This window comes from Streptomyces sp. CA-142005 (assembly GCF_050942335.1).
In the GTDB taxonomy this organism is placed as follows: Bacteria; Actinomycetota; Actinomycetes; order Streptomycetales; family Streptomycetaceae; genus Streptomyces.
Window position 1 is genome coordinate 8,497,488 of the sequence record NZ_CP192078.1, and the last position, 55,271, is coordinate 8,552,758.

At 72.3% G+C, this 55,271-nt stretch carries 53 protein-coding genes, 2 tRNA genes and 1 pseudogene (2 of these 56 cut by a window edge); 28 read left to right on the forward strand and 28 right to left on the reverse strand.

Annotated features, from left to right (window positions below):
- Both ACQPXS_RS39185 and ACQPXS_RS39190 read left to right on the forward strand, forming a co-directional pair.
- On the forward strand, positions 1 to 470 hold the 3' portion of the coding sequence (locus ACQPXS_RS39185; RefSeq protein WP_433454224.1) for a M23 family metallopeptidase. 373 nt of this gene lie to the left of the window's left edge; the window shows 470 of its 843 coding nt (coding positions 374–843); its start codon lies beyond the left edge, outside the window; the stop codon is at positions 468 to 470.
- Between the two features lie 226 nt (positions 471 to 696).
- Positions 697 to 1,482 carry an SGNH/GDSL hydrolase family protein gene (locus ACQPXS_RS39190; RefSeq protein WP_390684157.1) on the forward strand — a complete coding sequence of 262 codons (786 nt, stop codon included), beginning with the start codon at positions 697 to 699 and terminating at the stop codon, positions 1,480 to 1,482.
- A gap of 450 nt (positions 1,483 to 1,932) precedes the next feature.
- On the opposite strand, the gene ACQPXS_RS39195 is transcribed toward ACQPXS_RS39190, so the two are convergent.
- Positions 1,933 to 2,547 carry a TetR/AcrR family transcriptional regulator gene (locus tag ACQPXS_RS39195; protein ID WP_366488831.1) on the reverse strand — a complete coding sequence of 205 codons (615 nt, stop codon included), beginning with the start codon at positions 2,545 to 2,547 and terminating at the stop codon, positions 1,933 to 1,935.
- Between the two features lie 188 nt (positions 2,548 to 2,735).
- On the opposite strand from ACQPXS_RS39195, the gene ACQPXS_RS39200 reads away from it, so the two are divergent.
- Both ACQPXS_RS39200 and ACQPXS_RS39205 read left to right on the forward strand, forming a co-directional pair.
- Entirely contained in the window at positions 2,736 to 4,289 is a 1,554-nt protein-coding gene (locus ACQPXS_RS39200; protein ID WP_433454226.1) for an APC family permease, read from the forward strand.
- Positions 4,290 to 4,463: 174 nt separating this feature from the next.
- Complete coding sequence (locus tag ACQPXS_RS39205; RefSeq protein ID WP_433454228.1) at positions 4,464 to 5,228, forward strand: SDR family NAD(P)-dependent oxidoreductase; 765 nt, start codon at positions 4,464 to 4,466, stop codon at positions 5,226 to 5,228.
- Between the two features lie 21 nt (positions 5,229 to 5,249).
- Here ACQPXS_RS39205 and ACQPXS_RS39210 read toward each other — a convergent pair whose 3' ends face one another.
- The 5 genes from ACQPXS_RS39210 to ACQPXS_RS39230 are packed head-to-tail and all read right to left on the reverse strand — an operon-like array spanning position 5,250 to position 12,225.
- Positions 5,250 to 5,858, reverse strand: coding sequence for a TetR/AcrR family transcriptional regulator (locus ACQPXS_RS39210; RefSeq protein WP_433454230.1), 609 nt, complete (start codon positions 5,856 to 5,858; stop codon positions 5,250 to 5,252).
- A gap of 49 nt (positions 5,859 to 5,907) precedes the next feature.
- Positions 5,908 to 8,235 (reverse strand): acetate--CoA ligase family protein, encoded by a 2,328-nt coding sequence (locus ACQPXS_RS39215; protein ID WP_433454232.1) that lies wholly within the window; start codon positions 8,233 to 8,235, stop codon positions 5,908 to 5,910.
- Positions 8,232 to 9,416 (reverse strand): Glu/Leu/Phe/Val dehydrogenase dimerization domain-containing protein, encoded by a 1,185-nt coding sequence (locus ACQPXS_RS39220; protein ID WP_433454234.1) that lies wholly within the window; start codon positions 9,414 to 9,416, stop codon positions 8,232 to 8,234. Before ACQPXS_RS39220 ends, ACQPXS_RS39215 begins: the two co-directional genes overlap by 4 nt.
- Entirely contained in the window at positions 9,413 to 11,068 is a 1,656-nt protein-coding gene (locus ACQPXS_RS39225; RefSeq protein ID WP_433454235.1) for a 5-guanidino-2-oxopentanoate decarboxylase, read from the reverse strand. The genes ACQPXS_RS39220 and ACQPXS_RS39225 overlap by 4 nt, the downstream gene beginning before the upstream one ends.
- Positions 11,068 to 12,225 (reverse strand): acyl-CoA dehydrogenase family protein, encoded by a 1,158-nt coding sequence (locus ACQPXS_RS39230; protein ID WP_433454237.1) that lies wholly within the window; start codon positions 12,223 to 12,225, stop codon positions 11,068 to 11,070. The genes ACQPXS_RS39225 and ACQPXS_RS39230 overlap by 1 nt, the downstream gene beginning before the upstream one ends.
- A 220-nt stretch (positions 12,226 to 12,445) precedes the next feature.
- On the opposite strand from ACQPXS_RS39230, the gene ACQPXS_RS39235 reads away from it, so the two are divergent.
- The 14 genes from ACQPXS_RS39235 to ACQPXS_RS39300 all read left to right on the forward strand — a co-directional run bounded on the left by ACQPXS_RS39235 (position 12,446) and on the right by ACQPXS_RS39300 (position 26,063).
- A complete protein-coding gene (locus ACQPXS_RS39235) occupies positions 12,446 to 13,612 on the forward strand; it encodes an MBL fold metallo-hydrolase (protein ID WP_433454239.1) in 1,167 nt (388 codons plus the stop codon).
- A 348-nt stretch (positions 13,613 to 13,960) separates the two neighbouring features.
- A complete protein-coding gene (locus ACQPXS_RS39240; RefSeq protein WP_433454240.1) occupies positions 13,961 to 16,213 on the forward strand; it encodes a sensor histidine kinase in 2,253 nt (750 codons plus the stop codon).
- A gap of 94 nt (positions 16,214 to 16,307) precedes the next feature.
- Positions 16,308 to 16,742 (forward strand): roadblock/LC7 domain-containing protein, encoded by a 435-nt coding sequence (locus ACQPXS_RS39245; protein ID WP_433454242.1) that lies wholly within the window; start codon positions 16,308 to 16,310, stop codon positions 16,740 to 16,742.
- Complete coding sequence (locus ACQPXS_RS39250; protein ID WP_433454243.1) at positions 16,739 to 17,116, forward strand: DUF742 domain-containing protein; 378 nt, start codon at positions 16,739 to 16,741, stop codon at positions 17,114 to 17,116. The genes ACQPXS_RS39245 and ACQPXS_RS39250 overlap by 4 nt, the downstream gene beginning before the upstream one ends.
- Positions 17,094 to 17,693, forward strand: a complete 600-nt coding sequence (locus ACQPXS_RS39255) for a GTP-binding protein (RefSeq protein ID WP_433454245.1) — start codon at positions 17,094 to 17,096, stop codon at positions 17,691 to 17,693. The genes ACQPXS_RS39250 and ACQPXS_RS39255 overlap by 23 nt, the downstream gene beginning before the upstream one ends.
- Positions 17,694 to 17,753: 60 nt before the next feature.
- Positions 17,754 to 18,329, forward strand: a complete 576-nt coding sequence (locus tag ACQPXS_RS39260; protein WP_433454246.1) for a GAF domain-containing protein — start codon at positions 17,754 to 17,756, stop codon at positions 18,327 to 18,329.
- A 189-nt stretch (positions 18,330 to 18,518) separates the two neighbouring features.
- Positions 18,519 to 19,547, forward strand: coding sequence for an L-threonine 3-dehydrogenase (tdh, locus tag ACQPXS_RS39265; protein WP_351808033.1), 1,029 nt, complete (start codon positions 18,519 to 18,521; stop codon positions 19,545 to 19,547).
- 45 nt (positions 19,548 to 19,592) lie between these two features.
- Entirely contained in the window at positions 19,593 to 20,786 is a 1,194-nt protein-coding gene (locus ACQPXS_RS39270; RefSeq protein WP_365322775.1) for a glycine C-acetyltransferase, read from the forward strand.
- A 31-nt stretch (positions 20,787 to 20,817) separates the two neighbouring features.
- Positions 20,818 to 21,720, forward strand: a complete 903-nt coding sequence (locus tag ACQPXS_RS39275; RefSeq protein WP_433454248.1) for a LysR family transcriptional regulator — start codon at positions 20,818 to 20,820, stop codon at positions 21,718 to 21,720.
- A gap of 48 nt (positions 21,721 to 21,768) precedes the next feature.
- Entirely contained in the window at positions 21,769 to 23,130 is a 1,362-nt protein-coding gene (locus tag ACQPXS_RS39280; protein WP_433456164.1) for a B12-binding domain-containing radical SAM protein, read from the forward strand.
- A gap of 53 nt (positions 23,131 to 23,183) precedes the next feature.
- Positions 23,184 to 23,768, forward strand: coding sequence for a helix-turn-helix domain-containing protein (locus tag ACQPXS_RS39285; protein ID WP_390684645.1), 585 nt, complete (start codon positions 23,184 to 23,186; stop codon positions 23,766 to 23,768).
- Positions 23,765 to 24,295: an N-acetyltransferase family protein gene (locus ACQPXS_RS39290; protein WP_433454251.1), complete on the forward strand. Its 531-nt coding sequence runs from the start codon at positions 23,765 to 23,767 to the stop codon at positions 24,293 to 24,295. Before ACQPXS_RS39285 ends, ACQPXS_RS39290 begins: the two co-directional genes overlap by 4 nt.
- A 30-nt stretch (positions 24,296 to 24,325) precedes the next feature.
- Positions 24,326 to 24,685, forward strand: a complete 360-nt coding sequence (locus ACQPXS_RS39295) for an MmcQ/YjbR family DNA-binding protein (RefSeq protein ID WP_365322769.1) — start codon at positions 24,326 to 24,328, stop codon at positions 24,683 to 24,685.
- Between the two features lie 94 nt (positions 24,686 to 24,779).
- A complete protein-coding gene (locus ACQPXS_RS39300; protein WP_433454252.1) occupies positions 24,780 to 26,063 on the forward strand; it encodes an MFS transporter in 1,284 nt (427 codons plus the stop codon).
- Positions 26,064 to 26,133: 70 nt separating this feature from the next.
- On the opposite strand, the gene ACQPXS_RS39305 is transcribed toward ACQPXS_RS39300, so the two are convergent.
- Positions 26,134 to 27,036, reverse strand: a complete 903-nt coding sequence (locus ACQPXS_RS39305) for a transketolase family protein (RefSeq protein WP_433454253.1) — start codon at positions 27,034 to 27,036, stop codon at positions 26,134 to 26,136.
- A 28-nt stretch (positions 27,037 to 27,064) separates the two neighbouring features.
- Positions 27,065 to 27,772, reverse strand: a complete 708-nt coding sequence (locus ACQPXS_RS39310; protein ID WP_356311194.1) for a transketolase — start codon at positions 27,770 to 27,772, stop codon at positions 27,065 to 27,067.
- Between the two features lie 125 nt (positions 27,773 to 27,897).
- On the opposite strand from ACQPXS_RS39310, the gene ACQPXS_RS39315 reads away from it, so the two are divergent.
- Positions 27,898 to 27,974 (forward strand) — tRNA-Pro (locus ACQPXS_RS39315).
- A 28-nt stretch (positions 27,975 to 28,002) separates the two neighbouring features.
- Here ACQPXS_RS39315 and ACQPXS_RS39320 read toward each other — a convergent pair.
- The 6 genes from ACQPXS_RS39320 to ACQPXS_RS39345 all read right to left on the reverse strand — a co-directional run bounded on the left by ACQPXS_RS39320 (position 28,003) and on the right by ACQPXS_RS39345 (position 33,907).
- Positions 28,003 to 28,632 carry a hypothetical protein gene (locus tag ACQPXS_RS39320; protein WP_433454254.1) on the reverse strand — a complete coding sequence of 210 codons (630 nt, stop codon included), beginning with the start codon at positions 28,630 to 28,632 and terminating at the stop codon, positions 28,003 to 28,005.
- 265 nt (positions 28,633 to 28,897) lie between these two features.
- Positions 28,898 to 29,692 (reverse strand): COG4705 family protein, encoded by a 795-nt coding sequence (locus ACQPXS_RS39325; protein WP_433454256.1) that lies wholly within the window; start codon positions 29,690 to 29,692, stop codon positions 28,898 to 28,900.
- A gap of 183 nt (positions 29,693 to 29,875) precedes the next feature.
- Positions 29,876 to 30,403: an NUDIX hydrolase family protein gene (locus ACQPXS_RS39330; RefSeq protein WP_351808182.1), complete on the reverse strand. Its 528-nt coding sequence runs from the start codon at positions 30,401 to 30,403 to the stop codon at positions 29,876 to 29,878.
- 16 nt (positions 30,404 to 30,419) lie between these two features.
- On the reverse strand, positions 30,420 to 31,595 hold the full coding sequence (locus ACQPXS_RS39335) for an amidohydrolase family protein (protein ID WP_433454257.1): 1,176 nt from the start codon (positions 31,593 to 31,595) through the stop codon (positions 30,420 to 30,422).
- Between the two features lie 2 nt (positions 31,596 to 31,597).
- On the reverse strand, positions 31,598 to 33,001 hold the full coding sequence (locus ACQPXS_RS39340; protein WP_433454259.1) for a glutamine synthetase family protein: 1,404 nt from the start codon (positions 32,999 to 33,001) through the stop codon (positions 31,598 to 31,600).
- 93 nt (positions 33,002 to 33,094) lie between these two features.
- Positions 33,095 to 33,907, reverse strand: a complete 813-nt coding sequence (locus tag ACQPXS_RS39345) for an SAM-dependent methyltransferase (RefSeq protein WP_433454261.1) — start codon at positions 33,905 to 33,907, stop codon at positions 33,095 to 33,097.
- A 205-nt stretch (positions 33,908 to 34,112) separates the two neighbouring features.
- Between ACQPXS_RS39345 and ACQPXS_RS39350 the strand changes: the two genes are divergently transcribed.
- A complete protein-coding gene (locus tag ACQPXS_RS39350) occupies positions 34,113 to 34,967 on the forward strand; it encodes a Cof-type HAD-IIB family hydrolase (RefSeq protein WP_433454263.1) in 855 nt (284 codons plus the stop codon).
- 37 nt (positions 34,968 to 35,004) lie between these two features.
- Here ACQPXS_RS39350 and ACQPXS_RS39355 read toward each other — a convergent pair.
- The 5 genes and pseudogenes from ACQPXS_RS39355 to ACQPXS_RS39375 form a co-directional block, all read right to left on the reverse strand.
- Positions 35,005 to 35,805 (reverse strand): annotated as a pseudogene (locus tag ACQPXS_RS39355) (SAM-dependent methyltransferase).
- A 48-nt stretch (positions 35,806 to 35,853) separates the two neighbouring features.
- Complete coding sequence (locus ACQPXS_RS39360; RefSeq protein WP_433454264.1) at positions 35,854 to 36,501, reverse strand: endonuclease; 648 nt, start codon at positions 36,499 to 36,501, stop codon at positions 35,854 to 35,856.
- A 2-nt stretch (positions 36,502 to 36,503) separates the two neighbouring features.
- The gene (locus tag ACQPXS_RS39365; RefSeq protein WP_433454266.1) at positions 36,504 to 36,848 is read right to left on the reverse strand and encodes a DUF3140 domain-containing protein; all 345 of its coding nucleotides are present in this window, start codon (positions 36,846 to 36,848) and stop codon (positions 36,504 to 36,506) included.
- Positions 36,849 to 36,879: 31 nt separating this feature from the next.
- Positions 36,880 to 37,371, reverse strand: a complete 492-nt coding sequence (locus ACQPXS_RS39370) for a Dps family protein (protein WP_351808051.1) — start codon at positions 37,369 to 37,371, stop codon at positions 36,880 to 36,882.
- Positions 37,372 to 37,457: 86 nt separating this feature from the next.
- The gene (locus ACQPXS_RS39375) at positions 37,458 to 38,267 is read right to left on the reverse strand and encodes an alpha/beta hydrolase (protein WP_433454268.1); all 810 of its coding nucleotides are present in this window, start codon (positions 38,265 to 38,267) and stop codon (positions 37,458 to 37,460) included.
- A 155-nt stretch (positions 38,268 to 38,422) separates the two neighbouring features.
- On the opposite strand from ACQPXS_RS39375, the gene ACQPXS_RS39380 reads away from it, so the two are divergent.
- The 3 genes from ACQPXS_RS39380 to ACQPXS_RS39390 all read left to right on the forward strand — a co-directional run bounded on the left by ACQPXS_RS39380 (position 38,423) and on the right by ACQPXS_RS39390 (position 42,044).
- Positions 38,423 to 39,610, forward strand: a complete 1,188-nt coding sequence (locus tag ACQPXS_RS39380) for a thiolase family protein (protein ID WP_433454269.1) — start codon at positions 38,423 to 38,425, stop codon at positions 39,608 to 39,610.
- Between the two features lie 61 nt (positions 39,611 to 39,671).
- On the forward strand, positions 39,672 to 41,186 hold the full coding sequence (locus ACQPXS_RS39385; RefSeq protein WP_433454270.1) for a long-chain-fatty-acid--CoA ligase: 1,515 nt from the start codon (positions 39,672 to 39,674) through the stop codon (positions 41,184 to 41,186).
- Between the two features lie 84 nt (positions 41,187 to 41,270).
- Positions 41,271 to 42,044 carry a sulfite exporter TauE/SafE family protein gene (locus tag ACQPXS_RS39390; protein ID WP_433454272.1) on the forward strand — a complete coding sequence of 258 codons (774 nt, stop codon included), beginning with the start codon at positions 41,271 to 41,273 and terminating at the stop codon, positions 42,042 to 42,044.
- On the opposite strand, the gene ACQPXS_RS39395 is transcribed toward ACQPXS_RS39390, so the two are convergent.
- On the reverse strand, positions 42,041 to 42,832 hold the full coding sequence (locus ACQPXS_RS39395) for an HAD-IIA family hydrolase (protein WP_433456165.1): 792 nt from the start codon (positions 42,830 to 42,832) through the stop codon (positions 42,041 to 42,043). The two genes, ACQPXS_RS39390 and ACQPXS_RS39395, sit on opposite strands and share 4 nt — an antisense overlap.
- 69 nt (positions 42,833 to 42,901) lie before the next feature.
- Here ACQPXS_RS39395 and ACQPXS_RS39400 point away from each other — a divergent pair, with 69 nt between their 5' ends.
- Positions 42,902 to 43,648 (forward strand): cobalt-precorrin-6A reductase, encoded by a 747-nt coding sequence (locus ACQPXS_RS39400; RefSeq protein ID WP_433454274.1) that lies wholly within the window; start codon positions 42,902 to 42,904, stop codon positions 43,646 to 43,648.
- Here ACQPXS_RS39400 and ACQPXS_RS39405 read toward each other — a convergent pair.
- From ACQPXS_RS39405 to ACQPXS_RS39415, 3 genes are all read right to left on the reverse strand, one after another.
- The gene (locus ACQPXS_RS39405) at positions 43,635 to 44,129 is read right to left on the reverse strand and encodes a hypothetical protein (RefSeq protein ID WP_433454275.1); all 495 of its coding nucleotides are present in this window, start codon (positions 44,127 to 44,129) and stop codon (positions 43,635 to 43,637) included. The genes ACQPXS_RS39400 and ACQPXS_RS39405 overlap by 14 nt on opposite strands.
- Before the next feature lie 86 nt (positions 44,130 to 44,215).
- Positions 44,216 to 44,989: a precorrin-6A synthase (deacetylating) gene (gene cobF / locus ACQPXS_RS39410; RefSeq protein WP_433454276.1), complete on the reverse strand. Its 774-nt coding sequence runs from the start codon at positions 44,987 to 44,989 to the stop codon at positions 44,216 to 44,218.
- A 42-nt stretch (positions 44,990 to 45,031) separates the two neighbouring features.
- Positions 45,032 to 45,544, reverse strand: coding sequence for a DUF309 domain-containing protein (locus ACQPXS_RS39415; RefSeq protein WP_433454278.1), 513 nt, complete (start codon positions 45,542 to 45,544; stop codon positions 45,032 to 45,034).
- Between the two features lie 105 nt (positions 45,545 to 45,649).
- On the opposite strand from ACQPXS_RS39415, the gene ACQPXS_RS39420 reads away from it, so the two are divergent.
- Positions 45,650 to 45,723: transfer RNA gene (locus ACQPXS_RS39420), tRNA-Pro, on the forward strand.
- Positions 45,724 to 45,913: 190 nt separating this feature from the next.
- On the opposite strand, the gene ACQPXS_RS39425 is transcribed toward ACQPXS_RS39420, so the two are convergent.
- The 5 genes from ACQPXS_RS39425 to ACQPXS_RS39445 all read right to left on the reverse strand — a co-directional run bounded on the left by ACQPXS_RS39425 (position 45,914) and on the right by ACQPXS_RS39445 (position 52,217).
- A complete protein-coding gene (locus ACQPXS_RS39425) occupies positions 45,914 to 47,926 on the reverse strand; it encodes a beta-galactosidase (protein WP_433454280.1) in 2,013 nt (670 codons plus the stop codon).
- A 26-nt stretch (positions 47,927 to 47,952) separates the two neighbouring features.
- The gene (locus ACQPXS_RS39430) at positions 47,953 to 48,840 is read right to left on the reverse strand and encodes a carbohydrate ABC transporter permease (protein WP_351808060.1); all 888 of its coding nucleotides are present in this window, start codon (positions 48,838 to 48,840) and stop codon (positions 47,953 to 47,955) included.
- Positions 48,837 to 49,817: a carbohydrate ABC transporter permease gene (locus ACQPXS_RS39435; RefSeq protein ID WP_399180684.1), complete on the reverse strand. Its 981-nt coding sequence runs from the start codon at positions 49,815 to 49,817 to the stop codon at positions 48,837 to 48,839. The genes ACQPXS_RS39430 and ACQPXS_RS39435 overlap by 4 nt, the downstream gene beginning before the upstream one ends.
- Before the next feature lie 8 nt (positions 49,818 to 49,825).
- Positions 49,826 to 51,136 (reverse strand): ABC transporter substrate-binding protein, encoded by a 1,311-nt coding sequence (locus tag ACQPXS_RS39440; protein ID WP_390684630.1) that lies wholly within the window; start codon positions 51,134 to 51,136, stop codon positions 49,826 to 49,828.
- Positions 51,137 to 51,425: 289 nt separating this feature from the next.
- The gene (locus ACQPXS_RS39445) at positions 51,426 to 52,217 is read right to left on the reverse strand and encodes a GntR family transcriptional regulator (protein WP_433454282.1); all 792 of its coding nucleotides are present in this window, start codon (positions 52,215 to 52,217) and stop codon (positions 51,426 to 51,428) included.
- Between the two features lie 178 nt (positions 52,218 to 52,395).
- Between ACQPXS_RS39445 and ACQPXS_RS39450 the strand changes: the two genes are divergently transcribed.
- The 3 genes in view from ACQPXS_RS39450 to ACQPXS_RS39460 are tightly spaced (at most 5 nt apart) and all read left to right on the forward strand, a layout consistent with a single transcriptional unit that may run on beyond the window.
- Positions 52,396 to 53,415, forward strand: coding sequence for a sugar ABC transporter substrate-binding protein (locus tag ACQPXS_RS39450; RefSeq protein WP_356311236.1), 1,020 nt, complete (start codon positions 52,396 to 52,398; stop codon positions 53,413 to 53,415).
- A complete protein-coding gene (locus ACQPXS_RS39455) occupies positions 53,415 to 54,491 on the forward strand; it encodes an ABC transporter permease (protein WP_365322720.1) in 1,077 nt (358 codons plus the stop codon). Before ACQPXS_RS39450 ends, ACQPXS_RS39455 begins: the two co-directional genes overlap by 1 nt.
- Positions 54,492 to 54,496: 5 nt before the next feature.
- Positions 54,497 to 55,271 carry the 5' portion of an ATP-binding cassette domain-containing protein gene (locus tag ACQPXS_RS39460; protein WP_433454284.1) on the forward strand. Its footprint extends 131 nt past the window's final position, so only the first 775 of its 906 coding nucleotides appear in the window; it begins with the start codon at positions 54,497 to 54,499; the stop codon falls past the right edge of the window.

The window sequence follows — 55,271 nt, forward strand, 5'->3', positions numbered from 1 at the left end:
CTGCCCCCCAGGCGGCCCCGGCGCCCGAGTCCACCGGAGCCGCCGCCCCGACCACGGCCGCCGGCTTCACCCTCCCGGTGACCGGCGCGACCGCCGGCACCGGCCACCACGTGGCCGGCGGCATGTGGTCCAGCGGCCACCACACCGGAGTCGACTTCGTCGTACCGACCGGCACCCCGGTCAAGTCCGTCGGCGCGGGCACGGTCGTCTCCGCCGGCTGGGGCGGCGCCTACGGCAACCAGGTCGTCATCAGGCTGAACGACGGCCACTACGCGCAGTACGGCCATCTCTCGCAGCTCTCCGTCACGGCCGGGCAGACCGTGACCGCGGGCCGGCAGATCGGCCTGTCCGGCGCCACCGGCAACGTCACCGGCCCGCACCTGCACTTCGAGATCCGCACCACGCCGGACTACGGCTCGGACATCGACCCGGTCGCCTACCTCCGCGCGCACGGCGTCCCGGTCGTCTGACGCCCGAGCACCCGGACCACCTTCCTGACACGCCGCCGAAGGCCGGACCCCCACCCCCCGGGTCCGGCCTTCGGCGTACCGTCCGGCGCCTATTCCTGGATTGGCAAACTATTTAAGGGTGTCACATCTCACCGTTCGTCAACCCCTCCTTACGGTCGCGTAAGTCACATACGAAGGGGAATCATGGTCCGACGTGGCAGACGATTCGAAGAATGACAACAGATCAGTGATCGGGTCGTACGTGGCGGTGGGGGACAGCTTCACCGAGGGCGTCGGCGACCCGGGGCCCGACGGGGCGTTCGTGGGCTGGGCCGACCGGTTCGCGGTACTGCTCGCCGACCGGCAGCCCGAGGGCGACTTCCAGTACACCAATCTCGCGGTCCGCGGGAAACTGCTCGACCAGATCGTGCAGGACCAGCTCCCGAAGGCCGTCGAACTGGCCCCGGACCTGGTCTCCTTCTGCGCGGGCGGCAACGACATCATCCGGCCCGGCACCGACCCGGACGAGGTGGCCGAGCGCTTCGAACGGGCCGTGGCCCGGCTGGCCGAGGTGGCCGGCACGGTCTTGGTGACGACCGGCTTCGACACCCGTGGCGTCCCCGTGCTCAAGCATCTGCGCGGCAAGATCGCCACGTACAACGGGCACGTCCGCGCCATCGCGGACCGGTACGGCTGCCCGGTGCTCGACCTGTGGTCCCTGAAGTCCGTGCAGGACCGCAGGGCGTGGGACAACGACCGGCTGCACCTCTCACCCGAGGGGCACACACGCGTGGCACTGCGCGCGGGTCAGGCCCTCGGCCTTGAGGTACCGGCAGACCCGGAGCAGCCGTGGCCGCCGCAACCGCCGCGGGGCACCCTGGAGATCCGCCGCGACGACGTCCACTGGGCCCGCGAGTACCTCGTCCCGTGGATCGGCCGCCGACTGCGCGGCGAGTCCTCGGGCGACCATGTGACGGCGAAGGGCACCCTGTCGCCCGACGACATCAAGATGCGCATCGCCTCGGTGGCCTGACCGGCGCCCACGTGCCCCGTGCCGCGGAATGCGGTGCGGGGCACGGGCACGGCTGCCGGGGGGGCGGGGTGTGGGGTGCCTGGTGTTCCGCGGTGCGACGGGGCGGGGCACCGCGCCGCCCGACCCGGGATCGATCGCACGGTGTCGGGCGGGACCGAGGCCGATCGGGACGTGTGTCGTGTCGGGGCGGCCCGTCGCCGTGACCGCGGGCACCGCGCGGCCCGCCTCGCGGGGCGAGGGGGGCGAGCCCGGGCAGGCACGCGCATATCCGGCGTCGTCGCGCGCCGGCCCTCGCACGCTCGCCGCCGATGTGCAGGCCCTGTCACGCCGGCTCCCTCGATCCAGCTTGGTGCTGTGCGCCGGACCCGAACGCGCTCGTGCGGGCGCGCACCCCGTGGCCTCCCGCTCGCGTCGGCCGGAAGGCACCGCCGCCCGCGCCGGCCCAGGGCACTAGCGCTCCGTCAACTCCACCCGGTCCAGTCCGAGTTCCCGTGCGAGCGCCTCGTCGACCCATTCCTGCGCGCGTGTTCGCGGCACCGCTCCCGGGTACGACGTCAGCTGGACGGCGAGCCCGTCCAGCAGCGCGGTCAGCCGGAGCGCGGTGCCCATCGGATCGGCGCAGGCGAACTCGCCCGCCGCCACGCCCTCGGCGATGACCTCGGCGATCGCCGCCTTCCACTGCTTGTCGAGGTCCCGGGTGACCTCCCGCAGGGCCGGCTCGCGCAGGGCCACCGCCCAGCCCTCGATCCACAGGCGCCAGCCCTTGGCCTGCCCGGTCGGCGCGTACCAGCGCACCGCGGCCCGCAGCCGGCGCAGCGCGGACGTCCGCCGGCCCAGCAGCTTGCGCAAGTGCGCGAGATCGTCCTCCGCCGCGTACGTGAACGCGGCCGCGACCAGCTTCTCCTTCGTCGAGAAGTGGTACAGCACCAGCGCGTTGCTCACCCCGAGCGCCGCGGCCACGTCGGCGATCCTGACCGCCGCCACGCCCCGCGCCTCGATCTGCCCGATGGCGGCCCGCAGCAGCTCCTCCCGCCGCTCGGCCACGCTCAACCGCACTCTCGCCACGCGGTCACCCTACACAGCCGCCCGGACAGGCGCCGACGACCTCTTGACACCCCTGTGCGGGCGGGGCCACAGTACCGCACTACTGACTGCTCGTTCAGTCAGTAAGCGGTCCGCCGTCACAGCCGGCCCCGTGCCACCGCCACCCCCCGCCGTCGTAGGAGTCAGCCCGCGCCCGTAGGAGTCCGCCCGTGACCCACGCCCCGACCACCTCCGCGCATCCGCAAGGCCCCGACACACCCGATCTCTCGGCCGGCTGGGGCGAGCAGCGCACCCGGCTCCGCAAGGACCTGCGCCGGCTCGACGTGCTGTTCTTCCTCATCTGCACGCTCGTCGGCCTGGACACCATCGGCTCGGTGGCCGCCCAGGGGCCGCAGGGCCTGACCTGGATGGCGATCCTCGCGCTCGCGTTCTTCCTGCCGTACGGCCTGCTCGTCGCCGAACTCGGCGCCGCCTTCCCGGTCCAGGGCGGCCCGTACGTGTGGACCCGGCTGGCCTTCGGGCGCCTGACCGCCGGCGTCAACCAGCTCCTGTACTGGATATCCAACCCGGTCTGGGTGGGCGGCAGCCTGTGCATCATCGCCCTGACGACCTGGGAGGAGTTCTTCACCCCGCTGCCCGGCGTCTGGAAGTACGTCGCCGGGTTCGTGTTCATCTGGGGCGGCGCGCTGGCCGTCGTACAGTCGGTGCGGATCGGGAAGTGGGTGCCGATCGCGGGTGCCGTCGCCCGGGTCGTGCTGCTGGGGTTCTTCCTCGTCTCGGTCGTCGTCTACGCGGTCCGCAACGGCGTCCACGCCCTGCCCGCCGGCGGCTTCACCCCGACGTACGCCGGCTTCGTCGCCCTCGTACCCGTGCTGATCTTCAACTACGTCGGCTTCGAACTCCCCAGCTCCGCCGCCGAGGAGATGCGCAACCCGCGCCGGGACATCCCGCTGTCCATCCTCCGCTCGGGCCTCGCCGCGCTCGTGCTCTACGGCGGCCCGATCCTCGGCATCCTGTTCGTCCTGCCCGGTGAACGCATCGGCAGCCTCGGCGGGTTCATCGACGCCTGCAAGGCCGTCTTCACGGTCTACGGCGGCTCGATCGCCGCGGACGGCACGGTCACCCTCACCGGCTTCGGCTCGGTGTGCGGTGGCATCGCGGCCGCCGGACTCATCGTCGGGCTGCTCACCTCGGGCGTCACCTGGGCCATGGGCGCCCACCGCGCCCAGGCCGTGGCCTGCGCGGACGGCGCCGGTCCCGCCTGGCTCGGCCGCATCTCCGCCAAGCACGGCACCCCGGTGCGGGTGAACCTGCTCTCCGCCGTCCTCGCCTCCGTGCTGTTCGTGACCGCCCTCAACCTCACCGGCGGCGACGGCGAGAAGTACTTCGCGGCGGGCCTCGGTCTGACCATCTGCACCACGTTCATCTCGTATGTCATCACCTTCCCGAGCCTCGCCGTCCTGCGCCGCAAGCACCCGGACGCGCCCCGCCCCTACGCCGTCCCCGGCGGGCTGCTCGGCGCCCGTCTCGTCAGCGGCCTCGCCACCGCCTTCGTGGCCTTCACGGTCGTCGTGCTGATCTGGCCGGGCTTCGGCGTCGGCTGGTTCGGCACCGGCGGCAACCCCGCGGACTCGCTGCCGCAGTCCTTCGCCGGGCAACGCGCGGCCTACACCCTCAGCCAGGTCGTACCGCTGGTGCTGTTCGTGGTCATCGGGCTGGGGTTCTACGCGGCGGGGGCGCGAACGCGCAGGGAGAAGGGGTAGCGGCCCGCACCACGCCTTGCGGACTGGCCTCCCCTCGCCATTTCTGGACTTGCAAGTCCAATTTCGCCGCCGCACAGTGGCACCTACCCCGGCAGCCCGGGGTCCCGTCCGCCGGCGGCCGCATGCCGTCCGGTCGTTCGGGTTCAACAGGATCGACTGGCGACGGAGTGGACCATGCCGAAGCGGCTCACGGACAGGACAGCACTGGTGACCGGAGCGACCAGCAACATCGGACGGGCGATCGCGGAGGCCTTCGCGGCCGAGGGGGCGCATGTCGTCGTCTCCGGCCGCAGCGCCGGGCGCGGCAAGGAGGTGGTCGACGGAATCCGCGCCCGGGGTGGCCGCGCCGACTTCGTCCGGGCCGACCTGGACGGAAGCGCCGCCGCCTCGCAGGCGCTGGCCGAGGAGGCGACACGGGTCCTTGGCGGCCGTATCGACGTCCTGGTCAACAACGCCGGCATCTATCCCGGCGACACCACGGCGGAGACCGACGAGAAGACCTTCGACCAGGTCTACGCGGTCAATGTGAAGGCCCCGTTCTTCCTGACCGCTGCCGTCGCACCGGCCATGGCGGAGGCCGGCGGCGGAGCGATCGTCAACCTGGGGTCCTGGATCGCGCGCCTGGGCGTGCCGGTCGGCGCCCTCTACAGCTCCACCAAGGGGGCCATGGAGACGCTGACGCGGGCGTGGGCGGCGGAGTTCGGGCCGCGGGGCGTGCGGGTGAACGCGATCTCCCCGGGGGTGGTGCTGACACCCGAACCGGGAACGACGCACCCCGCCGAGGTCATGATGAAGGGCACTCCGGCGGGGCGCATGGGCACCCCCGACGCCATCGCCGACGCGGCCGTGTACCTGGCCGGCGACGAGTCCTCCTTCGTGCACGGCATCGTCCTGGACGTCGACGGCGGGCGCACCACGACCGCCGTCATCGCCGGCTGACATCCGGGACCGGTACGCCTTTCACCCCGCGGTGCGGCCCGCGCTGCGCAGGTCCGCGATCCCCTGGTCGAGAGCGGCGCGCAAATGGGCCGACCCGCCCGTGGACAGCAGGATCGACACACCCCCCTGGATCGCGGCCAGCAGCGCCGCGGCCCTGACGTCGACATCGAGATCGGCGGGGAGCCTGCCCGTGGACTGCAGCGCCCGGATGCCCGCCGCCAGGCTCTCCTGCCAGCGCCGCATGAGTTCGATCACGATCGCCCGCGCTCCGGGGGTGGAGCGCCCGATCTGAAGGAACAGCGACCCGAGCGGGCACTGGTCCCCCTGCGCCTCGTACCGCTCGACGACCACGTCCCGCCACCGCTCCCAGGCCTCCCACGAGTCGAGGCAGCCGAGGTAGGGCTGCTGGTCCTCGATGACCTGGTCGGCCTCGAACCGGGCCACCGCGAGGAGCAGTTCGTCCTTGCCGGCCGGGAAGTAGTGGAACAGCTGGCTCTTGCTGGTGCTCGTCCGCGCCATGACGTCGTCCAGCGTCACCGAGGCGACCCCCCGCTCCCGGAGCACCGCGGCGGCACCCTCGACGATCCGGCTCCGCGTCGCCCTCCCCTTCGCGGTCAGCTTCCCGCCCATGCCGGCCTCCATAAAGTGGACTGGTCAGTCCATCATAGGTCGTGGGTTCTCATGTGCCCCGGACGACCGCGTGCGCGTCCAGGGCGAGCACCCCGCCCGGGTGCACCAGCAGCGGGTTGACCTCCAGCTCGGTGAACTCCGGGTGGGCGGCGGCGACCTGGGCGATGGCGCACAGGGCGGCCGCGGCGGCCTCCAGGTCGACGGGCGGGGCACCCCGCCAGCCGGTCAGCAGGGGCGCGTGGCGCAGCCCGAGCAGCAGCGCACGCGCGCGTGCCGGGGTGAGCGGGGCCAGGGCGAGTGCGGTGTCGGCGTGCAGCTCCGCGGTGACGCCGCCGATGCCGGCCAGGGCGACCGGGCCGAACGCCGGGTCGTGCCGGACACCGGCGATCAGTTCGCGGGCGTGCGCCGGGGCCGCCATGGCCTCGACGGCGTAACGCGTGGCGCCGGTGGACGCGCGCATCCGGGCCAGGGCCGCGCGTACGGCGTCCGCGTCGGCGAGGGCCAGCGCGACCCCGCCGGACTCCGTCTTGTGCGCGAGGCCCATCGCCTTGAGCACGACCGGGAAGCCCACGCGCCGCGCCGCCGCGACCGCCTCCTCCTCGGAATCCGTCACGAACTCCGCCTCGGGGAAGGGGAGTCCATGGGCGGCGAGCAGGGCGCGGACGGTCTCGTAACCGCCGTCGTGGGCGGGTGGCGCGGGGCGGGGGAGAGGGGGCGGGTCGGTCGGCGCCGCGGCGGCGAGCCGTACGGCACCCGTCAAGGCCACGGCCGCCTGCTCGATGCGCTCGTACACCGGTGTCCCGCGCTCCCGCAGGACGGCGAGGGCGGGGGTGTCGCGGGCCATGGTGTGCACCAGCAGCGGGCGTCCGGTACGGGCGGCGGCGTCGGCGAGCGCGCCGGCCACCTCGCACTCGTGGGCCGTGCGCTGGGGGTCGGCGCTCGCGTAGTCGCCGAAGTAGCCGGTCAGGACGACCGCGTCGGTCTCCCCGCTGTGGAGCAGTGTCCCGGCGACGCGCGCGTAGCTGCCGAGATCGGCCTCGCCCGCGCCGGCCAGGTCGACGGGGTTGCGGCAGCCGGCACCGGGCGGGAGCACCTCGGCGAGGCGGCGTACGGTGGCTGCCGACAACTCCGGCACCCGGGCGCCGCGCACGGTGAACGCATCGGCGGCGAGCGCTCCTTGACCACCGCTGTCGCCTACTACGGCGACGCGGGCCGATGCTTGCCAACGGGTGTTTGCCAACGGGTGTTGGTCATCGGGGGTTTGCCGACGGTTGTTGACTCCTGGCGGGCGCTTCTGGTCCGCGCCGCCTCGCCAACGGGCGTTGGTCAACAAGTGTTTGCCTTCGCCCGTCGGCCCACCAGCGTGGGCCCCGGTCTGCTGCTCCTCCTGTCCACAACTGTTGGCCAACAAGCGTTCGCCACCGGCTGTCTGCCCACCCGCATGGCCCCGTCCCCGCTCGCCCCGGCCGGTCAACCACCCGGGCGCGGCCAGCAAACACACTGCCGTGTCCACCAGTTCGCCCGCCGAGTCCAGCAGCAGCGCGCCGCTGTCCCGGCAGACGGCCGCCACCGTGTCGTACGAACTGACCAGCGCGCCCGTGTGGGAGGCGGCGGCGCCCGCGGCGGCGGGGCTGCGGCCGACCGTGAGCAGCAGCACCGGTTTGCCCGCCGCGTGCGCGGCCCTCAGCACCCGCGCGAGACGGCGGCCGTCGCGGAAGTCCTCCACATAGGCGGCGAGAACCCGGGTGGGCCCGTGCCCGACGAGCGTCTCCAGGGCCTCCGCCGCGTCCAGGTCCCGCTGGTTGCCGAGCGAGACGAACCGGGAGAAGCCCTGTCCCGCGCGGGCGAGCAGCCGCCCGATCTCCAGGGCGAGGTTCCCGCTCTGCGACACCAGTCCCACCGCGCCCACCGGGAACTCACCCCAGCTGAGCCGCAGTTCGCTGCCCGTGTCGACCAGGCCCATGCAGTTGGGTCCGAGCAGCCGGGCGCCCCGGTCGGTTATCTCGCGGGCCAGCGCGCGCTCCTCGGCCGGGTCCCCGCCGGAGGTGATGACGGTGAAGTGGCGGGCACCGGCCGCCAGGCCCTCGGTCACCACGGTCCGGACCTGAGCGGGCGGCACGGCCACCACGACGTGCTCGCAGGCGAGCCCGGTGAGCCCGGCGCGGAACGGTACGCCGTCCAGGCTCCCGCCCCGCCGGTTCACCAGGTGCACCTCACGCCGCCCCCGCCCCGCCAGCGCCCCCTTGGCCAGCCAGTAGCCCCACTTCCCGGGCTGCGCGGAGGCGCCGACGACGGCGACCGAGGCGGGGTCGAAGAGCGCGTCCGAGCGCGGCCCGCCGGCGCCCGCGGCCGGGGAAGGCTCGCCGGGTCCCGTCACCGGTACCACTCGAAGCGGTCCGCGATCACCGGCAGCCGGTCGGTCACCAGCGCGTGGGCGGCCGCACGCGGAGTCGTGCCGTCGGCCTCCGCGCGGGCGAGCATCAGCTCGATCAGGGCGCGCATCGAGCGCCGGATGTGTGCGAAGGCCTCCTCGGCGTCCGCGCCGATGTCGCCGAACAGCGTCCACCACCACCAGGCGTTGGTCCCAGAGTTGACCACCACGTCCGGCAGCACGGTGACCCCGCGCGCGGCCAGCAGTTCCTCCGCCTGCGGCAGCACGGGCATGTTGGCGGCCTCCACGATCCAGCGGGCGCGGATCCGGTCCTGGTTGGCGGTGTCGATCGCGTACGACACCGCTGCCGGCACGAGCACCTCCGCGTCGGCGGACAGCCAGGCGTCGCCGGGCAGTTCGCGGTCGCCGGGGCGCAGCACACGCCGGTCGACGGTGCCGTAGCCGTCCCGCGCGGCCAGCAGTGCCTCGACGTCCAGCCCCGCGGGATTGGCGATGGTGCCCTTGATGTCGGCGACCGCGACCACCGTCAGCCCCGCGCGGGCGAGGAACCGCGCGGTGGCCCCGCCCATCGTGCCGAGACCCTGCACCGCCACCCGGGCGCCCGCGTACGGCACGTCCGCCCGGTCCAGCGCCGCGAGCACCGACTCGGCGACCCCGCAGCCACCCGCCAGCTCGTCCAGGCCGATGCCGTCCACCTCGACCGCGAAGGCGTCCGCGAGCCGTTCGCGGGCCGCCGCCTCGTCGTCCAGCAGCGGGTACACGGCCTGGATGGAGGAGACCAGACCCGCCTCGGCCGCCGCGCGGTCGACCAGGTCCTGGGTGAGGCCGAGGTCCTCGCCGGTGGTCCAGAAACTCTCGATGTACGGCCGCATGGCGCGCAGATAGCGCACCAGCAGCCCGTACGCCTGCGGATCCTGGGGATCGCAGTCGATGCCGCCCTTGGCCCCGCCGAGGGGGACGTAGCGCGCCTCGGGGTCGTAGTGCAGGGCCTCCTTCATCGTCATGCCGCGGGCGAGCCCCGCCACCTCCTCGAGCGTGCAGCCGGGGCGCATCCGCAGCCCGCCGCTGGCCACGCCGCGCACCAGCCGGTCCACCACCAGGAAACCCTGGCGGCCGGTGACGTGGTCGGTCCAGACGAGCGACATCAGGGGAGCGGGAGCGGTCATGGGGTCTCCTCGGGGACGGTGATCAGTGTGGGGCCGGGCCGGTCGAGGGCCTCGGTGAGGGCGCGCGCCAGTGCGGCCGGGTCGCAGGCGCGCGTGCCGTGTCCTCCGTAGGCGCGGGCCAGGGCGGGCAGGTCGACCGGTGCCAGGTCCACGGCGGCCGGTACGTCGCCGCGCGCCCGCATCTCGTCACGGATCTCGCCGTAGCCGCCGTTGTCGAACACCACTATGGGCAACGGCAGTCGGAGCTGCGCGGCGGTCGCCAGTTCCTGCACCGTGAACTGCAGCCCGCCGTCCCCGCTCAGCGCGAGCACCTGCCGGTGCGGCTCGGCGACCTTGGCGCCCAGCGCGGCGGGCAGCGCGTAGCCGAGGGTGCCGAAGCCGGTGGGGTGCAGATACCGGCCCTCGGGGCCGACGGGGAGGTGGGGGAGGGCGCCGTAGTAGCAGCACTGGGCGCTGTCGGAGGTGATGACGGCGTCGGCCGCCAGCACCTCGCGCACCGCCCGCAGATACGGGATCCAGCGGGCGTCCCGCGCGTCGGTCTCGGCGTCCCGCGCGGCGCGCAGCGCGGCCACCTCGTCGGCCACGCGCGTGTGCGGGGTGTTCGCGGGTACGCGTGCGTGACGGTCGTCCGGCAGTTGTGCCAGCAGCGCTTCCAGGGCGAGCCGTGCGTCCGCCACGAGGGGTACGTCCACCGCCGCGCCCGCGTACATCTGGTCCGGATCGAGATCGACGCGTACGAGCGTGCCGTCCAGCGGTGGTGGGACGGTCCAGAAGTCGGACTCGGACAGCTCCGTGCCGACGGCGAGGACGACGTCCCGTGCGGCGAGCCACTTCTGCACGGCGGGGCTGTGCAGCGACACGCCGAGGGACAGCGGATGGGTCTCCGCGACGGTGCCCTTGCCGGCCGCCGTGGTCACGACGGGCGCGGCAAGGCGCTCGGCGAGGGCGCGGCACTGCGCCCGTGCGCCGACGGCTCCGCCGCCGAGCACCAGCGCGGGGCGGCGGGCACCGCTCAGGGCCGTGACGGCCTGCCGTACGGCCTCCGGGTCCGGCGCGGGCGGTGGGGTGCGCGGGGCGCGCCGGACGGGCCCCAGCACCTGAGCGGCCGTCAGCAGGTCCAGCGGCACCTCGATGTGCGCGGGGCGCGGGCGCCGGGTGCGGAACAGGGTGAACGCCCGGGCCACGGCCGCGTCGATCTCCGCGACCGACGAGACCCGGTGACTGAACGCGGCGACGCCGCGCAGGGCCTCGGTCTGACTGCGCATCTCGTGCAGCGCGCCCGTGGCCAGCCGGGGATGGCCGAGCGGCATGCCCGGCGAGACGACCAGCAGCGGCACGCTGTCCGCATAGGCCTCGCCGACGGCGGCCGCCGCGTTCAGCAGGGCGGGCCCGGTCGTCGTGAGCACGACACCCGGACGGCCCGTCACGCGCGCGTACCCGTCGGCCGCGTACCCGGCACCCTGCTCATGGCGGGGCGTCGCATGCTCGACGCCGTAGGCCGGGAGGTGCCGGTACACCTCCAGGTTGTGTGTGCCCGGGATGCCGAAGACCCGGGTCACGCCGTTCGCCCGCAGGGCCCGTACGAGGGCCTGTCCCCCGGTCAGGAGGCCGCCGGAGGCGTCCTGGGGGCCCGGCCGGGCGGCAGCGCCCATCACAGGCTCCGCGCGATGATGAGCCGCATGATGTCGGAGGTGCCCTCCTCGATCTCCTCCAGCTTGGCGTCCCGCATCCACTGCTCCACCGGGAACTCCCGCGAGTAGCCCCAGCCGCCGAGCGTCTGCACGGCCGCCCAGGTGCAGTACGCGGCCGTCTCCGACGCCGTCAGCTTGGCCATCGCGGCCTCGGCGGTCGCCTCCAGACCCGCGTCCAGCCGGCGGGCCGCCCGCCAGGTCATCAGCCGCGCCTGCTCCACGCGCGTGCGCATGTCGGCGAGGCGGAAGGCGACCGCCTGGTGCTCGATGATCGGCTTGCCGAACTGCCGCCGCTCACGAGCGTAGTCGCGCGCGTACTCGTACGCCGCCCGGGCCACTCCCGTCGCCGCCGCGCCCAGCACCGTACGGGAGATGTCGAAGGTCCGCATCAGCCCGACGAAGCCCTCGCCCTCGGCGCCGAGCCGGTGCTCCTCGGGCACGAACGCGTCCTCGAAGAAGATCTCCCGGCAGACGATCGCCCGCTGCCCCATCTTGCGCATCGGCTCACCGAAGGTCATGCCCTCGGTGCCCTTGCGCAGCAGGAACGCGCTGACTCCGCGCGAGCGGCGGGTGGGGTCGGTCTTGGCGAAGACCACATAGCTGTCGGCCTCGCCCGCGTTCGAGATCCACGCCTTCTGGCCGCGCAGCCGGTAGCCGCCCGCGGTGCGGTGCGCGGTGGTGATGATCGACGCGGCGTCGGATCCGGCGCCGGGCTCGGTCGTCGCCAGGGCCGTCATCGGGGTGTCCGGGCCGGTGAGGGGCGTCAGCCACTCCTGCTTCTGCTCCTTGGCGCCGAGTTCGAGGACCGGGTCGGCGAAGAAGCCGTTGGAGCACAGCAGGTTGCCGATGCCGAGGTCGCCCACGCACAGCTCCTCCTGGACCAGGCACTGGGTGAAGACGTCCGTGAAGCCGCCGCCGCCGTACTCCTCCGGCAGCATGAAGCCGGTGATGCCGACCCCGGCGGCCTTGCGCCACAGATCCCAGGGCGTCTCCACGTCCGCCTCGTCCACGGCACGCGCGCGTGGCCGTATCTCCTCGCGGGCGAAGGCCCGGGCGAGATCGACGACGTCTCGCTGTTCGGGGCGGAGCGGGACCAGCTCGGTGGGGAGGTCGGACATGGTGCCTCCAAGGCGGCCGCGGACGGTGGTGGGCGAAGGGCGCCGGACAGGGCTCTACTGAATCGTGAGTCAGTATCCGGAGCCGGTCCGCACCGTGTCAACGTGCTGAACGGAGGTTCAGTAGCGTGCTCCCGGACCCGCGTGGGGCACCCCGGCCGGACCGGGCTGTCGGAGGCGCCGACCATAATGGGGACCTCACCCACTTCACCGGGAGGTACCCGTGACCGGACTGCGTTCCTCGAGCTCCGGGCTCCGCGCCCTGCGGCCCGCGGCCTTCGGCGCGGAACCGGGCGGTGAGCGCCTGGCACGCATCCGCCGCTCCCCCCACTTCAAGGACGGCGTCTTCCAGAATCCGGGCGGCACCGCGCGCACCCGGCCCTCCGGCTCCACGCTGGACCTCGCGAAGGTGTTCCTCGACAAGGACACCCGGCCCCTGCGCGCCCCGAAGGGCACCATCCCGGTGCATCCCACCACCTTCGCCGACCTGGCCAAGCCGCCCGCCACCGGACTGCGGCTGACCTGGATGGGCCACTCCAGCGTCCTCGCGGAGATCGACGGCCACCGGGTCCTGTTCGACCCCGTCTGGGGCGAGCGATGCTCCCCGTTCCCCTTCGCCGGACCCAAGCGGCTGCACCCCGTGCCACTGCCGCTGGCCGCGCTCGGCGAGGTCGACGTGGTCGTCATCTCGCACGACCACTACGACCACCTGGACCTGCCCACCATCAAGGCGCTGGCCGGCACGGACACCCTCTTCGCCGTGCCGCTCGGCGTCGGCGCCCACCTGGAGCACTGGGGCGTGTCCCCGGACCGGCTGCGCGAGCTGGACTGGCACGAGTCGACCCGGGTCGGCGGTCTCACCCTCACCGCCACCCCGGCCCGCCACTTCTGCGGCCGCGCCCTGCGCAACACCCAGCACACCCTCTGGGCGTCCTGGGTCGTCGCCGGCGAGGAGCACAGGATCTACCACAGCGGTGACACGGGCTATTTCGAGGGCTTCAACGACATCGGCGCCGACCACGGCCCGTTCGACGCCACGATGATCCAGATCGGCGCGTACAGCGAGTTCTGGCCCGACATCCACATGACCCCCGAGGAGGGCCTGCGCGCCCACCTCCACCTGCAGGGCGGGGCGCCCCACGGCGCGCTGCTGCCGATCCACTGGGGCACCTTCAACCTGGCCCCGCACCCCTGGGCCGAGCCGGGTGAGTGGACGAAGGAGGCGGCCGAGGAGGCCGGCCAGGCGGTGGCCCTGCCCCGCCCGGGTGAGCCCTTCGAGCCGGCGGGCAAGCTCCCGGCGGAGGCGTGGTGGCGCGGCGTCTCGGGGGAGCTGCGGCGCACCTGGCGCTCGGTCGGCGCGTTCGTGGCGGAGCCGCCCGCCAAGCGGTGACGCGCCGCGCCGACGGCACGGAAGGCCTGCTTGACACGACTCAGCCAAGGCCAAAGCGGATACTCTCTGTAACAACCCGCCCGCCTGAGCCGCAGGCGGGCCAGGTCGGCGGGTGTGCGGAATGTCCAGATGGTGCTCACGCCGCCCTGATCGGTTCTGCGCGACTCGTATCGATGTCTTTCGAGTCCAATTCCCTTGTGTGACCGGGTAATCGGTCTGTCGTACGAGACCTCATACCAGAGCGGGACCAATCCTGCGGGACTTTGTCAACTGCCCCCCGCACATGAGGGGGAGGCGACTACCGTCAGTGGCCGGATGGCAGCCCGACGGACAAGTACGAGGACGCAGATGTCTCACCTCCGAGCACCGGCCACCCGTGCCGACCGCCGAGAGGGCGGCAGGCACGGGCGACCGGGCGCCCGACCCGCTCCCGCACTGCCCGAGACGCACATACGGCCCCAGCTCATGCGGCTCGCCGTGCTGCCGCCGCTCGCGGTCGCCCTGAGCGCCACCGCCGCCGTCCTGTACAGCATCCGCGCCACCGGCGCGCGCACCGGCCCCGTCCTGTGGGGTGTGGTCGGCGGAGCGGTCACCGTGGCCGTCGCCGGCATCCTGATCGCCGCCGTGGCCGCCGACCGGGCCGCCCGCTCGGTCTCCGACCGCGTCGACGCGCTGCGCCGTACCGCCGCGCGCGGCGAGGCGGACCTGCACGCCCTGGTCGACGCGCTGCGCCAGGGCGAGGCCCCGCCGCAGCGCGCACCGCGCCGCCGGCCGCCCGAGGACGCCGACGACTTCGACCTGCTCGCCGCCGACCTGGCCCGCGCGCACGACGGCGCCGTCACCGCCGTCGTGCGCGCCGCCCAGCTCTCCAGCCAGGCGGGCAGCGAGCAGAAGCTGGAGGTCTTCGTCAACCTCGCGCGGCGGCTGCAGTCCCTGGTGCACCGGGAGATCTCGATCCTCGACGACCTGGAGAACGAGATCGAGGACCCCGTCCTGCTCAAGGGCCTGTTCCACGTCGACCACCTGGCCACCCGCATCCGGCGGCACGCCGAGAACCTCGCCGTGCTCGGCGGCGCCGTCTCCCGGCGCCAGTGGAGCAACCCGGTCAGCATGACCGAGGTGCTGCGCTCCGCCATCGCCGAGGTCGAGCAGTACTCCCGGATCAAGCTGGTGCCGCCGATCGACGGCGAACTGCGCGGCCACGCCGTCGCCGACGTCATCCATCTGCTCGCCGAACTCATCGAGAACGCCTCGGTGTTCTCCGCCCCGCACACCCAGGTGCTGCTCCGCGCCAACCTCGTCACCTCCGGGCTCGCCGTGGAGGTCGAGGACCGCGGGCTCGGCATGCCGGTCGGCGAACAGAGCCGGATGAACGCCCTGCTCGCCGACCCCGACCAGGTCAACGTCGCCAGCCTGCTGGCCGACGGGCGCATCGGCCTCTACGTCGTCTCCCAGCTCGCCCGGCGGCACGGCATCCATGTGCGGCTGCAGACCAACATCTACGGCGGTGTGCAGGCCGTACTCGTCGTCCCGCAGGCGTTGTTGGGTACGGCACCCGGGGTGGCCGGGGCGGGCGTGCACCGGGCGCCGCAGGATCCGGCGGACACCGGTGCCTCGCCGCAGGCGCGGCTTCAGGGCCAGACCGGTGGGCCGGTGCACGGCCAGGGGCACGGGTCCGGGCCGGGGCAGGTGCCGGTGCCGGGTTCTGTGCCGGCGCCCGCATCCGGGCCGGCGCCTGTGCCGGGACCGCGGTCCGCGGGTGCCGGCCCCGCGTACGGCGGTGCCGGGCCGGAGGCCGACGCCCCGGCCGACTCGGGGGCGGTGGCCGGGCGAGGCGCGCTGGTGGCCTCCGCGGGCGAGGCCGGCTCCGGAGGCGGACAGGCCAGGGTGACCGGGCTGCGGCGGCACGCCCAGCGCGGTGGCGGGGGGAGCGGCGCCGGGAGCGAGGTCGTACGGCGCGGCACCGAGAGCGGTGACGGCGGGCGGAGCGGAGGCGGCCTCGCGCCGCTGCCCGTGCGGGGTGCCCGGCAGGACCGGCCCAACCCCTCCGAGGCCCTGCCCGGCATCGGCGCCGGGGACCGGGCGACGGTCGAGGCGCACGCGGGCATCCTGCCCACACCGCGCACCGACACCGTGCGCGGCACCATGAACAAGCCCCAACTGCCCCGCCGCCGGGCCCAGGAGCACATCGTCCCCCAACTGCGCGGCGGTCCCGCACCCCGCCAGGACGGCGACACGGTCGCGGGTCACGACCCGGGGCTGATGGCCGCCTTCCAGCGCGGGATCGGACTCGCCGAGGCGCAGCAGCACATGGAGGGCCAGGACGCCGCCTGTGCCACGCCTATGACGGGCCACCACCTTCCGCCCGGCGCGGCGGAGTTCACCGAGCCACCGCTTGTACCGCCCAACCACATGGGCTCAGACCATACGAGCGCGGACCACATGGGCGCGCATCACATGGGCTTGGACCACATGGGCTCAGACCACATGGTCTTCGACCACAGAGACCCCACCCCCCTATCCCAGGGGCGCACCCACGCGCCCGCATCCGACGGTGCCCGTGGCGCCGGCCGGCCCGACGGGAGCGCCCCGGCCGGCTGACGCCCGCACCGTACCCACCCCCCCACCTCCGACCACGCACATCCCAACCGCCAGCGCTCCCGCAGACCTTCGTACCCCAAGGAGTCGATCCACCATGGCGAGCGATGCGCCGACCGCCCACGCATCCGACCTCGACTGGCTGCTGAGCGGCCTCGTGCAGCGCGTACCGCACACCACCAGCGCGGTGCTCCTGTCCTGCGACGGGCTGGTGAAGTCCGTGCACGGCATCGACATCGACAGCGCCGACCACATGGCGGCCCTGGCCTCCGGCCTGTACTCCCTCGGCCGCAGCGCGGGCGTCCGGTTCGGCGACGGCGGGGACGTCCGCCAGGTCGTCGTCGAGCTCGACTCGACCCTGCTGTTCGTCACCACCGCCGGCTCCGGCACCTGCCTCGCCGTCCTCGCGGGCCGGGAGGCCGACGCCGCCGTGCTCGGCTACGAGATGGCGATGCTCGTCAAGAGCGTCCGTCCCTACCTGGTGACCGCCCCCCGGCAGCAGGCCGTCGAACCCACGGCGACGAGGCCTTGAGCGCGGCCGCAGCCGGCGACGGGCCCTGGCTGGACGACGCGGCCGGACGGCTGGTGCGCCCGTTCACGGTCAGCAACGGACGCACCGAGCCCAGCGTGGCCCTGGACCTGATGTCACAGGTGATGGCCACCGGCGTCACCCCGCTCGGCTACCTCGGCCCCGAGCACGCCCAGGCGCTCGATCTGTGCCGGGCCCCCGTCTCGGTCGCCGAGGTCGCCGCGCATCTGAAGCTGCCCGCGGTGGTCACCAAGGTGCTGCTCTCGGACCTCGTCGACTGCCAGGCGCTGACCACCAAGCCCCCCGTTTTCCACCACACACCCACTGACCGGTCTCTGCTGGAGGCAGTGCTCGATGGACTACGACGACAGCTCTGACCCGTTCCCGACCGCGCTGAAGATCCTGGTGGCGGGCGGGTTCGGGGTCGGCAAGACGACCTTCGTGGGCGCGGTCAGCGAGATCGCGCCGCTCAGCACGGAGGAGCTGCTCACCACGGTCAGCGTCGGCACGGACAGTCTCGACGGCGTCGAGAACAAGATGGAGACGACGGTCGCCATGGACTTCGGCCGGATCACCCTCGATCCGGACCATGTGCTGTACCTGTTCGGCACCCCGGGGCAGGAGCGGTTCTGGTTCATGTGGGACGAGCTGTCCGAGGGCGCGCTCGGCGCGGTGATCCTCGCCGACACCCGCCGGCTCCAGGACTGCTTCGCGGCCGTGGACTTCTTCGAGGAACGCGGACTCGGCTTCATCCTCGCCATCAACGAGTTCGACGGCGGCTACCGCTACGACCCCGAGGAGGTGCGTGCCGCCATCGACCTGGACCCCGAGATCCCCGTCGTCCGCTGCGACGCCCGGATCTCCTCCTCCGGCGTGCAGACCCTGCTCACCCTCGTACGCCACCTCCTCGCCCACGCCCCGGCGACCGCGCCGAGCCACGGCGCCCACATGTGATCCCGCACTACCGCCACGGAGTTCCCCCATGAGGTACGCCCACAGCGCTGGAGCCCGGCCATGACCTACGAGCCGCCCCGGCCGGTCCGGGGTCTGCTGCTCACCCCCGAGGACAAGGAGGCCCCCGCCCGCGTCCACCGACTGCGCCTGCTCGGCCTGGCGGACCGTCCCGACCCGGCGCTCGACGCCTTCGCGGACCATCTCGCCCGGCTCACCGGCGCGCCCTATGCCATGGTCAACTTCGTCGGCGAGGACCACCAGTTCTTCGCGGGCCTGTGCGTCCCCGCCGTGGCCCCACCGCTCAGGGAGGACGGCAGCAGGCCGGAGTTCGGCCGGGTCCTGCCGCGCGAGCACGGGTTCTGCCCCCATGTCGTGGTCCGCCGCAAGGCACTGGTGCTCGAGGACGTCCGCGACTATCCGCGGTTCGCCGGGAACCCCGTCGTGGACGAGTACGGCATCCGGTCCTATCTGGGCGCCCCGCTCATCGACAGCTCCGGCATGGTGCTCGGCACCGTGTGCGCGGCCGACACCGAGCCCCGGGTCTGGGGCCGATCGGTACTGGAGACCGTCAAGGCGCTGGCCGCCGATCTCGTCGTACGCCTCGAACGGAGCGCCGAGGACGGGCTGCCCCTGTGACGGGCCGGGCCCTGCCATCGCCGCCCGCACCTGGGGCGTGAAGGAAAGCTGAGGCGGCGGTTAAGAAAAGCTCGATGGACCCGCGGCCCGCGCATACGGCAGATTGCAGGGTGATTCCACCCCTCTGACCCGGTGCGGGCTCCTTACGCATGCCCGCGGGCCGGGACCTCACCCACAGGAGCCGCACGCGTGAAGGCGCTGGTCAAGGAGAAGGCGGAGCCCGGGCTCTGGCTGACGGACGTCCCGGAGCCCGAGATCGGCCCGGGTGACGTACTGATCAAGGTCATGCGGACCGGTATCTGCGGAACCGACCTGCACATCCGGGCCTGGGACGGCTGGGCGCAGCAGGCGATCCGGACCCCGCTCGTGCTCGGGCACGAGTTCGTCGGGCAGGTCGTCGAGGTCGGCCGGGACGTGAGCGACATCCGCATCGGCGACCGGGTAAGCGGCGAGGGCCATCTGGTGTGCGGCAAGTGCCGCAACTGCCTGGCCGGCCGCCGTCATCTGTGCCGCGCCACCGTCGGTCTCGGCGTCGGCCGGGACGGCGCCTTCGCCGAATACGTCGCGCTGCCCGCGAGCAACGTCTGGGTGCACCGGGTCCCCGTCGACCTCGACGTCGCCGCGATCTTCGACCCGTTCGGCAACGCCGTGCACACCGCGCTGTCCTTCCCGCTGGTCGGCGAGGACGTGCTGATCACCGGCGCCGGCCCGATCGGCCTGATGGCCGCCGCCGTGGCCCGCCACGCGGGCGCCCGCAACGTCGTCATCACCGACGTCAGCGAGGAGCGCCTGGACCTGGCCCGCAAGATCGGCGTGAGCCTCGCCCTGAACGTCGCCGAGACCACCATCGCCGACGGACAGCGGGAGCTGGGCCTGCGCGAGGGCTTCGACATCGGCCTGGAGATGTCCGGCCGTCCCGAGGCCATGCGGGACATGATCGCCAACATGACGCACGGCGGCCGGATCGCCATGCTCGGCCTGCCGGCCCAGGAGTTCCCGGTCGACTGGTCCCGGATCGTCACCTCGATGATCACCATCAAGGGCATCTACGGCCGCGAGATGTTCGAGACCTGGTACGCGATGTCGGTGCTGCTGGAGGGCGGCCTCGACCTCGCCCCCGTGATCACCGGCCGGTACGGCTACCGCGACTTCGAGGCGGCCTTCGCCGACGCCGCGAGCGGCAAGGGCGGCAAGGTCATCCTCGACTGGACCGCGTAAGCGACGTCAATCCCCAGCCGCGCCAGCACTTTCAGGAGCTTCCCCATGTTCGACACCGTCCGCGACGACCTGCGCGCCACCCTCGACGAGATCCGCGCCGCCGGTCTGCACAAGCCCGAGCGGGTCATCGGCACCCCGCAGTCCGCGACCGTGAACGTCACCGCCGGCGGCCGTCCCGGCGAGGTCCTCAACTTCTGCGCCAACAACTACCTCGGCCTCGCCGACCACCCCGACGTGATCGCCGCCGCCCACGAGGCCCTCGACCGCTGGGGCTACGGCATGGCCTCGGTCCGCTTCATCTGCGGCACCCAGGAGGTGCACAAGGAGCTGGAGGCCCGGCTCTCGGCGTTCCTCGGCCAGGAGGACACGATCCTGTACTCCTCCTGCTTCGACGCCAACGGCGGTGTCTTCGAGACGCTGCTCGGCGAGGAGGACGCGGTGATCTCCGACGCCCTCAACCACGCCTCCATCATCGACGGCATCCGCCTGTCCAAGGCCCGCCGCTTCCGCTACGCCAACCGCGACCTCGCCGACCTGGAGGCGAAGCTGAAGGAGGCGTCCGACGCCCGGCGCCGGCTGATCGTCACCGACGGCGTGTTCTCCATGGACGGCTACGTCGCCCCGCTGCGCGAGATCTGCGACCTCGCCGACCGCTACGACGCGATGGTCATGGTCGACGACTCGCACGCCGTCGGCTTCGTCGGCCCGACCGGCCGCGGCACCCCCGAGCTGCACGGCGTCATGGACCGCGTCGACATCATCACCGGCACCCTCGGCAAGGCCCTCGGCGGCGCCTCCGGCGGCTATGTCGCCGCCCGCGCCGAGATCGTCGCCCTGCTGCGCCAGCGCTCCCGGCCGTACCTGTTCTCCAACACCCTGGCCCCGGTGATCGCCGCCGCCTCCCTGAAGGTCCTCGACCTGCTGGAGTCCGCCGACGACCTGCGGGTCCGGCTGCGCGAGAACACCGCGCTGTTCCGCCGCCGGATGACCGAGGAGGGCTTCGACGTCCTCCCCGGCGACCACGCCATCGCCCCCGTGATGATCGGCGACGCGGCCGAGGCGGGCCGCATGGCCGAGCTGCTGCTGGAGCGCGGTGTGTACGTGATCGGCTTCTCCTACCCGGTCGTCCCGCAGGGCCAGGCCCGCATCCGCGTCCAGCTGTCCGCCGCGCACTCCACCGAGGACGTCAACCGCGCGGTCGACGCCTTCGTCGCGGCCCGGGCCGAGCTGGCGGCCTGAGCGGGGCGGACGCCTTGCGATAATTGACCGCATGATCGAGGCACGGCGGCTCCACATCCTCCGTGCGGTGGCCGACCACCGCACGGTCACCGCGGCGGCCGCCGCGCTGTACCTCACGCCATCGGCGGTGTCCCAGCAGCTGACGGCGCTGGAGCAGGAGACCGGCCACCGTCTGGTCGAGCGCAGCGCCAAGGGCGTACGGCTCACCCCGGCCGGCGAGATCCTGCTCAGCCACACCAACGCGGTCCTCGCCCAGCTGGAGCGGGCCGAGGCCGAGCTGGCCGCCTACGGCTCGGGCGAGGCGGGCACGGTCACCGTGGCGGCCTTCGCGACCGGCATCGCGCAGGTCGTGGCCCCGGCCGTGGCCCGGCTCGCCCACACCGCGCCCGGCATCCGCATCCGCGTGCAGGACGCCGAGGGCGACGAGAGTCTGCCCATGGTGCTGGACCGGCAGGTCGACGTGGCGGTGGCCGTGGAGTACCGGGGCGCCCCGCCCGCCGACGACCCCCGGCTCACCCACCTCCCGCTCTACGCCGAGCCGTTCGACGCGGTCGTACCCGTCGGCCACCGTCTCGCGGACGCCGCCGAGGTCCCCCTCGCCGAGCTGGCCAAGGACCCCTGGATCGGCCCGTACCCCGGCAACCCCTGCCACGACGTGGTCGTCCTGGCCTGTGAGAGCGCCGGTTTCCAGCCCCGCCTGGAGCACTCCTCCGACGACTTCCGCGCGGTCGTCGCGCTCGCCTCGGCCGACGCCGGCGTGGCGCTCGTACCGCGCTCCGCGCTGAACGGCATGGACCTCACCGGCGTCGTCGTACGCCCCGTCGACGGCGTGGCCCCGACCCGCCGCGTCTTCGCCGCCGTACGACGCGGCGCCGAGGGGCATCCGCTGATCCGGCCGGTGCTGGACGCGCTGCGGAAGGCGGCCCTGGCGTAGGGAACCGGCCATCGGCCGCACGCAGTCTGGGAGGTCATGCGTGTGACGATGATCCTCCCGGCCCTGACCGAAGCGACCAGCCCGCTGTTCAGGCCCATCAAGTACTCGCTGTTCCCGCCGCTGGGCCTGGCCACCCTGGCCGGCTACCTCGACCCGGACGACGAGGTCACGCTCCTCGACGAACACGTGGAGCGCATCGACCCGGCGGCCCTGGACACCCCCGACCTCCTGGTGGTGCAGCCGTACATCACCTCGGCCCGGCGCAGCTACGAGATAGCCGACCACTTCCGGGCCCGGGGCGTCCATGTCGCCATGGGCGGTCTGCACGTCACCTCGCTGCCCGAGGAAGCAGCTGCCCACGCCGACACCATCTTCACCGGGCCCGGCGAGGACACCTGGCCGCTGTTCCTGAAGGACTTCCGCGACGGCGTACCGGCCCGCCGCTACGACTCCGTACAGCGCACCCTCGCCGGACTGCCGCCGGTGCGCCGCGACCTGATCAAGCGGCACCTCTACCTCGTGCCCAACTCGATCGTGGTCTCCCGCGGCTGCCCCCACCACTGCGACTTCTGCTACAAGGACGCCTTCTTCGAGGGCGGCAAGTCCTTCTACACCCAGGCCGTCGACGACGCCCTCGCCGAGATCGACCGCCTCCCCGGCCGCCACCTCTACTTCCTCGACGACCACCTGCTGGGCAACCGGCGCTTCGCCGAGGCCCTGTTCGACGGCATGCGGGGGATGGGCCGGCTGTGGCAGGCGGCGGGTACGGTCAACTCCGTACTCAAGCCCGGCCTGTTGGAGCGGGCGGTCGAGGCGGGCCTGCGCAGCCTGTTCGTCGGCTTCGAGACGGTCAACGACGCCAACCTCGCCGAACGGCGCAAGAACCAGAACATCGGCACCGACTACGCGGCCGCGGTACGACGCCTGCACGACGCCGGGGTGATGGTCAACGCCAGCTTCGTCTTCGGGCTCGACCAGGACGGCCCCGACGTCTTCGACCGCACCGTGGAGTGGGCCGTCGAGCAGGGCATCGAGACGGCGACCTTCCACATCATGACGCCGTACCCGTCGACCGGGCTGTGGAAGCAGCTGGAGTCCGAGGGACGCATCACGCACCGCGACTGGGACCTGTACGACACCCGGCACGTGGTCTACCGGCCCAAGGGCATGACCCCGCGCCAGCTGGAGGACGGCTACTGGCGGGCCTACCGCGACTTCTACCGCTGGTCCAGCATCTGGCGCGGCTCGGCGGCGCAGCCGGGCCGGCACGAGCGGCTGCGGCACCTGGCCTACGCGGGCGGCTGGAAGAAGTTCGAGCCCGCCTGGGACCTGCTGATCCGCTCGCGCCGGGTGGTGCGGGCGCTGCCGATGCTGGAGCGGACGCTCGCGGCGTTCGGCGGGCGGCAGTGAAGAGAAGCCTGGAGCCCTAGAGAGCGTCTCAGATATGGCATAACATCTCTGATATGAAACAGGATGATGTCGCAACGGCTCCGGAGCCCGTCGACGCCCGGCTCGGCGCCCGCCTCGCCGAGCTGCGCGCCGGGCATGGCTGGTCCCTGGGGGAGCTGGCCGAGCGCAGCGGGGTGAGCCGCTCCACCCTCTCGCGCGCCGAACGGGCGGAGATCAGCCCCACGGCCTCCCTGCTGAACCGGCTCTGCCATGTCTACGGCCGCACCATGTCCCAGCTGCTCAGCGAGGTGGAGGCGGCACCCGCGCCGCTGGTCCGGGCCGCCGACCAGCAGATCTGGGAGGACCGTGACTCGGGATTCGTCCGGCGGTCGGTGTCCCCGCCGCACGCCGGGCTCCGCGGCGAACTGGTCGAGGGCCGGCTCGCACCGGGTGCCGACATCGCCTACGACCGCCCGCCCGTGACCGGTCTCGAACAGCATCTGTGGGTGCTCGACGGCGCCCTGGAGGTGACCGACGGGGAGCAGGTCCACCACCTGGACCCCGGAGACTGCCTGCGGATGCGCGTCTTCGGCCCGACCCGGTTCCGGTGCGCCGGCCCCGTCGAGGCACGGTATGTGCTGGCGGTGGTGCGGCCGTGAGGGTGCAGCGCTGGAACGCCGCGCAACTGCGGGAGCGGGCGGGCGAGTTGGCGGACCTGCTGACCGACACCGTGGCCGGTGGCGCCTCGGTCGGCTTCCTCGCGGCGCTCACGCACGAGGAGGCCACCGCCTGGTGGCGGGAGCGGGCCGAGGCGACCGCGGCCGGCCGGCTCGCCGTCTGGGCGGCACTCGACGGCACCGGCCGCCCGGCCGGAACCGTGAGCCTGGTCCACCCCGACAAGCCGAACAGCCGCCACCGCGCCGAACTGGTGAAGCTGATGGTGCACCGCTCCGCGCGCGGACAGGGACTCGGCCGCCTCCTCCTCACCACCGCCGAGGACGCCGCCGCGACCGCCGGCATCACCCTGCTCCACCTCGACACCGAGACCGGCAGCCCCGCCGAGCACCTCTACCGCTCGGCCGGCTGGACCCGGGCCGGCGTCATCCCCGACTACGCGGAGAGCCCCGGCGGCGAGCTGCGCCCGACGAGCCTGTACTACAAACGGCTGGAGCCGCCGGCCGGGTGACTGTCAGTGGCAGGCGCTACCGTGCGTTGCATGCCGGATGCCGAAGACGTACGCCGTATCGCCCTGTCCCTGCCGGACACCACGGAGAAGATCGCCTGGAGCATGCCCACGTTCCGGGTGGCCGGGAAGATGTTCGCGACCCTGCCCGAGGACGAGACGTCCATCGCCGTGCGCTGCCCCAAGGAGGAGCGCGACGAACTGGTGCTGGCCGAGCCGGAGAAGTTCTGGATCGCCGACCACGAGGCCCAGTTCGCCTGGGTCAGAGCGAGACTCGCCGCCCTGGAGGACGAGGACGAGCTGCGCGCCATCCTCGCCGACTCCTGGCGGCAGGCCGCACCGCCCCGACTCCTCGACGTCCACCCCGAGTTGGGGCTGCCGCCCGGGGAGTGAAAATACCCCGTGCGCGCGAGCCGGGCGTGGCATGATCCCGCGCGGCGCAGACGGGCGCGGCAACCGCGAGGGCGGCGGGGAGGGAGCATCCGCGATGACGGGAACGGACTCACGGCACGACGTCGGCACGCGCGGGGCGGGCAGGGCCGAGGCCGGCGGGCGGGCCGTCTGGTCACGGGACTTCGCCCTGTTCTTCGTGGCCAGGGCCGTCGCCCGGCTCGGCGACACCATGCTGCCCGTGGCGCTCGCCGCCGGCCTGCTGGAGCACGGATACGGCGCGGGCGCGGTCGGTCTCGCCATGGCCTCGACGGCGGCGGCGTTCGCCGGTCTCGTCGTCTTCGGCGGGGTCATCGCCGACCGGTTCAGCACCCGCAGGCTGATGATCGGCGCCGACCTCGTCCGGCTCGTCACCCAGTCCCTCGCCGCGGGGCTGTTCTTCGCCGGGCATGTGGTGCTGTGGCAGATCTGCGCGATGGGCTTCGTCAACGGCGTGGCGGGGGCGGTCTTCCAGCCGGGCGTGGCCAGTACGGTGCCCCGGCTGGCCGCCGACATCCAGGGCGCCAACGGCGCGATCCGCATCGCCGAGTCCGCCGCCCAGCTCGCCGGCCCGGCCGTCGCCGGTCTCCTGGTCGGCTTCGCCTCGCCCGGCTCGGTGTTCGCCGCGCACGCCGCCACCTACGCGACGAGCGCCCTGTGCCTGCTGCTGCTCCGGTTGCCCCCGCTCCCCGAGGGCAGCGGTGCCGCCACCGGCCGGGGGATGCGTGCCTTCCGGGCCGATCTGGTCCAGGGCTGGCGGGAGTTCCGGTCCCGGACCTGGCTGTGGGCCGTGATCGCCGTCTGGTGCCTGTACATGATCGCGGTCTGGGGGCCGACCGTCCCGCTCGTGGCCACGGAGGTCGTCCAGCAGCACGGCCCGCGCGCCTACGGCCTGGTCAACTCCGCCCTCGGCGCGGGCACGGTGGTCGGCGGCCTGCTCGCCCTGCGGCTGCGGCCCCGCCGCATGCTCCGCGCCGGCGCGATCTCCCTGTTCGCATTCTTCGGCCTTCCCGCGGCCGTCGGCGCGGGCCTCGGCGTGCCGGCGATGGCGATGGGGGCGGCCGTGGCGGGCGCCGGGATGTCGTTCTGGGGCGTGATGTGGGCGACCAGCGTGCAGACCCAGGTCCCGCCGGACGTCCTCAACCGGATCCACGCCTACGACGTGGCCGGCTCCCTCGCCATGATGCCGGTGGGCCAGGCCCTCGCGGGCCCCGCGGCCGACGCGGTCGGCGCCGGGCACGTCCTGCTGATCGCCGCCGCGACCAGCCTGGCGGTGGCCGCGGCCCTGCTCGCGGTTCCCGCGATACGCGACCTGGTCCGAGCGGACGCGCCCGCGCGGTGAGCGCACATCCGTGCCGCCTGGGGGTCCCCCCAGGCCCTTAAGGCACTGGGGGAGGCACGACTGACCGGAGCTACGCACGCTCCACGAATCGCCCGATCCGCTCCCGCAGGCTCACCGCGTCCAGCCCGTGCGCGACCACATGCTCCTCAATAGTCCCGTAGCGGCGCAGCTCGCCGCGGCCGACGCCGAGGCCCAGGACCCGGTGCGGCACGTCCGCGAGCGCCTCGCTCACGGCGGTCGTCGAGGTGCCCGCGAGATACGGCTCGACCAGTACGACGTCGGTGCCCGCCGACTCCGTGGCCCGGCGCAGGCCCGCCGCGTCGAAGGGCCGTACCGTCGTCGCGTACAGGACCGTCACGTCCAGGCCCTGTGTGGCGGCGAGGACCGGGTCCAGCATCGGGCCCACGGCGAGAACGACACCGCCGCGGCCCTCGCGGACCGTGCCGAAGCGCTCGCCGTCGATCAGCCGCCCCTGCCGGTTGGCCTGCAGGGACAGCCGTACGTACACCTTGTCGTCGCCCGCGGCGACCGCGTGGCGCAGCAGTGTCTCGGCCTCGTCCGGGTGCCCGGGCACGTGCACGGTCCAGCCGTCCAGTGTGTCGAGCAGCGCGACATCGCCCGGCGCCATGTGCGTGTAGCCGCCGGCCGGCCAGTCGAAGGAGGCGGCCGCGCTCACCAGCACCGCCCCGGTGTTCTGGTGCCCAAGATCCAGCTTGACCTGCTCGAACGGCCGCTCCACGAGGAAGCTGGCGAAGGTGTGCACCACGGGCCGCAGCCCGGTGAGCGCCAGCCCCGCCGCCGCACCGACGAGCAGCTGCTCGCGGATGCCGACATTGACGACCCGGTCGGGATGCCGGGCCATGGCCTCGCGGAAGGCGTCCTTGCCGATCTCGGCGAGGACCACCGCGACGCGCGGATCCTCGTCCAGCAGCCGGGAGACGACAGGGGCGAAACGGTCACGCATGGTGTCCATCAGGGTCTGCCTTTCCAGGAGTCGGGAGTCAGGCGTTCTTGGGCTCGACGCGGGCCACGACCACATGCGGCCGCCCGGGATGCGGGGCGGTGAACGCGGCGTACAACGCCTCGTGATCGCGCCCGTCGACGGTCACCGCCGACCAGCCCGCCGCCTCGAACCGGGCGGCGATGCCGCCGGGCAGGGCGTGGCTGGCGGAGGAGTTGTCGACCACGACCGTGTGCAGCCGCTCCAGGCCGGCGGGCCCCGCGAAGGCGATCGCCTCGTGGTTGCTGCCCTCGTCCAGCTCGGCGTCCCCGATCAGCACCCAGACCGCCGGATCGTGCAGCCCCTGCGCCCGCAGCCCCAGCGCGCTGCCCACCGCGATCGGCAGCCCGTGCCCGAGCGAGCCGCTGCCGATCTCGGCGCCCGGCACCAGCACCCGGTCCGGGTGATGCCCGAGCGGGGAGTCGTACGACCCGAACCCGGGCAGCCAGTCCACCGGCACGAACCCCTTCGCGGCCAGCACCGCGTAGTACGCCATCGGCCCGTGCCCCTTGCTCAGCAGGAACCGGTCGCGGGCCGGATCGTCCCGCCGCTGCGGTGTCACCCGGAGCACCCGGTCGTAGAGCACCCACAGCACGTCGAGGGTGGAGGTGGCCGCCGGTCCGTGCTTCTCGTCGCCGGTCATCAGGCTCATCAGACCGGGCAGGTCGGCGTACCCGTACGTGCGGTTCTCGTCCGTTGCGATCGTCATGCCGACGATCGTGCAACCTCAACCAAACTCGAGGTCAACCGGAAAACGGGTGCGCGATCACCGAGCGGAGTGCGGTATTGTTTCCCTGCGCGTTTCGACCGGGGAAACCCCAGGTCAAACGGCACCGGGACGTGGCGCAGCTTGGTAGCGCACTTGACTGGGGGTCAAGGGGTCGCAGGTTCAAATCCTGTCGTCCCGACCAGCTTTTCAGCCGGTCGGAGGTCGTCTTCTCAGCGATGAGGAGACGACCTTTGTCGTGTCTGCTGTCGTGGGCGCTGCCGTGCCTGCCGAGCGTCCGGGGCGTCCGCCCCGTTCCCGCGTTCCGCGTCGGAGAGCCTCGGGAGGCGGTCGCCGACGGCGATCCTGGCCGCCATCGTGGCGAGCTGCCCGCAGGCCCGGGCGATCTCCCGCTGGGCCTGGTTCCGCTCGCTGACGACGGCCGAGAGCAGCAGCGCGGTCAGCGCGGCGGCACCGTTGAAGGCCTGCAGGTTGATCATCTTGGTGAGCAGGTCCTGACCGGCGAACGGGCCTGATCTCTCGCCTCCCGCGATCACGGCGAAGATCGACACCGCCGGCGCGCACGGCGCTGCCCCGGCCAGAGAGGACCGTTCCCGTTCCGACAGACCGGCCGCGATGAACTGCTCCAGGCGTTCCCCGGACTCGTCGAGCACGCCCAGGGCTCCGTAGCGGGCGCCGACCAGGTCCATGGCGGTCGTCACGATACGGTGCAGCACCGCGGGCAGTTCCCCCTCACGGCTGATGGCCACCACCGCGTCCAGCAGACCCTGCAGCCGGTCCATGGAGGACAGTAGGGCGCGCAGCTGGTCGTCGATCCGGCCCAGCTCGGACCGCAGACGCATGTGCAGGTCGGGGAGGTGCGGCCGGCTGGGCTGTCTCCCCGCCTTCTCTCCCGCCGTTGCCGCCTCCTGCCTCGTCTCCCGCCGTTGCGGCCTCCTGGCGCGGGCCCGGTCCGTACGGGACGGCAGCATCACCTTCGATTGTGACATCGGCGCCCTGGTCAGTCGGCCTGGCGGCGGCCGGCAACGTCAGGTGAAGGGCCTCGCCGGCGCTGCCCGGCGAGGCCCTTTTCCGTGCCGCGGGCGGCTTCCCGTGCCGCGAGTGGCTTCAGGCGGTGCGCACGTCCTGGCGCGACGCGGCGAGGTAGCCGACCAGCGCGAGAACGGCCACCGTCCAGGACAGGGTCACCGGGCCCAGGCCCCAGCACAGGCCGCCGCGGGTGCCCGGCAGGGCCATCCAGTCGGCGAGGAAGGCGCCGAGCGGGCGCGTGATGACGTACGCCGTCCAGAACGCGGTCACCGCGCCCAGTAGGCGGGTGCGGTGGGCGACGGGCGGGACGCAGATCGCCACGGCGAACAGGACGACCGAGCCCAGGTAGCCGAGGCCGATCGTCGCGGTGAGGTCGCCCGCGGCGGTGCCCAGGGCGAAGGTGGCGAGGACGGCCGCCCAGTAGAAGGACTCGCGGCGCCGGGTGCGGACGGAGTGGATGGACAGGGTGCGCTCGGACGCGTACCACAGGACGAAGACGGCGGTCAGGGCGATCAGGAACAGCGGGGTGGACAGGGTGTACGGGACGCCGAGGCCGACGTGGAGCACATCCGCGGCCATCGTGCCGAACACACTGACCATGACGACGGCCGTCCAGTAGATCCAGGCCACGTACCGGCGGACGGCGAACTGGAGCACGAGCGACGCCGCGAACGCGAGGCCGCCGAGGCCCACCGCCGGGATCGGGCCCAGCAGATGGGCGAGGAAGTCGGAGGCGGTCTCGCCCATGCCGGTGGTGAGGACCTTGATGATCCAGAAGTAGACGGTGACCTCCGGCACCTTGTTCGCGCTCTCACGTATGCGCGCGCGTGCGTCACCGCGGGGCCGGTCGTCCAGGACGTGCTCTGTGCTCATGGCCCGCACCCTCGCACGCCCAACTCGCGTTTCCCCAGCCCCCTTTGCCATTGTTTTGGGGCTTCTGGTGCAGCTGTCGCCACGGGCCGGCGCGAACCTGAAAGCAACCTGAACGCATCGGGGAAACCCCTGGTCGGCGGCCTGACCGGCCTGATAGACAGGCGGGTCAGGCGGCCGCCGGCGTCAGAAGGCCAGGCCCACGTGCGCGAGCGCCTGCTTCAGCAGCACCCCGTGCCCGCCCGGCATCTCGCTCTGCACCGCCGGGGAGGCGGCCTCCTGCGGGCTGAACCAGACCAGGTCCAGCGCGTCCTGCCGGGGGCGGCAGTCGCCGGTGACCGGGACGATGTAGGCGAGGGACACCGCGTGCTGGCGTGGGTCGTGGTACGGCGTGATGCCCGCCGTCGGGAAGTACTCCGCGACCGTGAAGGGCTGCAGGGAGGCGGGGACACGGGGGAGGGCCACCGGTCCCAGGTCCTTCTCCAGATGTCGCAGCAGGGCGTCGCGGACCCGCTCGTGGTGCAGGACGCGGCCGGAGACCAGGGTCCGGCTGACCGTCCCGTCCGGGCCGATCCGCAGCAGCAGTCCGATGCTGGTGACTTCGCCGCTGTCGTCCACGCGCACGGGTACGGCCTCGACGTACAGGATCGGCATCCGGGCCCTGGCCATTTCCAGCTCGTCCGTGGACAGCCAGCCGGGAGTCGTCTCGGTCATGTCAGACATTGCTTGATCATACTTTCCGGGTGGGGCGCCCGCTGGGATCGCGGGCCGGGTCGGATACGGGTGGTCCGTAGAGGCGCAGGGCGTTGTCGCGGCCGGTCCAGGACGCGATCCGCAGGGCGTCGGGCAGGCTCAACTCGTCGGCGTCGACGCGGGCTTGGAGCAGATCGGCGAGCCCCTGCCGGAAACACAGGGCGCCGAGGTGGTGGAATTCGGCCACCCCGTAGGCGTCGGAGCTGTAGAGCAGTTTGCGGAACGGGGTGATCTCCAGCGCCTCCTCCAGGACCGCCCGGCAGCGGGCCGGGCCGGTGTGGTGCAGGGCGAGGCCCACGTCCAGGTACACCTGCTCGAACACCGCGGTGAGATAGGCGGCCTGGCGGTGGTACGGCCAGCAGTGCAGCAGCAGCACCGGGACCGTGCCGGACGTCAGCCGCAGCCAGTCGGTCAGCAGCGCCGGGTCGGCGTGGTGCAGCCGCAGGTCGGCGTCGCCGAAGCCGGTGTGCAGCTGGAGCGGCAGGCCGAGGTCGACGGCGGTCCACAGCAGATGCCGCACCAGAACCGGGTCGGTGAGCCGGCCGCCGTTCGCAGACCAGCGCCGGGCGGCCCCGGTCACCTCGGCGTCCGCCGGACGCGCCGGGTCCAGGGCGAAGCCGGTGCGGTAGGCGGCCACCGACTTCACCGCCACCACGCCCGGCCGGCGTACGGCCTCCTCGGCGGCGGCGCGGAAGCGGGCCGCGTACTCGCCGGGCTCGACGCCCCGCGCGGCCACCGCCTCCGCCACCTGCTCCAGGCGCACGACCTCGAAGGCGGCGGCGCCGGAGGCCTGCGCCAGCTCGGCCGGGGAGGTGAGCGGGTGCGGGGCGTAGCCGGTGTCCACGAGGAACACCCCGGCTCCCGCGGCCCGCAGGAAGCGGCGATTGGCCTCCCGCCAGCCCAGCTCCGCGCGGCGGGCGGCATACTCGGCGGGCGGCGCGTGCCGGGGGAGGTCCAGCAGGGGTGCGCAGTGCCGGCGTACGGCCACGCCGGCCGGGGTGTCGAAGGGCGAGACGCCGGGCCAGGACTCGCCCTCGGTCAGCAGCGAGGCGAACTCCCCGGGCGCGAGGTCGGCCGTCACGGCGCCGTGGCAGTGGTGGTCCACCAGCTCCAGCGCGGCGAGGGCCTCGTGGACCGGTCCCGGCGGGGCCACGGTCAGTACACCCAGCGGTAGGCCGCCGCCACCCGCGCGTCGTCCAGGCCCTGGACGGCCGCCGCCTCCCCGAGCCGTACGGCGGTCACCGCGTCCGCGAGGACCGGGCCAAGCGCCGCCCGCAGCACCTCGTCCGCCCGGAACTCCCGGACGGCCTCGGGCAGCGACCGCGGCAGCCGCCGTACGCCGAGAGCCGCCGCCTCGTCCGGGCCGTAGCGGGCCGGGTCGCCGGTGATCTCCTCGGGGAGGGCGAGGGACGAGTCCATCCCGTCCAGGCCGGCGGCGAGGACACAGCCGAGGGCGAGATAGGGGTTGGCGGCCAGGTCGACCGGTTTCACCTCCAGGTTGGCCTCCTGGTCCCGGCGACCCGCCGAGCCGGTGATCATCCGCAGCGCGGTCTCGCGGGTCTCCCGGCCCCAGGCGGTGAACACCCCCGCCCACTGGGAGGGTTTGAGCCGCAGATAGCTGGCGGGACTCGGTGCGGTGACCGCCGTCAGCGCGGGCAGGCGGGCCAGGATCCCGGCCGCGAAGGACTCCGCCTCGGGCGTCATGCCGTACCGGCGCTCCCCGCCCGCGTGCAGGTTCACGCCGTCCCGCCAGCAGGACACGTGGACATGGCCGCCGTTGCCGACGCCCTCGGCGGACACCGCGGGCGAGAACGACACCCTGAGGCCGTGCCGCTGCGCGACCGCCCGGATCGTCTGCCGGACCAGCACGCTGCGGTCGGCCGCCGCCACCGGATCCAGCGCGCCCGCCGACACCTCGAACTGCCCGGCCGCGTACTCGGGATGCAACTGGTCGACGGGCACGTCCTGGGCGGCGAACGCGGCCAGCAGATCGGCGGTGTAGTCGCTCAGCTCGACCTGCCGGATCGCGCCGTACGCCGGTCCTGACACCGCCGGCACGAACTCCCCGGGCGGTGCCGAGCCGAGCCCGACCGCCCACTCGACCTCGATCGCCGCCTTGAAGGCGAGGCCGTGCCGGTCGGCGGCGCCGGCGACGATCCGGCGCAGAAAGGTCCGGGCGCAGCCGGGGTGCCGCTCTCCCTCCTGGGTGATCCGGTCCACCGGCGCCCATGCCCAGCCCGGCTGCCCGGCCAGCTCGACCAGCTGGTCCAGGTCGGGATAGAGCCGCAGGTCACCGTCCGGGGAGCCGAGGACGTCGGTGGTGACGATCGAGTCGCCGGCGAGGAAGGTGTCGAACACCGGGGACATGCCCACACCCCAGGAGACCGCGGCCTCCAGCCGCGCCGTCGGGATCGTCTTCACCCGGCAGACACCCGCGGTGTCCACATAGGCCAGCACGATCCCGCGCACGCCCCGCGCGGCGAGGTCGGCGGTGAGCCCCGCGACCCGGCGCAGGTCCTCCGGACGCCCGCCGGGCACCGGGTCGGCAAGGGTGGTCATACGTCCTCCTCGGCCATACGTCCTCCTCGGCCATACGTCCTCCTCGGCGTCGGTCCGTCCGTGCCCGCGTCGGGCCGCCTGCCCGTGCCGGCGTCAGGGTTTCACGGCCACGGCGCCGAACTGCGGCACCGCGACGGCGGACTCCCCCTCCGCGCGCCACTGCGAGCAGGGAACCAGACCCGGCTCGATCAGCTCCAGGCCGTCGAGGAAGCCGGCGATCTCGGCGCGGCTGCGGGCGGTGATCGGCGGGGTGGCGTTGGCGTTCCAGAACTCCATTGCGGCCCGGTTGCCCTCACCGCCCACGTCGGCGTCGTAGGTCGGATGGGTGAGGACCAGGTGGCTGCCCGAGGGCAGCGCCGCCATGAGCCGCCGTACGATGCCCCGGGCCTCGTCGGTGTCCAGGACGAAGTTCAGGATGCCCAGCATCATCAGCGCGACCGGCCGGCCCAGGTCCAGGGTCTCGGCGGCGCGCTGCAGGATGCCGTCCGGGTCGTGCGCGTCGGCGTCGACGTAGTCGGTGACGCCCTCCGGGGAGCTGGTGAGCAGCGAGCGGGCGTGCACGAGCACGATCGGGTCGTTGTCGACGTACACGATCCGTGACTCGGGGGCGATCCGCTGCGCGATCTCGTGGGTGTTCTCGACGGTCGGCAGACCGGTGCCGATGTCCAGGTACTGCCGCATCCCGCGCTCGGCGGCCAGGAACCGCACCGCCCGGGCCAGGAACTCCCGGTCCGCGCGGGCCACCGCCCTGATCACCGGGAACATCCCGGCGACATGGTCACCGACCCGCTGGTCGACCTCGTAGTTGTCCTTGCCGCCGATCCAGTAGTTCCACACCCGGGCGTTGTGCGCCACGGAGGTGTTCAGCTTCTCCGGTCCGGCCGTCGGGGAGTGGCCCTCGGTCACGTCTCCGCCCTTCTCCGGTTCTCGGTTCTCCGCCGTCATTGTGCCGCCCGGTGATCGCGCTGTCCCGGGAAACGCGCACCGTGGGCGGTTCGCGGTGGCTCCGGGACGTTTCGGGACGTTCCGGCGTACGAGGGGCCGGTTCCGGGACGTTTCGGCGCATGAGGAACACTGGACCGGTCCGCCGCCCCCCGACCGGAAGCAGCACATGCCCGCCACGCCCACGCCCCTCCTCGCCGTCCCCGGTCTGCCCGCGGGCCCCGCCGACATCCGGCTGATCGTCACCGACATGGACGGCACGCTGCTGGACGACGCCAAGCGGATCCCCGACGGGCTGTGGCCGATGCTCGCCGAACTGCGCCGGCGGGACGTGCTGTTCAGCCCGGCGAGCGGCCGCCAGTACGCCACGCTGGCCCGGCAGTTCGCCGAGGTCGCCGAGGGCATGGCGTTCATCGCGGAGAACGGCACGTACGTGGTCCGCGACGGCGTGGAGCTGAGCTCCGACACGATGGACCGGGCCGTCGCCGCCGGGGTGGCGCACACGGTACGACGGCTGGTCGCGGACGGGGTGGACGTCGGCGCCGTGGTGTGCGGCAAGCGGTCGGCGTACGTCGAGCGGACGGACGAGGCGTTCCTGGCGGAGGTGCGCAAGTACTACGTCGAGCACCGGATCGTCGAGGACGTCACCGCCGTCGAGGACGACGTGATCAAGATCGCGCTGTTCGACTTCGGCTCCGCCGAGCACTCCACCGCCCCGGCCCTCGCGGAGTTCGCCGCCACCCACCAGGTCGTCGTCTCCGGCGAGCACTGGGTGGACGTCATGAACCGCACCGCCAACAAGGGCACCGCGCTGCGCGGTCTCCAGCGGGCGCTCGGCATCACCCCGGCGCAGACCATGGTCTTCGGCGACTACCTCAACGACCTGGAGATGCTCGACGCCGCCGAGTGGTCCTTCGCCATGGCCAACGCCCACCCCCAGGTCGTCCGCCGGGCCCGCCACCTCGCCCCGTCCAACAACGACAACGGCGTGCTGCGGACCATCTCCCGCGTGCTCGGCCTGTGACGCCCGTCCGCCGGGGGCGGGCGCACGTCTGGACACGTCAGGGCTTGCGGCCCACCGCGCCGTACAGCGAGACCGGGCCCCCGTCCTCCGGCGCCTGTTCGTTGCGCCAGGCGTCGACCGGTGCGACGCCCGGCTCCAGCAGGTCGAGGCCCTTGAAGAAGGCGGCCACCTCGTCGCGGGTGCGCGCGACCAGGGTCATTCCGCCGGCCGCGTACGCGGCGATGCCCTTCTCGACGTTCTCCGGCTCGAAGTCGGCCGTCATCGTCGTCAGCACCAGGAAGCTGCCCGGCGCCAGCGCGTCGACCAGGGTCGACACCACCTCGTGGGCGCCGTCCTCGTCGGCGACGAAGTGCAGCAGCGCGATCAGGGACAGGGCCACCGGGCGGCCGAAGTCCAGGACGCGGGCGGCCTCTTCGAGGATGGCGCGCGGATCGCGGGCGTCGGCCTGCACGTACTCCGTCACGCCCTCGGGGGTGCCGCGCAGCAGCGCGCCGGCGTGGGCCGGCACGATCGGGTCGTTGTCGACGTAGACCACCCGTGCGTCGGGCGCCACCGACTGGGCGATCTGGTGCAGGTTCGGCTCGGTCGGAATGCCGGTGCCGATGTCCAGGAACTGACGGACGCCGTCCTCGGCGAGTGCGCGTGTGGCCCGGTGCATGAACGCCCGGTTGGCGCGCGCGGCCCGCGGCGCGCCGCCCCCGTCCAGGGCCGCGATCTACCGGCCGAGCCGCTCGTCGACGGGGTAGTTGTCCTTGCTGCCGAGGAACCAGTCGTACACCCTGGCCGGATGCGGCCGGGTGGTGTCGAGGTACTGTGCGGCCGGCTCGGTCCCCGTCACGTGCTGCTCCTTCACTCCCGCCGAGGTGCGAGCAGCAGTCTGACACGATCATGATGCGCGGCGCAGACAGTCTTCGGCCACCTCCTTGTCGAGTGCGGCCCGCACCAACGCGGCGGCCAGCACGGCCGGTTCGGTCTTCCCGGCGAGCTCGGTGAGCTTGTCCGGGTCCTTCGGCAGGCCGAGCCGCTGTGCCCCGGAGAGCGCCTTGTCGTCCAGGTAGGGCGCCACTTCGGGCCAGACGCGCTGGGCCTCGCGCAGGAAGATGTCGGCGCCGGCCGGGCCGACCCCCGGCTCCTCCTGGAGCAGCCGCCTGAGTTCCCCGGTGTCGCCGTGCGCCTCCTCGTGCAGTCGGCGCAGGTCGCCGGACCAGCGCTCCAGCAACAGCTCGGCGCCGTCGCCGAGTTGGGTGGCGGTGCGCTCGTCGTAGCGCCGGTAGCCGCCGCGGCCGAGCGCGTCCACCCGCTGCTGCCAGTCCGCGTCGGCCATGCGGCGCGGGCTGTCCAGGTGGTCCTCGTGCAGGGCCTGCGCGGCGGCCACCGCGACCGAGGCGCGGATCCGGGCGCTGAGCAGCAGGGCCAGCACCAGCAGCCGGTAGAGCGGCTGCGGGGCGTCCTTCAACTTGATGCCCGCCTCCTCGGCGTAGGTCTGCCCGTGGGCGGACAACAGCTCGCGCAGGACCTTCTCGTCGCGGTTCATGGCTACGGCTTGAGCGGGTCGTGTCCCAGTGTCATCAGCCGGTGCCGGCGGCGGGTGTCCTCCGGTGCCGTCTCCGGTTCCGGTTCGTCCGCCATGTCGACCAGGTCTCCGACGGTGTCGACGACCTTGTGCATCACGCGGATGTCGTCGTCGGTGAGGTCGGTGCGGCGCTTCTGGAGGATGGCGAGGACACGCTGTCCGGTCTCCGTGCCCGCCTCGTCGGGCAGCGGCTCGGTGTCCTCGTCGGAGTCCCGGACCCGCAGCCAGGCCGCGAGTTCCGCCGAGGTCATGTTCACCACGCGGTGGAAGTCCTGCCACAGTGCTTCGGTTTCGAGGGAGTCGGCCATGGGTCTCCCCTTCCGTGCGGGAGGTGTCGTGCTAGCTGGAGGCGGTCTCGCGCGGGTGGTTCTCGGCCTCGAACATCCAGCGCTGCTTCTCCAGGTCGGCGGTGACGGAGATCAGGAGGTCCTGGGTGACCGGGTCGGGCCTCTCCGTGGCGGCGATCCGTTCGCGGAGCCGGCCGACGACCGCTTCGAGCGCCGACACCATCAGCTCCACGACCTCGGTGTCGCGCAGCCAGCCGTCCTTGGTGCCGGGCAGCGCGAAGGTCGCGGCGACCGTCTCGGGCCGGCCGTCCGGGGGCACCCCCAGTGCGGCGGCGCGTTCGGCGACCGTGTCGGAGTGGGCGCGGGCCGTCGCCACCACCTCGTCGAGCTGGAGGTGGATCGACCGGAACCGCGGGCCCACGATGTTCCAGTGCGCCTGCTTCCCGATCAGCGACAGTCCGAGCAGGTCCACGAGGGTCTCCTGCAGGGCGGTCCCGGTGACGCCGAGTGCCTCCTCGGGCAGCGTGCTCTTCATCACCGTCATGGTGCGTCCGTCCCCTTTCGTCGGCTGTGTACGGTCCTGTCCGAAGGGGCGGGTGCCCAGCGCTCGGCGGAGCAAAACAGGCCTGATCAGCGGGGCAGCGACCGGTCCAGGAAGCGGGTCACCTCGGCGAAGACCTCCTTCTTGTCCGTCTCGTGGAACACCTCGTGCCGCGCCCCGGCGAAGATCCGCTCGGTCAGCCCGGAGCCGGCCAGCCGCTCCACGCCGACGCGGCTGCCGGGCAGCGGCACGAGCCGGTCGTCGTCCCCGTGCAGCCACAGCAGCGGCAGCGGGCCGATGTCACCGGCCAGGTCGACGGTGCGCAGGGTCCGCGCGAACGCCTCCACCGTCGGCCGCTTCATCGGCCCGTGCCACACCAGCGGATCGGCGGCGTAGGCGGCGCCGACGGCCGGGTCCCGGGAGAGCGCGGCCGGGCTCACCGGGGTGTCCGGGATCTCCGACAGGGCCAGCAGCCGCCCGGGCAGTTCCCAGGCGCCGATCACCGGCCCGGACAGGATCAGTGCGCTCAGTTCGGCGCCGTACCGCTGGGCGTAGCGGGCCGCGATCAGTCCGCCCATGGAGTGGCCGACCAGGACGAGCGGCGGACCGGGGTGCGCGGCCCGGGCGAGGTCCGCCACCGCGTGTACGTCGGTGACCACGTCCTCGAAGTCCTCGATCAGCACCCGCTCCCCGGCCGACCTGCCGTGGCCCATGTGATCGGGCCCGTACACGGCCGCCCCGTGCCCGGTCAGTACGGCGGCCAGCTCGTCGTACCGGCCCGCGTGCTCGCCGTAACCGTGCACCACCAGGGCCAGGTACCGCGGTGCCGGGTGCGGCCACTCGCGTACGGCGACCTCGCCGTGGGTGCCGTCGAGGGTGTGTTCGCGGACGTGGCGCATGTCTCCTCCGGATGCGTCGGTGAAGCTCCGGGAGGATCTTCCCAGGGGGCCGGTCGGCGGTCTATAGTCAAAAACTAGCAGTGCTAATTAAGTGTTCCCGTGTGGTCCGCTGATCGACAGTGCCGTCGATCGGTCGTAGGTCAGGAGTCGAAGCCGTGCGTCCCGTCCACTTCGCGGCCGCCCGCCGCACCCCCATCGGCAAGCTGCGTGGAGCCCTCTCCTCCGTCCGGCCCGACGACCTGGCGGCGACCGTGATCCGCCACCTGGTGGCCGACGTGCCCGCCCTCGACCCGGCCCGGATCGACGACGTCTACTGGGGCGCGGCCAACCAGGCCGGCGAGGACAACCGCAACGTGGCCCGCATGGCCGCCCTGCTCGCCGGGCTGCCCGAGACCGTGCCCGGCGCCACCGTCAACCGGCTGTGCGCCTCCGGCCTCGAAGCCGTCACCGCCGCCGCCCGCACCATCGCCGCCGGCGAGGCCGACATCGTGATCGCGGGCGGCTCCGAGTCCATGAGCCGCGCCCCGTTCGTGCTGCCCCGCCCCGACGAGGCCCTGCCGCAGCGCATCGAGACCCACGACACCCGCCTCGGCTGGCGCCTGGTCAACCCCGCGATGAAGGACCTGCACGGCCTGCTGTCCATGGGCGAGACCGCCGAGGAGGTCGCCGAGCGGTACGGCGTCTCCCGCGCGCGCCAGGACGAGTTCGCCCTGCGCAGCCACCAACTCGCCGCCGCCGCACGCAAGAACGGGCACTTCGACGACGAACTCCTGCCCGTTCAGCGGCCGGACGGCATCGTGGTCGAGCAGGACGAGTGCGTCCGCGAGGACACCTCGCTGGAGAAGCTGTCCCGCCTCAAGCCGGTCTTCCGGCAGGGCGGTACGGTCACCGCGGGCAACGCCTCGCCGATGAACGACGGCGCGGCCGGGCTGCTCCTGGTCAGCGAGGAGGCCCTGAACGAGCTGGGCCTCGAGTCCCTGGGCCGCTATGTCGCGGGCGCCTCCGCCGGCGTCCACCCCGATGTGATGGGCATCGGCCCGGTCCCCGCCACCCGCAAGGCACTGGCCCGGGTCGGCTGGGACGTCGCCGACGTCCAGGAGGCCGAGTTCAACGAGGCGTTCGCCGCCCAGGCCCTCGCCTGCGTCGACCAACTGGGCATCGATCCCGACCTGGTCAACCCCACCGGCGGGGCCATCGCCCTCGGCCATCCCCTCGGCTGCTCGGGCGCCCGCATCCTGACGACGCTGCTGCACCGGATGCGCCGCACGGGCGCCGAGCGGGGCCTCGCGACCATGTGCGTGGGCGTCGGGCAGGGGAGCGCGGTGCTGGTCGAGAGGCACTAGCGCTTTTCCGACGGGGGGATCTGGTCAGTCGAGCCGCAGCAAGGAAACGGAGCAGCACTCCATGGCAACCCTGTCCGTCGCCGCCGTTCTCGCCGAGAACGCCAGGCGTCGCCCCGACAAGACCGCGCTCGTCGAAGGGGACCTGCGGCTCACGTTCGCCCAGGTGTGGCGGAAGGCGCTGGCCCGGGCGGGAGCGCTCACCGGGCTCGGTGTCCGGCCCGGCGACCGGGTCGCCCTGATGGCCCCCAACACCGCCGAGTTCCCGGTCGCCTACTACGCGATCGCCGCGGCGGGCGGAGTCGTCGTCCCCGTGCACCTGCTGCTGTCGGCCGGCGAGGTCGAGCACGTACTGGCGGACAGCGGGGCGACGCTGCTGCTCGTCCACCCGGCCCAGGCGGAGACCGGCCGGGCCGCCGCCGAGGCCACCGGCGTCCGGGTGGCCGTGCTCGGCGAGGAGTTCGACAAGCTCGCCGCCGAGGCCGAGCCCCTGCCGTCGTACGTCACCCGTGCCGCCGACGACCCGGCGGTGATCTTCTACACGAGCGGCACGACCGGCGTCCCGAAGGGCGCCGTGCTCAGCCACTTCAACCTCGTGATGAACGCGACCGTCAACGCCTTCGACGCCAACGACATCCGCGCCGACGACATCGCCCTCGGCGCGCTGCCGCTGTTCCACGCCTTCGGCCAGACGGTGTCGCTCAACTCCACCTGGCGGGCGGGTGCCACGCTCGTGCTGCTGCCCCGCTTCGACGCGGCCCGCGCCATCGAGCTGATGGTGAAGGAGGGCGTGAACACCTTCCACGGCGTGCCGACCATGTTCGTCGCCCTCGTGGCGGCGGCCCCGGACGCCGACGCACTGCCCGCCCTGCGCGTGTGCGTCTCCGGCGGGGCCTCCCTCCCGGTCGCCGTGCTGGAGCGGTTCGAGGAGGCGTTCGGGGCGAAGATCTACGAGGGCTACGGGCTCTCGGAGACCTCGCCGACGGCCACCGTCAACCAGCCGCTGTTCGGCACGAAGGCCGGCACCATCGGCCACCCGCTGTGGGGCGTCGACGCGGAGATCGCCCGCGCCGAGGTGGAGGGCCGCATCGAGCTGCTGCCGCCGGGCGAGCTGGGCGAGGTCGTCATCCGCGGCCACAATGTCTTCTCCGGCTACCTCGGCCGGCCCGAGGCCACCGCCGAGGCCCTGGTCGACGGCTGGTTCCGCACCGGCGACCTCGGCACCAAGGACGACGAGGGCTTCCTGCGGATCGTGGACCGCAAGAAGGACGTCATCATCCGCGGCGGCTACAACGTGTACCCGCGGGAGGTCGAGGAGGTGCTGATGCGCCATCCCGGCATCGCCCAGGTGGCGGTCATCGGCCTGCCCGACGAGCTGCACGGCGAGGAGGTCTGCGCCGTCGTCGTACCCGCACCGGGCACCGCGCCCGACGCCGCCGGGATCACCGAGTGGTCGAAGGAGCACCTGGGCCGGCACAAGTACCCGCGGCGCGTGGAGTTCACGGACGCGATGCCGCTCGGGCCCAGTCTGAAGGTGCTCAAGCGGGAGCTGAGGGCGCAGTACGCGCAACGGTCATAGCGGGCGGAACAGGCCGCGGCAGGGGTCACCTGGCGAGACGGTCCTTACGCCGGAGGCTTGTCCGGACATAGCATCGGTCCCCGCATGAACACGATGACGCTCTGGCACATATCCGGCTGGGGGTTCGCGGCGCTCGCCTTCGCGTCCCTGCTCGTCGGCTTCTCCAAGACCGCGGTGAGCGGGGCCAACACGGTCAGCCTCGCGATCTTCGCCGCGGTCCTGCCCGCCCGCGCCTCCACCGGGATCCTGCTGCCCGTCCTGATCGCCGGTGACGTGCTCGCCGTCCTCACCTACCGGCGGCACGCCCACTGGCCCACCCTGTGGCGGCTGTTCCCGGCCGTCGCGGCCGGGGTGGTGGCCGGCACGCTGTTCCTGGTGTGGGCCGACGACGGGATCGTACGGACCTCGATCGGCGCGATCCTGCTGCTGATGGCGGGCGTGACGCTGTGGCGGCGGCGCACGGCGGACGCCGGTCGGGCACCGGAGGAGGTCACCTCGCGCGCCGGCCGCGCCAAAGCCCGCTCGTACGGCGTGCTCGGCGGGTTCACCACGATGGTCGCCAACGCGGGCGGGCCGGTGATGTCGATGTACCTGCTGTCGGCGGGCTTCCGCAAGCTCGGCTTCCTCGGCACCTCGGCGTTCTTCTTCCTCATCGTGAACGTCTCGAAGGTGCCGTTCAGCGCGGGTCTGGGGCTGATCGACGGCCGTTCGCTGCTCCTCGACGCGGCGCTCGCGGTGTTCGTCGTGCCCGGCGCGTTGTTCGGCAAGTGGGCTGTGAACAGGATCAACCAGCGACTCTTCGAACAACTCGTGATCGCGGCGACGATCGTGGGCGGAGTGCAACTGCTCCTGCGCTAGCTCCCGGTGTCCCGGCTGAGGCCCAGCAGCTCCGGGAGGTCGGCGAAGGAGTCCAGGACGTGGTCCGGGGTGCCGCTCGCGCCGTCCAGGGTCTCCTGCTGGAACTTCCCGGTGCGCACCAGCACCCCGGTGAGCCCGGCCCGTTGGGCCGCGAGCACGTCCGACTCCACGTCGTCGCCCACCATCAGCGCCTGCCCGCCGTCCACCGCCAGCCGGGCCAGCGCCGCCTCGAAGAACGCCCGGGACGGCTTGCCGGTCACCTCCGCCTCTGTGCGCGCCGCCTGCTCCAGCCCGAGCAGAAAGGCACCGGAGTCCAGCTGCAGCCCGGCGTCGGTCCGCCAGTACAGGTTCCGGTGCATGGCGACCAGCCGCGCACCCCGCTGGAGGAACCCGAACGCCCGGTTGAGCGACGCGTAGTCGAACTCCGGCCCGGCACCGCCGAACACGACCACCTCGGGATCGTCGTCCACCAGGGTGACATCGCCGAGGTCCTCCGCGATGTCCCCGCTGTTGAGCAGCGCGCAGCGGGCGCCCGGGAAGTGCTCGGCCAGATGGGCGGCGGTGACGGAGGGCGCGGTGAGGACGTCCTCGGCACGCACCTCGAAACCGGCGTCGCTCAGCGTCCCGGCGATCGACGCCCGGGTCCGGGACGTCGTGTTGGTCACCAGAGCCACGCCGAGCCCCGCCGCGCGGATCGCGCGCAGCGCCTCCACCGCGCCCGGCAGCGGCTTCCAGGAGACGGTGAGGACACCGTCGATGTCGATCAGCACGGCACGTACGGACTGCACGGATTGCATGGCTCGACGGTAGCGACCCGCACCGCGGACCGTCCCGTACGACCTCGTACGCTCACCCCTATGCCCGCGCACGTCCTGATCCTCGGCGGCACCACCGAGGCCCGCCTCCTCGCCGCCGGCCTCGCCGCCCGAACCGGCGTCCGGGTGACCACGTCCCTGGCCGGCCGGGTGGCGCGGCCGGGAGCGGTGGCGGGCGAGGTACGGATCGGCGGCTTCGGCGGTGCGGAGGGCCTGGTCGACTGGCTGCGCGCACACCACGTGGACGCCCTGGTCGACGCCACCCACCCCTTCGCGGAGACGATCACGGCCAACGCGGCCCACGCGGCGGCGGCCACGGAGGTTCCCCTGGTCGTCCTGCGCCGCCCCGGCTGGCGGCCGGGCCCCGGCGACCGCTGGTACGACGTCCCGTCCCTGGCCGGCGCCGCCGCGGAGCTGCCCGGCCTCGGCCGCCGGGTCTTCCTCAGCACCGGACGCCTGGGCCTGGCCGCGTTCGCCCACCTGACGGATCTGCACTTCGTCGTACGGTCCGTCGACCCGCCCGAGCCGCCCATGCCCCCGGACACCGAACTGGTCCTCGCGCGCGGCCCGTTCACCGTCGCCGACGAGACGCGGCTGCTGCGCACCCACCGCATCGAGGTGCTGGTCACCAAGGACAGCGGCGGCGAGGCCACCGCCGCGAAGCTGACGGCGGCACGGGGACTCGCCCTGCCCGTCGTCGTCGTGAGGCGCCCTCCGCTCCCGCGGGGCGTGACGGCGGTGCCCGACGTGGCGGGCGTACTGGAGCGGCTGGGCCTCAGCCCCGCGTGAGGACCGACTTCCGGAGCCGGTCGACGGTACGCAGCACTTCGTCCCGGTTCTTGGCGGACTTGATCCACACCGGCAGCCGGGCGACCAGGGTCGTCTTCTGCCCGGTGTCGTACCAGGGGGCGCGCTCGCGCAGACCGGCGGCGGCGTAGCGGCGGATCAGGTCGAGGTGCCGCAGGTCGTAGGCCCACAGCCGGCCGTGCCGGGTTTCCCGCTGGAGCCACAGACGGACACCGAAGTACGGGTCCATCGCGGGTCCCCCCGAACCGGCCCACAGTCCGACGCCCCGGCCGGTCCAGGTCCGGGACAGACCGCACGACCGGCAGATCAGTCGCCGGGGCGCGAACAGCGGCCGCTCTCCGGGATCCGGCTGCCGCTGGACGCGGGCGATGCGGTCGCAGCGCGGGCAGTGGACCAGGAGCGAGTCCAGGAAGTCGTACTCCGTACTGCGCGGATCGCGGAAACGGACGGGAGAGCCGGACATGGGCCCGAGTATGACCGGCACCCAGTGCCCGGCTCACCCGGTTTTCGGCCTCATACGACCGCGTCCCCGTCCGGGGGCCGGCGCAGCTACTGATCGCCGGGGTTTCTGCGCAGCAGATACGTGTCCATGATCCAGCCCTTGCGCTCGCGCGCCTCCGCCCGCACCCGCTCGATGCGTGGACCGGCCTCGGCGATCGGACCGGCGACGAGGAGCTCGTCCGGGGTGCCGATGTACGCGCCCCAGTAGATGTCGATGTCCTCCTCGGCGTACTGCCGGAAGACCTGGTGCGCGTCCAGCATCACGACCACGTCGTCCACGCCCTCCGGGAACCCCTCGGCCAGCCGCCGCCCGGTGGTGATCTGCACCGGGCGGGCCACCCGGTTCAGGCCCCTGCGGTGCCGGGCGACCAGGGCGGAGACACTGCTGATGCCGGGTATGACGTCGTAGTCGAACGCGACCGCGCCACGCTCCAGCACCTCCTGCAGAATCCCGAGCGTGCTGTCGTACAGCGCCGGATCGCCCCACACCAGGAAGGCGCCGGTGCCGTCCTCGCCCAGCTCCTCGGCGATCAGCCGCTCGTAGATACTGGCGCGGGCGCTGCGCCAGTCCTCCACCGCCGGGGAGTACGCAGACCCGCCCGCCTTCCGGTCCCGCTCCGGATCACGGGCCTCCACCACCCGGTACGACCCCTCGGGCAGATGCGCGTCCAGCATGTCCCGGCGGAGCTGGGTGAGATCGCCCTTCACCTCGCCCTTGTCGAGCAGGAAGAACACGTCCGTGCTCCGCAGCGCCTTGACCGCCTGCAGGGTCAGCTGGTCGGGGTCGCCCGCGCCGATACCGATGACATGAATCTTTCGCACGCCCCGAGTCTGCCGCATGCCACTGACAGCGGGTGCACCGCGTCAGGACCGGAGCCGGGGCGCCTCGTCCGCCGCGTCCACGGGCCCGTCCCCGTCCCCGCTCTCCACCCGCCCCGCCAGCTCCCGCGCCCACCGCGCGAGGCCGGCGAGATCGATGCCGTACGGCCGGTCCTCGCCCCGCTCCGTCTCCCAGTCCCCGAGCGCCCCCGCGCCCCGCCGCAGCAGCCGTGCCCCGCCGACGGCGTTCCCGCGCGCCGCGTGCGTGAGGCCCACCGCCAGCTGGGCCAGCCCCCGCCACAGCGCGCGCTCCTCCTCGGGCCCCGACTTCCAGGCGTCCTCGAACACCTCGTGCGCATGGAACGGCTTCCCGGCATCCAGCAGCGCCTGCGCCTCGGCGACCGTCTCCTGCGGCCGCCGGACGACACCCTCCGGCTGCCGGGGGACCCCCTCCGTGCCGTAGGGCAGCGGCCGGCCGAGCCCGTCCCGGGGCCGCGCGTTGCGTGCCCGCCCCTCCGGGTCCCGGTCCCTGGCATCCGATGCGCCCGCGTTCGTCATACAACCGATTGTCCCCGGCTCACCCCGGGGCCTCTTCGGCCCACCCCCGAAGGTGGGGTAAAGTGCTGTCCGCACGATCACGCGGGTCACCGCGAGTGAGCGCATCGGGACGTGGCGCAGCTTGGTAGCGCACTTGACTGGGGGTCAAGGGGTCGCAGGTTCAAATCCTGTCGTCCCGACACGAAGCCTGCTTCGTAGTCGCAGGTCAGAGCCCTGTTTCGCATCAGCGAGACAGGGCTCTCGATTGTTTCCGGATGCCCGCTGCCCCGATGGATTTCGCAGGGCCCGCCAGGGGGTGCGGCTCGATCGGCTCATCGCCTCGCCGACCACCTGGCGGTCCTGCTCATGGAAGCGGAGTCCCGCTGAAGGTCACCGCGGTTCGCGTACGACCGCCACATCGCCCGGCGCGACCGTGACCGTGCCTGCGGTCTCCTTGCCGGTCAGCAGCTCCGACGAGCCAGGAGCCACGGGCAGTTCGGCGCCCTGCCCGGCGTGGTCGATGACGAACAGGTAGTCCGCCTCCGGGCCGCGCCGGCGGACCACCTCCACGCCGGGCGGGGCCGTGCGCACCGGCTCCACGCCCGCCTCGACCCGGACGCGGTCCAGCAGCGCGGTCAGGGTGGCCGGGTCCGGGAGCGTGGCCAGGTACCAGGCGGCGCCCGTGCCGTGCGGGCGGCGGGTCACCGCGGGGACGCCGGCCAGGGGGCCGTCCGCGTACGACGCGACCGCCTCGGCGCCCTCCAGCCGCAGCCGCTCCGACCACAGCGAGCCCGCGGCGCCGTCCGGCACCGCACCGGAGAGCGCGACCTGCTCACCGGGCAGCAGCGGAAACGGTTCGTCCGAGCGGACGCCGAGCACCTCGCGGAACGCGCCCGGGTAACCGCCCAGCCGCACATGGCTGTTCTCGTCCACGGCCCCGCTGTGGAAGCCCACGGCGAGGGTGCCGCCACGCTCGGCGAACGACGACAGGTTCGCCGCTCCCTCGTCGTCGACCAGGTAGAGGTTCGGGACCAGCACCAGGCGGTAGGCGGACAGGTCGGCCCCCGGCCGTACGAAGTCCGCCGCCACGCCCGACCGCCACAGCGGCTCGTACCAGGCCCGGACCAGGTCCGCGTAGCGCAGCTCGCCGCTGGGCTGCGAGGGCAGTTCCAGCGCCCAGCGGGCGTCCCAGTCCCAGACGATCGCCACCTCGGCGGGCGAGGTGCTGCCGCGCACTTCCGCCAACGCCCGCAGGTCCGCGCCCAGCCGGACCACGTCCCGCCAGATCCGGCTGTCGGTGCCGGCGTGCGGCACCATCGCCGAGTGCCACTGCTCCGCACCCGCCTTCGACTGCCGCCACTGGAAGTACGCGATGCCGTCCGCGCCGCGTGCCACGTGCGCGAAGGCGTTGCGGCGCAACTCACCCGGTTTCTTCGCCCGGTTGACCGGCTGCCAGTTCACCGCGCCGGTGGAGTGCTCCATCAGCAGCCACGGGCCGCCCGCCAGGGAGCGGGTCAGGTCGCCGCTGAGCGCGATGTCGATCTGCGACTCGGGGTCCGTGGACATCAGGTAGTGGTCGTTGGAGACGATGTCGAGCTCCGGCGCCCAGCGCCAGTAGTCGAGCGCGTCGAAGTTGAACATCACCATGAAGTTGGTGGTGGCCGGGATCGACGGTGCCGCCGCCCGCAGCACGTCCCGCTCCGCCGTGCACAGCGACAGCAGTTCCTCGGAGCAGAACCGGCGCCAGTCCAGCTGGTGGGTCGGGTTGGGTACGGCGCCGGTGGCGCGCGGCGGCAGGATCTCCTCCCAGTCGTAGTACCACTGGCTCCAGAACCGCGTCCCCCAGGCGTCGTTGAGCGCCGCCAGGTCGTCGCCGTAGCGGGCCCGCAGCCAGCGCCGGAAGGATGCCGCGCTGGTGTCGCAGTAGCAGGCCGCGTTGTGGCAGCCGTACTCGTTGTGCACGTGCCACATGCGCAACGAGGGGTGGTCCGCGTACCGCTCGGCGAGCGCGCCCGCGATGCGCAGCGCGGCCTCGCGGTAGGCGGGCGAGGACGGGCAGAAGGTCTGCCGGCTGCCGTAGGAGAGGGCGCGGCCGTCGCGGTCGACCGGCAGCGCCTCCGGGTGGGCGCGGAAGAACCACGCCGGAGGCGCCGCCGTGGGCGTGGCCAGGTCGGCGCCGATGCCGTTCTCGTGCAGCAGGTCGAGGACCTTGTCCAGACGCGAGAAGTCGTACACGCCCTCGGCCGGCTCCAGCAGCGCCCAGGAGAAGATGCCGACGCTGACCAGGTTCACCCCGGCCTCGCGCATCAGGCGCATGTCCTCGGCCCACACCTCCTCGGGCCACTGCTCGGGGTTGTAGTCGCCGCCGTAGGCGAGGCCGGGGACGGACAGGGTGCGCTTCACGTCGTTCTCTTTCACGTGCGGGCGTCTCAGCCCTTGTTGGAGCCCAGGGTCAGGCCGCTGACGAACTGACGCTGGAGCGCGAAGTACACGACCAGGGTCGGGATCGCTGTCAGCAGGGAGCCCGCGGCCACCAGGTTGGGGTCGGTGAAGTACTGGCCCGAGAGGTTGTTCAGGGCCGAGGTGATCGGCATGTTCTGGCCCGTCGAGATCAGCACCAGCGCCCAGAAGAAGTCGTTGTAGATCCAGATCGACAACAGGGTCGCCAGGGCCGCCATCGCCGGCTTGCACAGCGGCAGGGTGATCTGCCAGTACAGCCGCCACACCGAGGCGCCGTCGACCAGCGCGGCCTCCGTCAGCTCGTGCGGCAGCGAGCGCATGTAGTTGCTCAGCACGAACGCGCAGAACCCGGACTGGAACGCCACATGGATGAGGACCAGGCCGAGGGCGGAGTCGTACAGCTTGCCGCTGGCCGTGATGCCCGGCAGGTTCGTCAGCAGGTACAGCCGGTACAGCGGGGTGATGATGACCTGCTGCGGGAGCAGGTTGCCGGCCGTGAACACCAGCAGCAGGGCCAGATTGAGCCGGAAGTCGAACCGGGCGACGTAGAACGCCACGCAAGAGGACAGGAACAGTGTCAGCAGCACGGCCGGGATCGCGATGACCAGCGTGTTGCCGAAGTAGTGCAGCATGTCCGACTGCTGGAAGGCGTTCGTGAAGTTCTCGAACGTCAGCTTGTCCGGCCAGGAGACATAGCCCTTGGCGCTGGTCTCGCTGTACGGCCGCATGGCCGAGAAGATCGCCCACAGCAGCGGCGCCAGCCATGCCAGCGCCGTGCCGGCGAGGAAGACGTGCAGCAGGACCCGGGCCGGGCGGATCGGGGCGCGCCGCTTCAGCGGCAGAGTGGTGCTGCTCATGCGCGCCGCTCCTTCCGGAAGGTGGCGATCAGATACGGGATGATCACCGCAAGGGAGATCACCAGCAGGACGACGGCGATGGCGGAGCCGTATCCGATGCGGCTGGACTCGCCGATGATGTTGTTGGTGACCAGGATCGACAGCAACTCGGTGCCCTGGGCGCCCTTGTTGAAGACGAAGACCAGGTCGAAGGCGCGCAGTGCCTCGATGATCGTGACGACCAGCACGACGGTGTTGGTCGGGCGCAGGGTCGGGAAGATGACGCTCTTGAACGTCTGCCACTCGTTGGCGCCGTCCAGCGCGGAGGCCTCCCTGAGCGACGGGTCGACGCTCTTCAGGCCGGCCAGGTACAGGATCATCATGTAGCCGGTGTGCCGCCAGGAGGCGGCGATGAGGACCGCCCACAGGTTCAGGTGCGGGTCGCCGATCCAGTCGATGTAGTGGCCGGGCTTGTTGGCCCCGATGATGCTGTTGATCAGGCCGGTGTCCGGGTTGTAGACCAGCTGCCAGACGAAGCCGATGCAGGCCATCGAGATGACGACCGGCAGGAAGAACGCGGTCTGGTAGACCCGGCTGAAACGGATCCGCTTGTCCAGCTGCACGGCCAGGAACAGGCCGAACGGCGTCGGGATCAGGATCAGGACGACGAACCAGATGATGTTGTGCTGGACGGCGGGCCAGAACTGCGGGTTGTCGTTGAAGAGTTGCTTGAAGTTGTCCAGGCCCACCCACTTGATCGAGTCGAACCCGATGCCGTCCCAGGTGGTGAAGGCGAGGAAGATCGAGGCGATGGCCGTGACCCACACCAGGAGCACGTGCAGGATCGTCGGCACGCCCGCCATCAGGGCGAGCGTGAACCGGTCACGGCGGGTCAGCAGACGGCGGTGGCCGTGCGTGGCCCGCGTACGCGCGGGCGAGGCGCCCGAAGGCGGCACGGCGGCCGCCTCCGGGCTCTTCGTGGTCGTATCGGTCGTCATCGGGCCGCTCACTGGGACGCGAAGATCGTCTTCTTCTGGCGCTCGATGGACGACAGCAGGCTGTCCACGCCCTTGGGGTTCTGCAGGAACTTCTGCAGGCCGGGCTGCATCACCGTGGAGGTGAAGTCGGGCCGGGAGTCGCGGTCCATGAACTGGGTGAGCGTCTTGGCGTTGCTGATCATGTCGAACGCCTTCTTCTGCAGCGCCGAGTAGGCGGAGGTGCTCGCCTTGCTGGAGGCGGCCACCACGCTCGGGTCGGTCTTGAGGTACGTCTCCTCGGCCGCCGGGGTGCCCAGGTACTCCAGCAGCTTCACGACGCCGTCGTGGTTCTTCGGGGACTTGCTCACCATGAAGCCGTCGGTCGGCGCCTCGACGGTGTCCTGGCCGTACGCGGAGTTGATGACCGGGAAGGGGAAGAAGTCGAGGTCGTCCAGGTCGGCCTTGTTGGTGAACTGCTGGGCCACGAAGGAGCCGAGGAGGTACATGCCGGCCCTCTTGGACACCAGCGACTGCGCGGCGTCCTGCCAGGTACGGCCCATGAAGCCGTCCTGGTGGTAGGGGAGAATCTCGCTCCAGTGGTCGAAGACGGCCTTCACCTTGGCGTCGGTCCAGGAGGCCTTGCCCGCCATCAGCTGGACGTGGAAGTCGTAGCCGTTGAGGCGGAAGTTGATCTGGTCGAAGGTGCCCATCGCCGGCCAGGCGTCCTTGTCGCCGAAGGCGATCGGGACCAGCCCGTCCTTCTTCATCTGCTTGCACAGGGCGACGAGGTCGTCCCAGGTGGCGGGGACCTTGTAGCCGTGCTGCTGGAAGACGCTCTTGCGGTAGAAGATCGCCCAGGGGTACGTCGTCAGCGGCACGAAGTAGTACTTGCCGTCCTCGCCCTTGCTGAGCTTCTTCATCGCGTCCGGGAAGTTGTCCCCGATCTTGGCCCACACGTCGTCGATCGGCGAGGCCAGACCCTTCGCCGCGAAGAACTGCATGCGGTACCCGGCGAACCAGTTGAACACGTCGTCCGGCGTGCCCTGCAGATACGAGTTGATCTGCTCCTGGAAGGTGTTGTGGTCCTTGGTGTTCACATCGACCGTGATGCCGGACTGCTTCTTGAAGTCGGCGTAGACGGCTTCGAAGGCCTTCTTCGGCACGGCGTCCGAGGCGTTGGAGCCGAGGGTGACGGTCTTCGGGTCCGAGGCGGAGCTACTGCCTCCGCAGGCGGACAGCAGGGGTATGCCGGCACCGGCGAGCACGGCGGCACTGCCGGCACCGCGCAGAACCGAACGACGGCTGGGACCCGGGACGGAGAGACCGGGGGAGAGGCGCATGGCGGCTCCTGAGGAATACAGGGCTCGGTCAAGGGGATGAGTTGATCGCCGAAAGGTCTTCGAAACCGATCAGAAACCAACTCGACCGAACATCGTGGGCGTAATAACAGCCCCATGTCCGCTCATGAGTCAATAGGTCGGCCCCTCCTGGGCTGTCTCTTGCCCGAAACGTAATCGTCATCGTTACCTGCGTGTTCACCGGGGCGTAGAGCCGACAGCCCCCACGGCACGGGCGGCCGTGGGGGCTGTGTGAACACGAGTGGTTCCGCTTCGGGTGCTGACCAGCGCTTCAGCCGCGGACCAGCAGTTGGAAGTCGAAGGCGTACCGCGACGCCCGGTACACATGGCTGCCGTACTCCACCGGGCGGCCCGTGACGTCGTACGCGGTGCGCCGCATGGTGAGCAGGGCCGCACCCTCCTTCTCGTCCAGCAGGGCGCCCTCCTCGGCCGTCGCGCTGCGGGCGCCGATGGACTGGCGGGCGCTGTGCAGGACTATTCCGGCGGATCGCATCATCCGGTACAGACCCGTCGACTCCAGTCGCTGCGTGGGGAGTTCGAGGAGTGAGGCGGGCAGGAAGTTGCACAGGAACGCCACCGGTTGGCCGTGGGTGCTGCGCAGCCGCTCCAGTACGGTGACCTCGGCGCCCTCCGCGATCCCGAGGGCGGCGGCCACCTCCGCGCTCGCCGGGACCCGTTCGTTGCGCAGTACCCGGGTGGTCGGGCCCTGGCCGGCCGACTCCAGGTCGTCGTAGAGGCTGCTGAGCTCCAGTGGCCGTCTGACCTTGCTGTGCACGACCTGAGTGCCAACTCCGCGGCGGCGCACCAGCAGTCCCTTGTCGACCAGGGACTGGATCGCTTGGCGCACGGTGGGCCGGGACAGCCCGAGGCGCACGGACAGGTCGACCTCGTTGCCCAGGAGGTTGCCCGGGACCAGCGTGCCGTGTTCGATGGCCGCCTCCAACTGCTGGGCGAGCTGGTAGTACAGCGGCACCGGGCTCGTGCGGTCCAGGGCGAAGCTGAGGGCGTCGACCGCGCGATCGCCCGGTGCCGTTCGCTGCGGGGTGCGGTGTACTGGGCTCATGCCTCTCAGGTGTAGGTCCCGGAAGCCGCGAGTGTCAATGGTTTGTACTTACATTCGAACCTGCTTGTGAAATGATGTCTTAACAAAGTATTGACAGCAGGCGTCCCAGGGACTTGGATCGCGTCCCAACGCAACAGCGTCCCTTCCCCCGTCGCACGCACAGTGAGGTGCAGGAAAGATGGACCGATCTTCCCCCTCCCGCTCCCGGAGACTGGCCCCGGTCGTGGCGGTCGCCGCCGCGGCGGCCCTGACCCTCGCCGGCTGCGCCAGCAGCCACGGCGGCAAGAAGGCCGAGGAGGCGGCGCAGAACGCCTCGGCGGGCAAGGCCAACACCCCGCGCATGACCGTCGCACTGGTCACGCACCAGGCGCCCGGCGACACCTTCTGGGACACCGTACGCAAGGGCGCCGAGGCCGCGGCCGCCAAGGACAACGTCAAGCTCGTCTACTCCGCCGACCCCAACGCCGGCAACCAGGCGAACCTGGTGCAGAACGCGATCGACCAGAAGGTCGACGGCATCGCGGTCACCCTGGCCAAGCCGGACGCGATGAAGAGCGTCATCGGCAAGGCGGAGCAGTCCGGCATACCCGTGGTGGGTCTGAACTCGGGTCTGAGCGACTGGAGGAAGCTCGGGCTGCTGGAGTTCTTCGGGCAGGACGAGAGCGTGGCGGGCGAGGCGTTCGGCGACAAGCTGAACACCACCGGCGCCAAGAAGGTCGTCTGTGTGATCCAGGAGCAGGGCAACGTGGGCCTCACCCAGCGCTGCGACGGGGTGAAGAAGACGTTCAAGGGCACCACTGAGACGCTGTACGTGAACGGCACCGACATGCCGTCGGTGAAGTCGACCATCACCGCCAAGCTCAAGCAGGACAGCTCCATCGACACGGTCGTCACCCTCGGCGCCCCCTTCGCCCTCACGGCGGTGCAGTCGGTGGGCGACGCGGGCAGCAAGGCCAAGGTGGCCACCTTCGACCTGAACAAAGACCTGGTGAAGGCCGTCCAGAACGGCTCGATCGAGTTCGCCGTCGACCAGCAGCCCTATCTGCAGGGCTACCTGGCGGTCGACGCGCTGTGGCTCTACAAGAACAACGGCAACTACAGCGGCGGCGGGGTCCAGCCGGTCCTGACCGGACCGGCCTTCGTCGACAAGTCCAACGTCGACAAGGTCGCCGAGTTCGCCGCGAAGGGGACCCGGTGATGAGCATGGCCCAGCAGGCTGAACCGGCCCTCGGCAGGCCGCCGGCGTCCGGTCCCGGGCAGAGCGACGGCCGCACCGCGCGCCGCCCGCTGGCGCTGCGGCTGCTGGCCCGCCCCGAGGTGGGCGTCTTCCTAGGCGCCGCCGCCGTACTGGTCTTCTTCCTGATCGTCGCGCCCACGGTCCGCCAGGGCAGCTCGATGGCGACGATCCTGTACCAGTCCTCGACCATCGGGATCATGGCCCTGCCGGTCGCCCTGCTGATGATCGGCGGCGAGTTCGACCTCTCCGCCGGCGTCGCCGTGATCACCTCCGCGCTGACCGCGAGCATGCTCAGCTACCAGCTGACCCTGAACGTGTGGACCGGCGTCATCGTCGCCCTGGTCGTCTCGCTCGCGATCGGGTTCTTCAACGGCTGGATGGTGGTCAGGACCGGTCTGCCCAGCTTCCTGATCACGCTGGGCACCTTCCTGATCCTGCAGGGCGTGAACCTGGCGGTGACCAAGCTGGTCACCGGCAACGTGGCCACCGACGACATCAGCGACATGGACGGCTTCGACCAGGCCAGGAAGGTCTTCGCGTCGTCGTTCGACGTCGGCGGGGTGCAGGTGAAGATCACGGTGGTGTGGTGGCTGGTGTTCGCCGCGATCGCCACCTGGGTGCTGCTGCGCACGAAGTACGGCAACTGGGTCTTCGCGGTCGGCGGCAACAAGGACTCCGCCCGGGCCGTCGGTGTCCCGGTGACCTTCACCAAGATCTCGCTGTTCATGCTGGTCGGCTTCGGCGCCTGGTTCATCGGCATGCACCAGCTGTTCTCCTTCAACACCGTGCAGTCCGGCGAGGGCGTGGGCCAGGAGCTGATCTACATCGCGGCGGCGGTGATCGGCGGCTGTCTGCTCACCGGCGGCGCGGGTTCGGCGATCGGCCCGGTCTTCGGGGCGTTCATGTTCGGCATGGTCAACCAGGGCATCGTCTACGCCGGCTGGAACCCCGACTGGTTCAAGGCCTTCCTGGGCGTGATGCTGCTCGGCGCCGTCCTGATCAATCTGTGGGTCCAGCGCACCGCGACCCGGAGGTGAAAGCGATGACCGACGACAAGACCCACGGCAGTGTGGTGGCGGACGCACCGCCCGCCGAGGACGGCCCTCTGGTCGAACTGCGCAGGGCCGGCAAGTCCTACGGCAATATCCGCGCCCTGCACGGCGTGGACCTGAAGGTGCACGCCGGCCGGGTGACGTGCGTGCTGGGCGACAACGGCGCCGGCAAGTCCACCCTCATCAAGATCGTCTCCGGGTTGCACCAGCACACCGAGGGCGAGTTCCTCGTCGACGGGCGCCCGGTGCGCTTCGCCAGCCCGCGCGAGGCCCTCGACCGCGGCATTGCGGCGGTCTACCAGGACCTGGCCACGGTGCCGCTGATGCCGGTGTGGCGCAACTTCTTCCTCGGCTCGGAGATGACCCGCGGGCCGTGGCCGCTGCGCCGGCTGGACATCGCGGCGATGAAGAAGACCGCGGACGAGGAACTGCGCCGCATGGGCATCGTCCTGGACGATCTGGAACAGCCCATCGGCACCCTCTCCGGCGGCCAGCGCCAGTGCGTGGCCATCGCCCGCGCCGTCCACTTCGGCGCCCGCGTGCTGATCCTGGACGAGCCCACGGCCGCCCTGGGCGTGAAGCAGTCCGGCGTGGTGCTGAAGTACATCGCCGCCGCCCGCGACCGCGGCCTGGGCGTCATCTTCATCACCCACAACCCCCACCACGCCTACATGGTCGGCGACCACTTCAGCGTGCTGCGCCTGGGCACCCTGGAGCTGTCCGCCTCCCGGGCCGAGGTCGGCCTGGAGGAGCTGACCAACCACA

Excerpts from the sequence above, each read along its gene's own strand:
- ACQPXS_RS39240 (WP_433454240.1), top strand. The coding sequence starts at position 13,961 with ATGTCTCACCTCCGAGCACCGGCCACCCGTGCCGACCGCCGAGAGGGC.
- ACQPXS_RS39440 (WP_390684630.1), bottom strand. The coding sequence starts at position 51,136 with ATGCGCCTCTCCCCCGGTCTCTCCGTCCCGGGTCCCAGCCGTCGTTCG.
- ACQPXS_RS39275 (WP_433454248.1), top strand. The coding sequence starts at position 20,818 with ATGATCGAGGCACGGCGGCTCCACATCCTCCGTGCGGTGGCCGACCAC.
- ACQPXS_RS39350 (WP_433454263.1), top strand. The coding sequence starts at position 34,113 with ATGCCCGCCACGCCCACGCCCCTCCTCGCCGTCCCCGGTCTGCCCGCG.
- ACQPXS_RS39205 (WP_433454228.1), top strand. The coding sequence starts at position 4,464 with ATGCCGAAGCGGCTCACGGACAGGACAGCACTGGTGACCGGAGCGACC.
- ACQPXS_RS39430 (WP_351808060.1), bottom strand. The coding sequence starts at position 48,840 with ATGAGCAGCACCACTCTGCCGCTGAAGCGGCGCGCCCCGATCCGCCCG.
- ACQPXS_RS39330 (WP_351808182.1), bottom strand. The coding sequence starts at position 30,403 with ATGACCGAGACGACTCCCGGCTGGCTGTCCACGGACGAGCTGGAAATG.
- ACQPXS_RS39280 (WP_433456164.1), top strand. The coding sequence starts at position 21,769 with ATGATCCTCCCGGCCCTGACCGAAGCGACCAGCCCGCTGTTCAGGCCC.
- ACQPXS_RS39270 (WP_365322775.1), top strand. The coding sequence starts at position 19,593 with ATGTTCGACACCGTCCGCGACGACCTGCGCGCCACCCTCGACGAGATC.
- ACQPXS_RS39415 (WP_433454278.1), bottom strand. The coding sequence starts at position 45,544 with ATGACGAACGCGGGCGCATCGGATGCCAGGGACCGGGACCCGGAGGGG.
- ACQPXS_RS39455 (WP_365322720.1), top strand. The coding sequence starts at position 53,415 with ATGAGCATGGCCCAGCAGGCTGAACCGGCCCTCGGCAGGCCGCCGGCG.
- ACQPXS_RS39295 (WP_365322769.1), top strand. The coding sequence starts at position 24,326 with ATGCCGGATGCCGAAGACGTACGCCGTATCGCCCTGTCCCTGCCGGAC.
- ACQPXS_RS39310 (WP_356311194.1), bottom strand. The coding sequence starts at position 27,772 with ATGACGATCGCAACGGACGAGAACCGCACGTACGGGTACGCCGACCTG.
- ACQPXS_RS39390 (WP_433454272.1), top strand. The coding sequence starts at position 41,271 with ATGAACACGATGACGCTCTGGCACATATCCGGCTGGGGGTTCGCGGCG.
- ACQPXS_RS39230 (WP_433454237.1), bottom strand. The coding sequence starts at position 12,225 with ATGTCCGACCTCCCCACCGAGCTGGTCCCGCTCCGCCCCGAACAGCGA.
- ACQPXS_RS39325 (WP_433454256.1), bottom strand. The coding sequence starts at position 29,692 with ATGAGCACAGAGCACGTCCTGGACGACCGGCCCCGCGGTGACGCACGC.
- ACQPXS_RS39405 (WP_433454275.1), bottom strand. The coding sequence starts at position 44,129 with ATGTCCGGCTCTCCCGTCCGTTTCCGCGATCCGCGCAGTACGGAGTAC.
- ACQPXS_RS39370 (WP_351808051.1), bottom strand. The coding sequence starts at position 37,371 with ATGACGGTGATGAAGAGCACGCTGCCCGAGGAGGCACTCGGCGTCACC.
- ACQPXS_RS39360 (WP_433454264.1), bottom strand. The coding sequence starts at position 36,501 with ATGAACCGCGACGAGAAGGTCCTGCGCGAGCTGTTGTCCGCCCACGGG.
- ACQPXS_RS39450 (WP_356311236.1), top strand. The coding sequence starts at position 52,396 with ATGGACCGATCTTCCCCCTCCCGCTCCCGGAGACTGGCCCCGGTCGTG.
- ACQPXS_RS39320 (WP_433454254.1), bottom strand. The coding sequence starts at position 28,632 with ATGCGTCTGCGGTCCGAGCTGGGCCGGATCGACGACCAGCTGCGCGCC.
- ACQPXS_RS39400 (WP_433454274.1), top strand. The coding sequence starts at position 42,902 with ATGCCCGCGCACGTCCTGATCCTCGGCGGCACCACCGAGGCCCGCCTC.
- ACQPXS_RS39210 (WP_433454230.1), bottom strand. The coding sequence starts at position 5,858 with ATGGGCGGGAAGCTGACCGCGAAGGGGAGGGCGACGCGGAGCCGGATC.
- ACQPXS_RS39305 (WP_433454253.1), bottom strand. The coding sequence starts at position 27,036 with ATGGACACCATGCGTGACCGTTTCGCCCCTGTCGTCTCCCGGCTGCTG.
- ACQPXS_RS39300 (WP_433454252.1), top strand. The coding sequence starts at position 24,780 with ATGACGGGAACGGACTCACGGCACGACGTCGGCACGCGCGGGGCGGGC.
- ACQPXS_RS39255 (WP_433454245.1), top strand. The coding sequence starts at position 17,094 with ATGGACTACGACGACAGCTCTGACCCGTTCCCGACCGCGCTGAAGATC.
- ACQPXS_RS39260 (WP_433454246.1), top strand. The coding sequence starts at position 17,754 with ATGACCTACGAGCCGCCCCGGCCGGTCCGGGGTCTGCTGCTCACCCCC.
- ACQPXS_RS39375 (WP_433454268.1), bottom strand. The coding sequence starts at position 38,267 with ATGCGCCACGTCCGCGAACACACCCTCGACGGCACCCACGGCGAGGTC.
- ACQPXS_RS39225 (WP_433454235.1), bottom strand. The coding sequence starts at position 11,068 with ATGGGCGCTGCCGCCCGGCCGGGCCCCCAGGACGCCTCCGGCGGCCTC.
- ACQPXS_RS39285 (WP_390684645.1), top strand. The coding sequence starts at position 23,184 with ATGAAACAGGATGATGTCGCAACGGCTCCGGAGCCCGTCGACGCCCGG.
- ACQPXS_RS39365 (WP_433454266.1), bottom strand. The coding sequence starts at position 36,848 with ATGGCCGACTCCCTCGAAACCGAAGCACTGTGGCAGGACTTCCACCGC.
- ACQPXS_RS39245 (WP_433454242.1), top strand. The coding sequence starts at position 16,308 with ATGGCGAGCGATGCGCCGACCGCCCACGCATCCGACCTCGACTGGCTG.
- ACQPXS_RS39435 (WP_399180684.1), bottom strand. The coding sequence starts at position 49,817 with ATGACGACCGATACGACCACGAAGAGCCCGGAGGCGGCCGCCGTGCCG.
- ACQPXS_RS39220 (WP_433454234.1), bottom strand. The coding sequence starts at position 9,416 with ATGACCGCTCCCGCTCCCCTGATGTCGCTCGTCTGGACCGACCACGTC.
- ACQPXS_RS39340 (WP_433454259.1), bottom strand. The coding sequence starts at position 33,001 with ATGACCACCCTTGCCGACCCGGTGCCCGGCGGGCGTCCGGAGGACCTG.
- ACQPXS_RS39445 (WP_433454282.1), bottom strand. The coding sequence starts at position 52,217 with ATGAGCCCAGTACACCGCACCCCGCAGCGAACGGCACCGGGCGATCGC.
- ACQPXS_RS39385 (WP_433454270.1), top strand. The coding sequence starts at position 39,672 with ATGGCAACCCTGTCCGTCGCCGCCGTTCTCGCCGAGAACGCCAGGCGT.